Source organism: Clostridium sp. Marseille-QA1073 (assembly GCF_054863625.1).
In genome coordinates, this window is the sequence record NZ_JBSVQM010000024.1 from 1 (window position 1) to 57,140 (window position 57,140).

Sequence of the window (57,140 nt, forward strand, 5' to 3'; positions counted from 1 at the left end):
CGAACTAACTTTTGAAAATGCTCATTTTTTACATATTGCTATAAGTGGTATCTTCATTTCCTGTTCAGTCATCCCAGCATGATTGGAAATAAATTGATTTGATTTTTGAGAATATACAATACCTTTGTCACTAATTGCTACTGCTAAATAATCTCCTATGAATTCTTCAAACTTAGGATGCATTTTTCCAACACCAAATATATTCTTTTCGATAACCTCTTCTTTTGAATACAATAAAAAGTCGTCTCCAAAATTATAATTGAATTCAATGGGAAAATCATTCAAATATTCATCTTTTATATAGAAAGCTGTAGCTCTTGTTTCGATAGAAGTTGGACGTTTTAACATAGTAATTAACTTAGGATAATCACTCAAAATATAGTGCTTCAAATTACAATGTCCATGGTCTGCAGTAACAATAACCAATGTATCGGATAATCTTTTGCACATATCTGTTACTTTTTCTTCGAGTTCTTTTATATTCTCAGTAACCAGACTGTTATAACAACCAAACTCATGCATTAAGCTATCAGGATTTTCCCAATATCCATATATGTATTTTTTCTCGGAGGTAGCACACAACCGTTCTACTTCATGCGTCAATTCATCAAATGTTTTTATTTTATTACTTCCGAATTTCGACACACTATATGCGTTAGCCATCCCAGCATCTCTTATTTTTTCGTAAATACTTTTATACGGTAAAATTTGACTGGCAACATGATAATCCGCCACATGAATTTCTGTGTCTTTTTCCGTATTAATAAATGCGTTTACAATTTTATTTATTTCACTAAAATACAAACTCCATCCTAACCACCCATGTTCCAAAGGGGTTAAACCACTTTCAATAGTGGTCGTTGCTGATGTAGTAGTTGGAGGAAACACAGATGAATATTCCTTAATCAAATTCTTTCGGAAAAAACCATTTTCCGATAAATGATATTGTAATGTATCAACCCCTAATCCATCCAATAGTAAGATAACTACATTTTTATATTGATATTTCAAAAGCTCATCCACTTCTTTTAGTGTACTATGTTCACTCTCAGCACCAAAATATTCTAAGATAGAGCAAGCAAGATTCACGATACTATTATGATAATCAACAAACATATTCTTTCCCTCTACTTTCAACAGCTTATTATAAATAATCTTAAGTTCGCCATTTTTTACGATTTTGTCTTAACTCATAAGAAAAGTCTATCATATTTACCACTTTATTGCATTAATTTCCTATACCTTTGGGTCAACTTTACTTTTTATACCGTATTATTCAATTTTCAAAGAACATTGTTTGTGCTTTAAATTTTAAGATTTACGTTGCTTTTTAATCAATTTACGTTATTATATAGAATAATAATATCTAAAAAATAATATTGTATAACTTTATAAATAATACAAATTGTCTATAATTTATATTATTTAATAGTTACTTTCCTTTGTAGTATATTTTTCATCTATTCTATTATTTATAATGTCATAGAGTTCAACAGTGTTCAGTAGTTTTACTTTGCATCTCTGGTATCATCGAATTAATCATCATAATTATATCAATGCTCTTAAGTATTTTTTATTGAAATCTTAAGTTGATATTTAATATATAATGATAAACACTAATTTAAATTTTCTGGCGAACACTGTTCGCCGATACAAATATATTTCTCGTTTTAAACATATATAGTTGTATAAAACACCATAACTTAGGAAAATAAAAAAATAAGATGATTAACATTTCTGTAAACCATCTTATTTCAATATGGTGACTCCTAGGGGAATCGAACCCCTGTTACCACCGTGAGAGGGTGGTGTCTTAACCGCTTGACCAAGGAGCCATATATAGCTTTAAATTATATTATAATCTCTACAGTCCATATATTACTCGCAAATAATCAATATGTAAATATGTTATTATATTTTTCTATAGATAATAATATAACTATAGAAAAGTGGTCACTTTAATTTAAAGTAGCCACTTTATCAAAAGAGCAACTTAAAGTTTACATTTCAAATCTCACAAATATTAATAGTCTACTATTAATAGAAATTTTTAATTCATAATTATTTAATTTTAGTATCTTTTCTTAATAACAAACAGTTATTCTTTAATTATATTAGCTAATGCATCAAATAATAATTTATTTCCATCTTCACTAAGATGAATTCCATCAGTATATAAATATCTATTATCTTCTATTTTATCAAAAACATCATTTAAATTTACAAAGGAAATATCTTCATTAGAGCAAAACTTGCTAAGAATATCTCCAAACTGCTCTATTAAAGAGTTTACCTTACTGTAGTCACAATAACTATCCCAACAATTTAAAGCTAAGTCTCCTATTGCTTTCGGTGGTGATAAGACTATTGGTACAATATTGTTTTCTATTGCCTCTTTAACCATTATATTTATATTTTTAAGAGCATTTTCTACACTTCTATTTGTTAAAAAATCATTAGTTCCACCTAAGATAATAACAGTGTCTGGATTATTATATACTACATCCTCTGTAAACCTATTAACCATACCAATGGTTGTATCTCCATTTACTCCTGCATTTATCACATTAACATTGCCTAATCCGTTCCTTAATAACTCAACCCAACTACTTTTAGTACTAACTCCATATCCATATGTAAGACTATCTCCTATACATACTATTGAATTCATATCTTTAAGTCCCTCCTTTAGCTTTTAGTTTTGATTATATGTATACCTTAAGTTTTGCCTTTATTTTATAGTAATATTTTTATTTTCGTTTAAAATTTTTTATCTTGTAGTTATTCCATAAATTACAATTTTCTCTTACAGATTTAAATAATTAAATAAAGACTCAATAACTTTATTTTAATTATTGAGTCTTTTATACTATTCCATTATATCTTCTAAATGGCTAACATATATATTTTGGAATTTATTATTTTCCCCTAATCCTTTAAGGTAAGTATTTATTTTAAAACCTTCACCTTCTAATATAGATTTCCATGAATCTTCTTCATCAGATGCCATATCGTTTTGAGCATGGTCTCCAGCTACTAACATAAATGGCATTAGAGTTATTTCCTCTATATTTTTTGCCTTTAACTCTGGAATTATATGCTCTATTTCTGGATATCCTTCTACTGTTGCCATGTAGATATTTTCTAAATCCATTTTACGAGCAACGTATTCAAATTGGAAATAACATGAATTTGCATGATGTTCAGTTCCATGTCCCATTAACACTACTGCTGAATTTTTATTTAATTTCGGAAGCTGAGCTTTTAAAGCTTCAACAGCCTCAAAATAATCTTCATTTTTATAAAGTAATGGTCTTCCAAGTTCTATTTTTTCAAAGACCTTTTCTTCTCTATATTGATCTATGGAAGATTTAATCTTATTATATTCTTCTCCATATATTATATGTAGTGGTTGAACATAAACCTCATTAAATCCTTCTTCACTCATCTTTAAAAGTGCTTCTCCTACTGTGTCTACGTGAAGATTATCTCTACTTTTAAGCTTCTTTATTATCATATTAGAAGTAAAAGCTCTTCTAATTTCAAACTCCTTAAAATTATTCCTTATAAAATTCTCTGTAGCTTCTATACAACTTTTAAGTGGATGTTCATAGCTTGTTCCAAAGCTTACAACTAATATGCCCTTTTTACTCATATGTTCATTCTCCTTAAAATTATATTTTAAAAATCTGTTATAAACTCCTAGCAAACTGAGAATTAACTACAGCCCTTCACTATATATATTCCTAATTGCTAATTAGTTTTATAATTCTCTGGTATAAATTTATTTACAATAAGTGCAATTATAATATTAAATGCAGCCACCATCGTTAAAACAGGCATCATACCTATCAAAACCTCATTTGGCATAAATGCCATAAATTTATTTAAAATTAATAACATAAAAACGGATATAGGCCCATTAATCAAAGCTCCTACTGTAGCAGAAGATATATTTGATATTAGTTCTCCTTTTTTTCTTAAAACCTTATAAGTTATTCCAAAGAAATACATAGTTAATGCCATATCTATACATATAACTAAGTGAACTGGTAATGACATTGGAAATCCACTGATAGTTGAAGTTATAATATGACCTATTGCACCAACCACTGCTCCTGCTAAAGGTCCTAATATAATTGCTGATAAAAATCCTGGCATTGAATCAAATGCAACTGTTTGAAAAACTTTAATATTAGCCCCAATTGCACTTAATGCTATAAAAAGCCCTATTAAAACTATTTTTTTTACTTTCATAAATACCTCCATCATTAATATACAATTCACAGTTTCCAATGCACAATTATAAAGTTCTTCCTATACTTTTTATAAACAATTAAAGATAATTGTGCATTGTTTCAACTACCCTAGAAAAGAATTTTCTTAAATAAATTTCTTTTCAACTAAATAATTTAATAATTCTTTTTCATCACTAAAAGCTATTGGATAATTTATTTTCTTTCTACCTATAACAATTCCATAGATATTGCTTTCTATTATAGCTTCTAATTTTTCTAAAGTACCTCCTACTATGCCACTATCTTTAAGCAACATAGCTTTAACATCAAATTCATTTATAAAGCACAAATTAAGTTCCTTAGAAAAAGGTCCCTTCATCGCAATAATATCCTCTACCTTAACTCCTAACTCTTCGCATTCTGAAAGTACCTTTAAGGTAGGTAATACTCTATGAATTATTCTATTATTTAAATTTAAATCTAGTATTTTATTGATATTTCTACTTCCTGTAGTGTTTAATATAGTTCCATCTATATTTTTTAACACTCTGTCTAATTCCTCATAGCTTTCCACTTCCATTATATTAGGTGAATTTGTATATTTATCTACAATAGAGGCTCTTTCATATCTAATATAATTAATGTTTAAATCGTTACAAATTTCTAAAGCATTATAAGTTATTTCTACTGCGTAGGGATGAGATGCATCTATTAATAATTTTACACCATTGACCTTTAGCATTTCCTTAAGTTCATCTTTCGTTAGTGGCTTGTCATTTAAAATTTTGTACTTATAATTCTCTAAAAGACTTCCACCATATGAACTAGCAACAGACAGTAATAAATCATCGGTATATTTGTTTAAATTTTCTACTATAACTTTTCCTTCGCTTGTCCCTAAAATTAATGCTATCACAATTGTCGCCCCTTATAATTTATATCCTCTTGGAGTTATAAACTTATTATCTTTCATAAAGCTATTACTATTTCCTATGATTACTATAGAGAACATATCTACTTTACTATCGTCAAAGTTTTCTAATGTATATAGATGAACTTCTTGTCCTTCTCTTAATGCATGCTTAACTACTGCTACTGGCACATTTCCACTTCTAAATTCCTTTACAGTTTCAATAGCTTCTCTTAAGTAATAAGGTCTTCCATTACTTTTTGGATTATAAAGAGATATGATAAAATCTCCTTCTGCTGCAAGACGAATTCTTTTCTTTATTAGTTCATATGGTGTTAATAAATCACTTAAGCTAATGTTACAATTATCATGCATTAGTGGTGCACCAACTATAGAAGCTGCAGCACTTGAAGCTGTAACTCCTGGTACGATTTCAACTTCTTCACCTTCTGCCATTTGAAGTATAAGACCAGCCATTCCATATATTCCGGCATCTCCTGTACTTACGACTGCTACATCCTTATCTCTAGATAACTCTAATGCTTTTCTACATCTTTCTTCTTCTCCACGCATTCCAGTAGAAAATACTTCTTTATTTTCTATAAGAGGTTTAATCATTTCAAGATATTTAGTATATCCAACTACTATGTCACAATTTTCTATTACTTCTTTTGCTCTCACTGTCATATGGTCAAGTCCACCTGGTCCAATTCCAACTACGTATAATTTACCCATATTATTTCCTCCTACTTTATAACACTCCAATACTAAGTGTCATTCCATTTAATTTCATTTTGTTCTTTATGATTTTTCCTCCACTAAGTTCTACAGAAGGCTCACATACAGAGCCTATTCCTAGTGTTTTTCGTACAAAATCGCTGCCTTCATATTTATCTTCAACTTTCTTAATTTCTTCAATTGTAAAAATCTCTAATTCACAGCTTAGCTTCTCTTTAAGGGATAAAATTGCTTTTTCTTTTGCTTTAATTTCTACTGTAGCAATTTTTTTAACACTTCGAAAATCAATATTGTTTTCTCTTAATGCCTGCATTACATTCTGCTCCATAGAATTTATATCATAATCTTTTCTACAGCCAATACCAAGTACAATGTCCCTTCTTATAAGCTTTAAAGTTTTATGAGTAATATTCTCAACTTCTAACTTATGAGTTACATATACTGCTCCATCAGCTTGATTTTCTTCTTCAACATATCCTTTTGGTATGTTTATTAAAGATTTTTCATCTATAAAAGCAACTTTTTTTCCTTCTACTAAAAGTGCTGCTATATCTTTAGCATCTTTCAGATTGTCAATAATTAAATTATTGTTTTTCGCCACCATATCTGGAGCTTCTATTTTTAATCCATCAGTAGCAGTAGTAATTATAGGTATACATTTAAGTATATGGCTCACTTCCTCTGTAAGAGTATTGGCTCCACCTAAGTGACCACTTAAAAGACTTATAGCATATTTTACTGAATTATCTACCACTACAACTGCTGGGTCTTTATCTTTACTTTTAATAAAAGGTGCAATTCCTCTTACTGCAATTCCTGTGGAACTGATAAATATAATTCCTTGAAAATTCTCCATAACTTCACTACATATTTTATTTAAAGTTAAAGTCTTAACCTCATCTTTAGTGTATATATGACAACTATATTTATGATAGACTTCAAGGTTTTCTTTTAAAGATTGTGATATTCTATCTCCACTATTAGTAACACTAATTATTGCTATTTTCATCTTTTGCCTTTCTGTACTCATGAGTGAAACCTGCATCATATAATAAGCTTTTTTCATATTCACTATCTATGAAATCTCCTACTAATATTTGTGCAGTTTTTGTTATATTTGCTTCTTTAACTTTTTCTGCAATATCATCTAATGTTCCAATAACATATTTCTCATCACCCCAAGTAGCTCTTTGTATTACAGCTACAGGTACATTTCTTCCATAACCACGTCTTAACTTTTCAGTTACTTTGTCAATCATACCAACAGATAGGAATAATGCCATTGATGCACCTATACTAGCAAGCCTTTCTAAATCTTCCTTTTCAGGAACTGGTGTTCTTCCTTCCATTCTAGTAAGTATTACTGTTTGAGAAACACTTGGAAGAGTAAATTCTTTTTTTATGCTTGCTGCTGCTGCAGTAAAAGAGCTAACTCCTGGAATTACCTTATAACCTATGTTTAATTTATCAAGCTCATCCATTTGCTCTTTAATTGCTCCATAAATAGCAGGATCTCCAGTATGAAGTCTAACAATCTTTTTATCTTCACTATGAGCTCTTTTCATCACTGCAATAACTTCATCTAAAGTCATTGAAGCTGAATTATGTATTTCTACATCCTTTTTACAATATTCAAAATGTGCAGGACTAACTAGTGAACCAGCAAAAATTATTACATCTGCTTCTTGTAATACTTTTCTTCCCTTTACTGTTATTAAATCTGGGTCTCCTGGACCAGCACCTATAAAATAAACTATATTTTCCATATTTGTTTCCTCCATATTATATCTCGCTATTTCTATGAGCAATTATTAATGACATATAATCTTTTTCATTTAAAATTTCTTCTCTAGTAGACAGTACTTTTTCACCTTCTCTATATGCTCTTTGAACGCATACATAGTCAAAGCCTCTTTCATCTAAGAAATCTAATACTTTTTCTTCTTGGTTATAGAATTTCATAATAACCACATACTTTTCATCTTTTATAGAATCAATTCTACTTCCTGGGACTATTAATAATGGTTCATCTCCTATTACCAATATTCTATCTGCAATACTTGCACTGGCACAGAAAGAAGTTATCCCTGGAACAGTTTCAGTTTTATAGTTTTGTTCTTTTATATATTTTAATAAATATATATAGGTACTATAAACAAAGGCATCTCCTATAGTTAAAAATGCAACGTCCTTACCATCTTTTAGATATTCTTCTATAGTTTTAAATGCATCATAAACCTTTTCTTCTTTATCTGGCTTTCCCATTGGAAAATGACTAATAATCACTTCTTGGTTATCCTTTATAAAGTTTTTTGCTGTTTCATATGCGATACTAACTCCGCCAGCTTTTGCACTTGGTGCTATAATAACATCACAATTCTCTATTACTCTTACAGCCTTTAAAGTAAGTAGCTCTTCTCCTCCTGGTCCAACTCCAACACCATATAAAGTTCCTTGTTTCTTCATATATTTAAATCCTCCGTTAATTTCAAATTAGCTAATCTTTTCGCCACAAATTATGAATATAGGGTTATTTGCCATAAGCATGCAACTGTTTCCTCTTCCTCTTGCTACTGCTATTTGGCTTACCTCAACTTTATATCCATTTTCTTTTAAAGCTTCCATTGCCTTATATAAATTACTTATAGTAATAAAATTCAACACCATTTTTCCCTGTGGTTTAAGCATTTTTCCATATTCATAGATTATCTTATCTATATTTCCACCGCTGCCACCGATAAAAATTCCATCAAATTCTCCCTTTATGTTATTTATTGCCTCATAGGCTTCACTTTCCACTAAAGTTACATTATTTGCTTCAAATTTTTCTATATTCTTTTTAATAACTTCTATTGCCTCTTCGTCCATTTCTACTGCAACAACTTCACCACTATTACAAATTTTACTCATTTGTATAGTAACAGAGCCTGTACCTGCACCTATATCAAGAACTCTTGAGTTTTCTTCTAGTTCTAATTTGGATAGGCTTAAAATTCTTACTTCTTCTTTAGTCATTGGACAATTTCCACGAATAAATTCTTCATCTTTAATAAATTTCATTTACTTCAACTCCATTACTTTAGCTTTATGTACATAACTGCTAGCTTTCCAAAGTTATATTTCATAAGTTCTTTTGGACTTCCAAAGGATATTATTTCATCTTCATAGGAAAGATTTTCTCCAACATAAACTTCACAATTTATGTTATTTTCATAAAGAATTCTGCAAAGCTCACTTGGTGAATTCTTATTATCTGTCAAAAATATTACTTGTGAGTATTTAGAAATATTTCCTAAAAAGTCTTCTTCTCTTCCATGCATACTTCCTAAATGAACATTATGCCATGACTGATTCAACTTGCTCATAAAGTATTGAAAAGAACTTATTCCCGGGATCACTTTTATTTCACCATTATAATTTTTTTTTATATATTCGGTAATACCATAAAAACCAGGATCTCCAGAAGCTATTATAGATATGTTCTTATCTTTATTTTCACTAATATAATCTACAATTGATACTATACTTTTAAATTCAAGTTTAGGAGTTTTTATATGGTCTATGCTTTTGATAGCTCTTCCAAATCCTACTACTATATCAGAGTTTTCCATAGTTTTATCAGCTATAGGAAGAATATAATCTTTATGTCCAGGTCCAAGCCCTACAATATAAACCATAATTATCTCTCCTTTTCTTCTAAGGAATTATAGAGTATTCCTCTCTTCATAGAATACATAATTGCATCTACTTGCAACTGGTCATAGCTATAAATTTTAATTCTATTTATAACCTTTTGACCTATATTTTCATAAAGTTTTTCAAAGCCATCACCTAAAAGTTCTACAGCACCTTCTGTAGTTTTTTCATTATAAACCTTTTTAACTAGTTCTAAGTCATAACCCATAAGTGCTAACTCTAATGCCAGTGTTTCAAGCCTTACATCACAAACTCTACTATGAGTGTTAAAAACTCCGCTAGCCACCTTGCAAAGCTTACCTATATGGCCTACTATTGTAATTTTCTTTATTCCTTTAGAAATTACAGAATCTAAGGCTATGCCTACATAATTAGAAATAATGACCATATCTTTTTCATTAAGTTTAAGTTTATTTGCCATATCTTCGCCCATATTTCCAAATAACAATATGAGTTCTTTGCTTCCACTTGCTACCTTTTGGCTTATCTCTAATTTTACTGATTCAGTTAAAGCTTCTTCTGACATGGGCATTACTATACCAGTAGTCCCCAGTATAGAAATTCCGCCTAATATGTTTAATCTAGGATTAAAGGTTTTTTTAGCAATTTCCTCACCCCGAGGAACAAATATAGTAATTTCTACTCCACAATCTTTAGGAAGCACTTCAGTTACTTCCTTTTCAATCATTTTTCTTGGTATAGGATTTATAGCTGGCTCCCCTTTTTTTATATAAAGTCCTTCTCCACAAACTATTCCTACCCCCTTACCACCTTTTAATGAGTATCCACTAGCTTTTTTAGTGGCACGAGCAAATATCTTTATTCCGTTGGTAGCATCGATATCATCTCCGCCATCCTTTATTATTGCACACTCCACATAATCTTCTCCAAAGGTAATATCGTGAACCTCTAAGTTTAATTCTATTCCCTTAGGAGTATCTATTTTAACTTTATCTATTGGTGTTTTCTCTTTATCATAAAGCATCATTGTTGCTGCTTTAGAAGCTGCTGCTGCACAGGAACCAGTGGTATACCCACACCTCAATCTTTTTCCATTTGCTTCTACATATAAATCTAGCATATTTACACCTTCACTCTTAGTACTATCTTTCAACCATCATGTACATAATAGCATTCATGATTGCTGCTACCACTGTACTTCCACCTTTTCTTCCCCTAATCGTTATCACTGGAATATCGTACTTTTCTAGTAGCTCTTTACTTTCTTTAGCCCCTACAAATCCTACAGGAGCACCTATAACAAATTTAGGCTTTGCTTTACCTTCTTCTACTAATTCTAATAGTTTAAAAATTGCTGTAGGTGCATTTCCAAATACGAAGAATTCTACCCCTTCTTCCACAGCTTTTTCAACACCAGCCATAGAACGAGTTATCTTCTTTTCCTTAGCAATATCTCTTACATCTTCTCTTGCTACATAACACTCTACATTACAATTAAGTTTTTTTAATGCTGGCTTACTCATTCCTGAAAGTGCCATATTAGTATCTGTGTATATAGTCACTCCCTTAGATAATATGTTCTTAGCCTTTTCAATAGCGTCTTCACTAAAATGAATTATGTTTTGATAATCAAAATCTGCTGTGGTATGTATTACTCTTTTAACTACTTGCAACTGCTTCTCATCAAAATTATGAGGTCCCATTTCCTCTCCAATTATTTCAAAGCTTCTAATCTCTATTCCCATTGGATCTTTTATATATTCTTTCATTCTACTTCATTCCTTTTCAAAGATTTTTTAGGCATGTGAAGAAAAATAATAAGTCAAAAATAGTGATATATTTATATCGCCAAGAATATAGGCTCTTATGATAACATAGCCATCATGAAGTTTTGACAAAGTAATATTATTAAAATAAGCTAACATACTGACTTATTATTTATTATAAATGCCTTAACTTTAACAAATTTTATATTGCTCCTCTAAGATGATTAACTTAATCTTAGTTTTTAAGGAATAATTTTATTTTAATAGCTCTTTTAAAAAGTTTATATTGCCGAAAAAGTGAATATGTCCATAGGCTCCTAAAGTATTATTTTTTACATATCCACAATTCCAATTTTTAATAGAGCCATCATAACTGTTTTTTGTAAGATTGTATATATAATTTTCATCTAGTTCTACCTTTGATTTATGAAATTCATGTGCATTGATTGACAAGTCTTTTAAAAGTGGACTTTTTTCATCTATATTAATAGCGCAATATCCAAAGTTTTGAAGCCTTGTAGTCATGACACTTTTTCCTTTAAAGAAACCAACAGTATTAAATTCTTTACCATTCAAAGTGGTTATTGATTCTGTTAAATACATAAGTCCTCCACACTCTGCATAGCACTTTAATCCATTATCTAACTCACTTTTTATAGATTTGAGCATTGATGTATTACTACTAAGTTCTTCAATAAAAACTTCTGGATACCCTCCTCCTAAATATAAAAAGTTAATATCATCAGGTAATTTTTTATCATGTAATGGACTAAAATATACAATTTCTCCTGCCTCTTTAAGAAGTTCTAAATTTTCTGTGTAATAAAAACTGAAAGCTTCATCTTTAGCAACTGCTATTTTTAAATTTTTATTTTCTATACGAAAATTATCTTCATATTTTTTTACTTCACTAAAAGTAGAAATTAATTCATCCATGTTTACATTGGATAAAATATGTTCGCTGCATTTGTTAATTTTATATTCAATATCTTCTACTTCACTGCATTGAACAAGTCCTAAATGTCTTGACTTTAATGATATTTCTTCATCTTTAGGTATATAACCATAGACTTTAATATTACAATGTGTTTCTATTATGAGCTTTAAAAGATTGTAATAGCTAGAAGATATATTGTTTAATATAACTCCCTTTACATTAGGTTTTTTTACCCATTCATCACAATAATTTAATAGCCCTTGAATTTCAGCTGCTAAAGTTGCACTTGCTGCTTTAGGACTTAGTATAAGAATTATGGGAAGCTCTAGAGTTTTTGCTACATGTGCTGTAGAAAATCTACTATCTATTCCCTTTCCATCAAAGAGTCCCATTACGCCTTCTATTACAGCCATATCTCCATAACCTCTTGAAAATGCAGCCTTTACACCTGCTTCTCCCATTAAAAATAAATCTAAATTTCTCGATGGCTTCTTAGTTATAGTGGAATGGAAAGCTGGATCTATATAATCTGGTCCTACTTTATAGCCTTGTACATCAAAACCAAGTTTCATTAATGCTTTCATTATTCCAAGTGTAATGGTGGTTTTTCCTCCACCACTACAATTAGAAGATATAACTATACCTTTCATATTTTCACATCTTTCTTCTTACTACTCTTGACTTAACCATTTGCAAGCTTCAAGTGCATAGTAAGTTATTATTAAGTTTGCACCTGCTCTTTTCATTGAAGTTAACATTTCTAGTGCTGCTTCTGTTTCATTTAATAGTCCATTTTCTGAAGCGCATTTTATCATTGCATATTCTCCACTTACGTTATAAGCTGCAATTGGAATATTAAAATTATCTGAAGCCGATTTTATAATATCTAAGTAAATCATGGCAGGTTTAACGATTATTATATCTGCTCCTTCTATAATATCTTCTTCAATTTCTCTTAGTGCCTCTTTACCGTTTGCTGGATCCATCTGATAAGTTTTTCTGTCTCCAAATTGTGGCGTTGAATTTGCTGCTGCTCTAAATGGTCCATACATAGCTGAACAATATTTAGCACTATATGCCATTATGGAAACATAGTCAAAGTTATTTTCATCTAGAATTTCTCTTATAGCTCCTATTCTTCCATCCATCATATCAGAAGGCGCTACCATATCTGCTCCTGCTTTAGCATGAGATAATGCTATTTTAGCTATAATTTCTACTGAAGCATCATTAAGTACTCTTCCATTTTCAACTATTCCACAGTGTCCGTGGTCTGTATATTGACACATACAAACATCTGTTATTACAAATAGGTCTTTATCTAATTCTTTTATTTTTCTAATTGCCTTTTGAACAATTCCATCTTCTGCAAAAGCAGAAGTTGCTATTTCATCTTTATGATCTGGTAATCCAAAAAGTATTACACCTTTTACTTTGGCAGCTTTAACTTCATCAATAATTTCATGTAATCTATCTATGGACCAATGATAATTTCCTTTTAAAGAAGAAATTTCTTCCTTAATATTTTCCCCTTCAACTACGAATATAGGAAATATAAAATCATTTGAATTTAAAACCGTTTCTCTTACTAAACTTCTTATAGCTGGATTCTCTCTTAATCTTCTATGTTGTGTTAACATAACTTCCACTCCCTTAATTCTTAGGACTTTGAATAAATTTCAATTAATTTATTTATCATTCCCTCATTACTACTCTCATCACATACAATGTGTTCTATATTATGTTTGTTAAGTTCTACTGAAGTAATCGGTCCTATAGATACTACTGTTTTTTTCTTAATCTCTTCAATACCTACAAGCTTAATCATATTGGTTAAAGTACTTGGACTTGTAAATACAACGGCATCACAATCTACAAATCTGTTAAGTCCTACTACTTCTCCTGTTTCTGTTTCATATATATGACATTCATCCACTATACATCCTTTGCTTTCAAAGGCTTCCACTAAAAAAACTCTTGCATTTTTAGATCTTGGAAGAAGTATTTTGTCATTTTCTTTTATAAAGCTTTCCATATGGCTAAATAAATTTTCCGCTACATATTCTTGAGCACAAAGCTTTGGTATTACCCCATAACTTCTAATTGCACTATCACTAGCTGGTCCTATGGTTATAATCTGCGCTTTTATAGTTCTAACATCAATTTCTCTTTCTATTAAATATTCAAAGAAAACTCTCGCCGCATTAGCACTGGTTATAACAATGTAATCATATAATGATAATTTATCTAAATATGGTTCTAGTTTTTCTGGTGTAGGCTTAATTTTTATAGAATTTATTTCTGTAACTTCTGCCCCTAAATTTAGTAGCTTGGTTTTTATTTCTTTACTTTGTTCTTTAGTCCTTGTAATACATATATTTTTTCCAAAAAGAGGTCTTCTTTCAAACCAATTTAATTTATCATGGAACTGAACTACCTCACCTACTACAATTATGCTAGGATTTGATAAGTTGTTTTCAAGTGCTTTTTCTACAATATTACTTAATGTTCCTATAGCTTTTTTTTGTTTAGATGTAGTTCCTCTCATCACTACTGCTGCTGGGGTATCACTACTCATACCATTTTCCATCAAGCTTTTAGTAATAATTCCTAACTTCTCAAAGCTCATAAGAAATATTAATGTTCCACTAAGCTTTGAAATAACTTTAAAGTTTAAGTCCATATTATCATTGCTTTTTCCCGTAAATATATGAAATCCTCTAGCTATTCCTCTATGAGTTACAGGAATTCCCGCATAATTTAGTACAGATATTGGAGAAGTTATTCCCGGCACTACTTCAAATTCTATGTTTTCTTCTAATAATCTAAGTGCTTCTTCTCCTCCTCTACCAAATATATAAGGATCTCCACCCTTTACTCTTCCTACAATATGTCCTTTCTTAGCTAACTCTACTATCATATCATTGATTTCATTTTGATTTTTATAATGACATCCTGGTTCTTTTCCACAGTAATATATTTCTGTGTTTGGATTTATATATTGTAAAAAACTTTCTCCACATAATCTATCATACATAATAGCTGTACACTGCTTTAAAACATTTATTGCCCTCATTGTAATAAGTTCTTCATGGCCTGGCCCTGCACCTATTAAATATACTTTACTCATAATTCCTCCTAAGAATTTAAAATTAAAGAAGCAAGCTCTTCTCCTAGCTTAATATTTTCATTTACTGACCCTGTCACTTCTTTTCTTATAAGGTTTCCATTAACTTCATAAATACCAACCATATTGATTGTATTATCCACTAGCTCTGCGTAAGCTCCTATAGCAGCATGACAGTCTCCTTTTAAAGCTGCCATAAAACTTCTTTCCGCTTCAACACAAACCCTAACCTCATAATTATCAAGAGTTGTAAAAACTTCTTTACCTTTACAACTTTCATGTATTTCAATTCCTAGTGCACCTTGACCTATAGCAGGAATCATTTCATGAGGCTCAAAATAATCAGTTATTATACACTCCATACCTAATCTTTTAAGTCCTGCTGCTGCTAGAATTATTCCATCTAAGTTTTCTTTTTTTATTTTGTCAATTCTAGTTTGAACATTACCTCTTATAGGTACTATTTCTATATCTGGTCTTAAGAGTTTTAATTGACTAGCTCTTCTATTACTACTAGTACCTACCCTAGCACCTTTTTTCAAATCTTTAAATTTTACTCCATTTATAGATACGAAGGCATCTCTTACATCTTCTCTAATAGGCATTGCTGCAACTATAAAACCTTCTGGCAATTCATAAGGCATATCCTTCATACTATGAACGCCTGCTTCTGCGTGTCCATCTAATATAAGCTGCTCTAATTCCTTAATAAAAAGTCCTTTACCGCCTATTTTATCAAGTGTAACATCTAATCTTTTATCTCCTAAAGTATCCGTTAATACCTTTTCACATTTAATGTTATGAGTCTTATCTATAAGCTCCATTACAAACTCTGTTTGTACCTGTGCTAACTTACTCTTTCTCGTTGCTATTCTCAATTCTATTGCCTCCATAAAATAAATTTATAATTTTTTCACCGTATCCCTTGTTAAAAATATATAGAAAATCCTCTGTGGATATGAAATTTAAAATTTCACTTTTTCTAACATGATTCTTTAGAGAATTTCTTAAATTTACTGAAAAATCTATATAACTATCGTATTTTTTCAAATAAGTTTCTAGATTATCCCTAATAAATAGAGAAGTTTTGGGACTAAAATTTTTTGTATGAATTGCAAAAACTGTACTTTTACTTTCTCCTACGGTAGGAGTTATACACATGCTTTCCTCTACATTAGAAGCATTTATATAAAGTTTACAGAGTTCATCACAATCCATTTTAATATTACTATTTAAGAATTCATTATCAGTTGCAATGACTACTAGATGATATTTTACTAGCATTTCCTTATTATAAGTAGTCTTTTCAATACTTAACTTTTCAAAGTGCAGTAAAGATAGTACTTCTTCACATATATCTAATGCAATAACTTTAACCTCTGCTCCTTTAGTTAAAAAGGATTTACACTTTATATATCCTGCTTTTCCTCCACCAACTATAAGAACCTTAAGCTTATCACTTTTAATAGATAAAAAGCACTGCTCTAAATTTTTCATTTATCCACCTTCTCTAGCTAAGGGTTAAATATCCTTAATTTTTAATGGTTCTATATCTCTTAAGTGCTCTATCAATTTTTCATTAGAGCCTCTATCCTTTATTGCAAATCTAACAAACTTATCATCTAGTCCTCTGTAATTATTGCACTTTCTTATTATAATACATTTTTCTTCTAAGTAACTGTAAAGTTTATCACAGTTTATTCCCTTTAATTTGCAAAGAACGTAATTTCCATAACTATTATGACACTTTTCAATTATGGAAATTTTATTTAGTTCATCTATCATATATTTTCTTTCTGTTTCAATCCACTTAAGAGAATCTCGTATATATGCTTCATCACTTAATGCATATTTAGCACTTAATTCAGCAAAGCAATTAATATTCCATGGATTTTGCATTGAAACTATATAATCAATTAATGCTTTATTTTTTGTTATTCCAAAACCTAATCTTACGCCAGGCAATCCATAAAATTTTGTTATTGCCTTAATAATAAATAAACATTTATATTTTTCTACTAAATTCAAAAGGCTATAGTTAGAGTTTCCTGTAAACTCAATAAAAGCTTCATCTATTAGAACTATTTTATTATTCTCTTCACAAAAATCTAAAATACTTTTAAACTTTTCTTTATCTATAATTGAACCATTAGGATTATTAGGATTTCCAATTATAAGACCTTCACTATAATTTAATTTACTTAGTATATCTTCGTAGTCATAAGTAAAATCATCTTTTAAATATGAATAACTTACTTCTAAATTATATCTATGGCTATTATCTTCATATTCTACAAAGGAAGGTACCACTATAGTTATAGACTTTAAATATCTAATAGCTATATCTATTATTTCGGAAGCTCCATTCCCTAATAAAATATTTTTATGAGCTAAACTAAACTTATTAGTTTCTCCTCCAAAATAATAGCTGTATTTATTTAAATAATTAATTATATTATCCTTTAATGTTCTATATTTTATATCAGGATAAACTTGAAGCATTGCTATTCCTTCATTAATATTTTCAATAAATCCTTTAGGTACACCTATGGGATTTATATTAGAGCTAAAATCTAATAGTTTTCTTCCTTTTAATAATCCTTCACTATATATATCTCCACCATGCTTCAATTTTTTCACGTCCTAACTAGTTTTTTTAAATTACCACTAAAATTAATGATAGAAGTACTAACAATATCTCACTTGAATACATAAGCTTTATACTTTGCTTTATATCTCTAGCTTCTAAGCCTTTAATTCTATCTCCAAGAGTTGGCTTATATACTATCTCTCCAAAATAAACATTTGTTCCACCAAGTTGAATTTTCATTGCACCTGCTGCTGCTGCCTCAGGATAAGCACAGTTTGGACTCTTATGATTTTTTCTATCTCTAATCATTATTCTAAAGCTATCTTCTATATTTCCACCTACAACAAAAGAAGTTAAGCACATTAAAATTCCTGTAAGTCTTGCAGGTATTAAATTGAACAAATCATCTACTTTAGCTGGGAAAAACCCAATATATTTAAACTTCTCATTTAGATATCCTAACATTGAATCCATGGTATTAACGCCTTTATACATCATAGCTAGTGGAGCCCCTCCTAATATAGCATAAAACATAGGAGCAATTATACCATCAGAAGTATTTTCTGCTATAGTTTCTATATCTGCTCTTATAATTTCATCTTCTTCAAGGCTCGCTGTATCTCTACCTACTATATAAGAAAGTTTTACTCTTGCATCCTCTATGTCTCTTTTTCCTAAAGATTTATAAACTTCAATAGCTGCACCATGTAAGCTTTTTGCTGCTAATGTAGTCCAAATTATAAAGATATTTAAGCCATGAAATAAATACTCATTAATCAATGATAATCTTAATAAGGCATAAGGAATAGTATAAGTTATAAAACATACTATTAAAACAATTAATCCTCCACAGATTCTTAAGCCTTCATCACTTTTTTTACCTTTTCTAAAATAGTTTTCTAATTTATTTATAAGCTTTCCAATATAGATAATTGGATGAGGAAGCCAAGCAGGATCTCCCAAAATGAAGTCTATAATCATAGCTATTAATACATAAATAATGTTAGCTTTCAAATTAAAATTAAACATTATTTTATCTCCTAACTATCTTTTAATGCCCATCATTTTATATATTTCATCCATATCTAAAGCTTTTCTTACTAAATCTGCAAGTTTATCAAGTTCTTCTTCTCTTAAACTTTCATATGGTTTTGATTTTTTTAATTCTATGCCCTTTTTACTTCTAAGCTTGTTAACTATAACTTCTCTAAAATCTATTTTATCAAAAATTCCGTGAATATAAGATCCCATTATATTGCCATACTCATTAATGGCTCCATCATTATAATTTACCTCTTTTGTATTTTGAGTTTTTATATTAAATAGTGGATTGGCATTTTTACCGTATTTGCAAATCCCCATATGAATTTCATAACCATATACAGATAATTTATCTCTATCAGTGTTGAAGACTTTATTATCAATTAAATCTGCTTCTACTCTAGTAGTTACCTTTTTCTGCTCAAAAACTGTCTCTATGTCTAACAGTCCTAATCCTTCTATTTCTGATAGATCTGTTTCTACACCATATGGATCTGTGATTTTCTTACCTAGCATTTGATATCCACCACAAATTCCTATTATTTCTCCATTTTTACTATATTCTTTAATCTTATCAAAAAGTCCAGAAGTTTTAAGTGCATTTAAATCTTCAATGGTATTTTTACTTCCTGGTATAATTAATAAATCAGGATTTATAAATTCTTCTACAGAAGTTATAAATCTTACTGAAACATCTTCTTCATTTTTAAGTGCATCTACATCAGTAAAATTTGAGATTCTAGGAAGCTTGATAACAGCTATATCAATTTTATTTGTTATCTTTTTATTTAATTCTACAGCTCCATCCTCATCTTCTAGAGCTAATGTAAAATGTGGTACAACTCCTATACACTGTTTTTTAGATATATCTTCAAGCATGTCAATACCTGGCTTTAATATATCTACATCACCTCTAAATTTATTGATGATAGTTCCCTTTATTCTTTCTCTTTCTTCTTCTGTAAGAAGCATTAATGTTCCTACTAATGAAGCAAAAACTCCACCTTTATCAATATCTCCAACTAGGACTACAGGCGCGTCTACAAGTTCTGCCATCCCCATATTTACTATATCTCTATCTCGTAAATTTATTTCTGCTGGACTACCTGCACCTTCCATAACTATAATGTCAAATTGATTTTCTAACTCTTCAAATTGAGTTTTTAGCATATCTCTAAACTCTAATTTCATATTATGATATTCCATTGCTGTGCTATTTCCGTAAACCTCTCCGTTTACAATTATTTGACATTTCTTATCACTAGTTGGTTTTAATAGTATAGGATTCATGTATGCTTCTGGCTCTAATCCACAAGCATAAGCTTGTAATACTTGCGCACGTCCCATCTCTTTACCATCTAAAGTTATGTATGAATTTAATGACATATTTTGTGATTTATATGGACATACCTTATATCCATCTTGTTTAAAAATTCTACATAGTGCTGTAACTAATATACTCTTGCCTACGGAAGATGCTGTTCCTTGCACCATTATCTTTGCCATATTAAAACTCCCTTTCAAATAAAAAAATAATAGAGGCAAACTCTCTAAGTTCACCTCTATTTGTATAAATAATCTGCAGAATGTCCCCTCATACTAATAGAACTTTCCCTCCGAAAGCTTTTACTTAAGATTTAGGCAGGTCTCCTGGCTTTTGATTCATTCTCCCCTTAACCTTCCCCTTTAAAAGAGTGGTATATTTAAGGTTCGTCATCATTTACAGTAGCGGGGGCTGCTGTGGAATTTAACCACATTCCCTTTTCACTTATAAAAGCACCTAAATTCTTATTATTGAATTTTTATATTGCTTTAATTTGAATTTAAATCTATCACAAATAAAATTATAGATTTAAATTAATTCTATGTCAAGTTATGTAACTTTATGAACTACTACCACTTATTCCATTGAAGTGATAACTTCATGGTCAATATTCCTATTGGAACAAGTTTACCCATACTCAAAAGGTCATTCCAACCTCACTAATTACTAATTTCGGTAGATTTTTACTAATATTTATATCTCTATCGTGATGTACAACACAATTCGGACAAATTCATTTTCTAAGTGATAATTTTTTACTTCTAAATTTTTATGCCCACGCTCTGAACATAGCTGAACTTTTTAAATCAAATAAAATAAAGTATGAAATTTTATTCCATCAATTTCAGATTTGTAATTTGTCCATGGAAATAATTTAAGTGAAGCTATCACTATTGATGAATCAAGTATTTTAATATTTCCTAAATCTTTAATATTTTCCTTTGAAACTTTTGGAGTCAATCTCATTAATTTAGCTATAGTTAAATTGAAAATATCAACGAAAATTTGTGGATTTCTTTCGCTATCATTTCTAGATGTACCAGCATGAAAGACTACTTGAACGATTTCTTGTAACTTTTCGTCATTTTTATTGCAGCTTCCATATCTCTTAATGAATCTAAAGTCTTTATTTCAGAGAATATAAATAATTTAAGATGCTCCTTAGTGAAAATTTATCATTTTTTAAGATATGATCAGACTAAAAATAAGAAATTAAAGATTTCATATGAAAAATTTCTAAGTTGAAACAAAAAATTAATCACCAAAGTATAACAACTACCGTAATATTGAAATTCAGTGAATAATTCAGTTCCAATTGTAAACTTATTCACAGTGCTCCCAATTATATGACACCTAATGACCAAATAAAAATTGTATTAAAAAGTGATGACAATCCATATCACATTCCTACTAATTATTTTTTATAATGCTCCCACTACATAAGCTTGTGAATCTTAGTAGAGCATCTTTATTATTTAGCATTTCTTCAGCTTGACTTATAACAATTAAAAGAGAATGCTCATCTATCATTGTGATTTTAATCTCATCTAATTTAATCTGCTCATTTATATCAATTTTTTATTTCATAGTATCTCTTATAACTCTTGGATGCTCTTGTCTGATTCATGAGAAGATGCAACTCCTAGTGCATAGTTTATCTCCATATTTTTTCCATAAAATATAAAATTTTAACTTAAGAATAATAAAATTCAATTTTATATTGACATTTTTTGATGCTCGTTATATAAGTTAATTGTAAAGATTATGTTAAGCATTGTTAATAATTTTTAACAATACGTTTTATTTAGCATATTGAACTATTTCTATTAAAAATTAAAATCACAAATGAGGAGAGATAACTATGAATAATTTTAAAAGAAAAACTCTTGGCTTATCATTAGCATGCATTATGTCTTTTTCTTTAGTTGCATGTGGAAATTCTGCTAAAACAGAAGAAACTAAAAATGACACTAAAGTAGAACAAACTGATAACAAAAATGAAGTTAAACTTGAAAAGGGTAACTGGGCTCCTGAAAATTACGCTGCTTTAACAGATCTTATAGAGAAATACGGCAAAAACAGCAAAGATTATGATGAAAAGAAAAAACCTTACGCTGTATTTGACTGGGACAACACATCAATAATTAATGATGTTGAAGAAGCGTTACTTGCATATCAGTTAAAAAATCTTGAATTTAAAATGACCCCTGAAGAATTTAGCAACACTATTAGAATAAACATTCCAAAGGACAACTTTGTAGAAACCTGCAATAACGACGAAGGAAAGCCTGTTAACATCGAATTAGTTGGTGCTGATATTGATTCTGACTACAAATTCTTATATGAAAACTATAAAGGTTTCAAAGGAACTAAATCTTTAGATGAGATTAAAGCTACTCCTGAATACAAAGATTTTATAGCTAAAACTAGATACCTTTACAATTCAATCGGTGAATCTTTTAGTTCTGATGTAAGCTATCCATGGGTAACTTACCTATTTGCAGGAATGACTGAAAAGGAAGTTGCTGAGTTAACTGAAAAATCAAATGATTATTGGTTAAACCATGAACTTGGTGAAGAAACTTGGACTAGTCCAAAGGAATTAGCAGGTAAAGCTGGCGTTGTTTCTGTTAAATTCCACTCTGGTTTAAGAACAATTAAAGAGCAACAAAACCTTTACAAAACTTTAATGCATAATGGAATAGATGTTTACATCTGCTCAGCATCATTCATAGATGTTGTTAGAACATTTGCTACTAATCCTAAGTTCGGATATGAACTTCCAAAAGAAAATGTATTTGCTATGGAACTTGAAAGAGATGATAAAGGTGTAATTAAAGCTGAATTTAGAAAAGGCTACGATCAAACTCAAAGCAAAGGTAAAACTAAAACTATAGAAAAGTTTTTAGTTGAAAACCATGGTGGACAGGGTCCATTAATCGTTGGTGGAGATAGCGCTGGTGACGTTGCTATGTTATCTGATTTCAAAGATACTAAATTTAGCTTAATCATTAACAGGCGCAAAGGTGATGAACTTGGTAAACTTTCAAAAGAGGCTGCTGATACTATAGGTAAATCAGATGCTAGATATTACCTACAAGGAAGAGATGAAAACACTGGCGAATTTAGACCAAGCCAAAAATCTGTATTCCTAGGAAGTAAAGAAGAAAAGTTACTTAAATAATACAAGCAATTGTAATTGATTGCATTGTTAAAAGTATATTAGTGAAATAGTAAAATTGCTAAAATATAAACTTTATTAGAATATAAAATATGTCAAAATAAAAGGAGTTGTCGCATTAACGATTAAAAACCGCTAATGCTCAGCTCTTATTTTCTATTGTTTTATAGCAATTTAAAAGATATTTTCAAATAAATTCATACCTATATTTTAAAAATGGAGCATTTGAATAAGTCCTTCCAATTAGAGTTTTTTCAAACATTTGTTTTTTAAAAGTTTAAAATTAGGCAGTATTTTTAATAAAATTCAGCTCTATTTCACTGGATTTTGCTATGTATTTTTTTATTCTATAGGAAATTATAAAAAGTCAAATATGTGAATAACTTTAAACAATTCATAACCTTAAATAATGCATAATTCACAGTTCACAATTCACAATTAAGGCGGAAATTATTTTTTAGGAAAAAATTTCTTTGAAGAATTTTTTTGACTAGCAATATAATTGCTAGTTTTTTAAATATCTCATAGTTGAATATTGTAATAATATGTGGCGAACACTGTTCGCCGCTACAAAATCAATTAAAAATTTCTCATCAATCGCTGAGAAATGCCCACAATTGTGAATTGAGCATTGTGAACTGTGCATTGAATAAAGTTCGCCGCTACAGGACAATTCAAAATTTCTCAGTGATAGCTGAGAAATATCCATAATTGTGAATTGTGCATTGTGAATTAGAAAAGAGAGTTCAACGAACTCTTTTTTTACGTTATAAGCATAGCCAAAAGAATGCATTCAGCCAGGACATTCTGCTTTCCTTTGAGAAGAAATCTTCTAAATTCCATATTTTGATTTACTTCGCCAAAATATGAATTTCTTTAATAACTTCTCCTTCTAAATTTTTAATGTAAAATTTATTTCCATCAATAACTCCATAACTGTGAGGATTATTTTCCTTAGGATATGCAATAGAACCAGGGTTAAAAATAAATATGCCATTCTCACTTCTTGCCACTGGTATATGAGTATGTCCATAAATTATAATATCCCCTTTTGATATATTAGGCAGATTGTTCTCATTATAAATGTGACCATGAGTTACAAAAATTCTTCTATTATTAACTAAAATCACATTGTAATCCATCATGCAAGGATATGTAAGGAGCATTTGATCAACCTCTGCATCACAATTTCCTCTTACTCCTATAATCTTTTCTGCGTATTCATTTAATAAATTTGCTACTTCTTTAGGATTATACTCCTCTGGAAGAGGATTTCTCGGTCCATGATAAAGTACATCTCCCAAGATAACCATATAATCTGCTCTTTCTTTTATGAAGGCCTCAACACCAAGTTTTGCATATTTCAATGAGCCATGTATATCAGACATAAAAAATAACTTCATTAATATCACCTTTTTCTAATTTTTTATATATTATATCATTATTTCACATAAATCATAAAATATATGATATGTTTTGCTTACTAAAGTATTTTTATATCTTGGTTATATGACCCCAGAAAGCCTTTTATTGCTGCTATAAACTCTATAGGTTTTTCATAAATAACTGCATGACCTGCCTTTTCAATTACAACCATCCTAGAACCTTTTATTTTTTTATGTATTAATTTTTGATAGCATATAGGTGTTAAAGTATCATATTCACTACCTATTATCATAGTAGGTAAACTTATATTTTTTATTTCTTTTGTCAAATTTAAATTTGATGCACTCTTAACTATTCTTCTAAAAGAGCTATACCACTGCTTAGTAAGACCTATTGAAAATGCTTCTTCCTTTTTCTTAAGCCATTGTATATTTTCCTCATAAAATTTATGTGAATATATATAAGGCATTGTAGCTTTAAAAAGTATTCTTCCATCATAAGTGCTCGCTGCAAAATCCCATAGTTCTTTTATATCTTTCATTATATTGCTATTATGACAGGTTGTATTAGACAATATTATAGACTTTAGCTTATGAGGATATTTTAATGCAAATTGCAATGCTACTTCTCCACCGTAAGATATACCCATAATATTACATTTATCTATGTTTAATTTTTCAATAAATTTATATAGTATTTCTACTTGAAGATTTTGATCATATTGAAAGTTAGCACTAGAAGATTGTCCTTGATCTATTAAATCAATTAATATTAAATTGTAATCATTAAAACTTTTTCTAAAGGGGTGCCAGCTTATTGTACTCATCATTATTCCAGATAAAAATATAATTGGCTCTCCACTTCCGTAACTTTCGTAATGAATATTATAATCTTCAATATTTAATTTCGGCATATTTTTCCTCCTTTTCCTCCTAGCTTTCTATTTTATAAATAATTTCTATTTTTCTTCTATTAACTCCTTCTTAATTATTAATCATTTTAAATATAACTTTCTTTATATATTGTATTTTTAATTAAGCATGCTTATTTATAGATAATTTAAGCACTGCTAATATTAGCAATGCTCAAATTTATTTAGGCGGTATAACTGTTGCCACACCGTCAATCACAATCTTTCCTTCTTCATTTATCACAGTAGTTTTAAGTTTTACTCTATTTTTTTCTTTATTAATTTCTATAACTTCTACGTCAGCTTTTACTGTATTTCCAATCTTCACAGGTGCTAAAAATTTTAAATTCTGTTCTAAATATATAGTTCCCGGTCCTGGTAAATACATTCCTAATACTGTTGAAATAAACCCTGAAACTAAAATTCCATGAACAATTCTGCCCTTAAATGTAGTTTTAGAAGAAGCTTCTTCATTAATATGAGCAGGATTTAAGTCCCCAGTAATTCCTGCAAACAAATAAACATCACTTTCACTTATGGTTTTTTCAAAAGAGGCCTTATCTCCTAAATTAATTTCTTCAATGGTTTTACCTTTCATAAAATATCACCCCTCTTGTTTTTAATATATAAATTAAACAGTAGCGGTGATACAATTGGGTATAATTTTATTAAGTTAACTGAAAAATTATTAGAATAATTATTTAATAATTAGAAGTTCTCTCCTAATTATACTTTTATTTTATGCATTACGCCCCAAATCCTTTTAATAATTTATTTTTAAGTTCAAATCCCATTAAATCAGTTTAAGTTTATATAATGCCTCCATTTTAGAACTTCTTATATTAATAAAAATTGATATAAGAAAAAGAATCCTTTAAGATAATAATTTCTCATCTTAAAAGATTCTTTATAAATCAGCATATAAAAATTTCTTTTCTAAATGCCTAATTCAACTTTATATTTATAATTATTATATTAAAACAAATTATTACGTAAATTTAAAATCCACAAGTTTAAGATTCTTTATTTTCTTCTAAAAATTTGTTAAGATTTTTAACTTCTTTTCCCTTTACTAGTAATACTTCATCTTTTTTACTGTGAACATATAGGTTATATTGCCATAGATTATTTCCTTTGTTGTCTTTTTCTATTACTTTATAATATGGTTCATTATTATAAGTAATCTCTTCTACATATACATTTTTTATATCTTTAAGCCAGTGTAGTTTATCAATTTTCTCAAGAGCAGCCTTTACTTCTTTTGTATTTTTTAAATACTCTACTTTTGCTTTTTGTATCTTGTCTTTTTCTGCTAATAAATCTTTATCATTATTATTTAACTGTAAAGCTTCATCAATTTTTAATAATGCTTTTTGAAAATCACCATCTTTAATAAAGTTATCCAATTTTTTTAGTGCAAACTCTTTAGCTCTTTCAGGTATGACTTTTAATGTATCCTGTGCTTGAGTATAGAATTTATAATTCTCCCTAACTAGAGCAAATTCTTCCTTTGCCTTAATAAATTCTTTCTCTTCAAAATATTTTATTCCATTTTTATAATGCTTATCATCTTCTATATACTTAAGCATTTTATCATATTCTATTTTAATTTTTTCTGATTTATCTCCATAATATTTAAAATTAACTATAGACTCTTCTGCTTTTTTATTTTCAATAGTATTATTTTCTAAGCTAAATTTTAAAGCTTCTAATTGGTCTAATAAATATGTATCTATTTTTTCTTTATGCTTTTCCTTTTTTGTTTCGTCATAGATCTTATGTGCTTCTACTTGATTGTTTTCAGTGAAATACTTTTTAAAATCATTTAGTTTTCTTACAAATCCAGACTCTGTTGCATAAAGCTTTCCACCAATTATAAGAAATATAACGGCTATAATTGCAAAAACAGTAGATAACTTATATTTCCTCCTTGTTTCTTTGTTTTCAAAACCCATATTCTTCCTCCTAAACTATGTCCTATGTAATATAAACCTTATCTAATTATAATAATATAGCCATCAGTTGTAAAATTTATGAATATTCAAAATATTATTAAAAAAATTAGAGAAGACTTTGCTCCTTCTCTTTAATATAGCACTAATATCATCCCATTTTAAGCTAATATTTCAATTTAATTCCATAAGCAATCTTGAATATACAATAACCTATATAGCAATTTATAACACTGAAAACTTAAAAAATAAAACTTTTATAGCGTCAAAGTCTTAAAAAGATAAGTTTATAAACTTATCTTTTTAAGACTTTTTTTAAGATTTTTTCTTGAATATATACTAGATATAAACCCTAACATAATTACACTAATTATCAATGCTTCTTGCCCATATCCTATGAAAGGTAATATAACTCCCATAATCGGTGATAAGTTCATAGCCATTAATATACTAAAGACAAATTCTATTCCAAAGAATATAGTTATTCCTATGATTATATTTTTTCCATATTGATTTTTAATTTTTTTACTACTTTTGTATATTAATCCTATAAATATTAATGACAAAATACCTATACCTAAAGCTGGTCCCCATCCAAGAGTATATATTATTGAAGTAAAAGTAAAATCTGCTTCAGGTGCAAGTAAATTTGGTATATTTTCACCAATTCTTCCTATAAAATTTGAAGAAGATAGTGTCTTTGAAATAGACATATTTATAGAACCCAAGTTATTGCTATTTATTAAAAATGGAAAAACTCTGACTATAATATAAGAGTTATTTATATAAGAAAATACTATACTTCCCATAGCAAATAATGAAAAACCAATCGAAGTGATTTTTTTATTACTATTTTTAATTGTTAGAATAATAAAGGATATAGTAAAGATACAATTATAAACTCCGTTAGCTAGTTGCATTAGTGAAAAATTCGCTAGAATAAAAATTCCTAATATTATAAGAATTTGTTTTTTATTTCTATAATCTACATTTTTAATTATTCCACTAATTGATATTAAGAATAAAAATAAAATAAACATATTAGCATTTAAAGATAAACCGTAAGGAAAACCAAAATCATCTTGAAGTATAGATATTCCAATTTTAATAATATTTAGAGCAAAGGCAAGTGATAAAATATGATACGAATACTTCTCTAACTTTCTATAGTCAAAATAGTATACTCCTAAAACCATACCTAAAATTAATGGAATCATTTGTAATTGGCTTATTATTATATTGATATAAGTGGCCTCTCTCCAACCCAAATCAATAGTCCTAAAGAAAATTCCAAATAAAATTAATATTACACCTATAAACATAGACTTATATTCGAACTTTCTTTCATATACCTATCAAACTTAATACCTATTTCCTCAGAACTTCCCATATCTCTTATTGCTAATTTATAAGCTTCATCTTCCTTATGCCCATTAACTATATATTCTAAGGATAATTCCTCAATATGACTTCTTATTTCTTCTTTTATTTCACTATGGACTTCTTTGCATTTAATAACACTACAAACCTCTTCTAAATAAGAGCTAATTCCATCCATTACATCAACACCCCCTGATATAAAATATCGTCAACTGCTCCTTTAAAAGTTTTCCACTCCACTTCTTTTTCTTTTAAAAGTTTAATTCCGCCTTTGGTGATCTTATAATATTTTCTTTTTCTTCCCTCATCACTTTCAACCCAATAAGCTTCAACTGCATTTTCCCCCTCCAAACTATGGAGTATAGGATATAAGGTACCTTCTTTAAAAGTAAAAACTCCACTGGACTTTTCTTCAATTTCCTTAATCATCTCATAACCATACATAGGCTTTTCTTTTAAAAGACTTAAAATTAAAATTACTGTACTTCCTTTTAATAATTCTTTACTAATCTTCATAATTTCACCTCCAATACATAGATATACTATACATAGTAAATCTATGTATATAGTAAACCATATATTTCTTAAGGTCAAGTGAAATATAGCCTTCTTAAAATAAAGATTTTATAATTTCATGTAATCAAAAATAAAAATTTTACCTAATAAAAAAATAAGAAAATCAATATTTGATTTCTCCTTAAAGCTACCATAACTTCTTACATTAAAAAACTAGCAATTTTATTGCTAGTAAGTTATATAATTTCTTATTCAATTTTCATGTTTTCTGTAAAGATAAGAAAATAAAAGTATACCTAATATGGACCCTGCAAATACTTGTTTATTATAGTAAATCAAAGGATTATATTTATAATAATTTGTTATTAACTCTTGAGATATTACATTGAAGCATCTTTTTATTGCATCTTCATCTATATATTCAACTTTATCATCAAGAGTATGAATTCTAGATAAATCATAATCTGATAATGTCACTGCTTCTATATTATTTCGTCTAAAACCTTCATGGTCACTAGAATTTTCAAACAGATAATTAAAGTATATTTTTTCTTCTTCAAAGATTTTAGTTAAATCTTTTATTAATGCAGTTTCCTTAGTATCTTTATCTCCACCCATAATGCAAAGAGGTACGCCTTTAATGCTTCCTATCATATCAAAATTATAGAGTTTGCTTTCTGAAATTTCATCTTTATATTTATTTAAAAATTCATTTGAACCAATACAACCAAACTCTTCTGCATTAAATGCTACAAATAAAATATCTCTATCAGCTTTCCCTAGTTTTTGAATATAATTTATCATTTCTAAAAGAAAAGCAGTACCAGAAGCATTATCTAAGGCACCACTATAAACATTTCCTAAGATATCTTGTCCCACATGATCAAAGTGGCAAGATAAAATGATAGGACTTTTTTTACTATCAGCGCCCTTTATATATCCCATAACATTATTTACAGTAGCTTCAGAAATTTCATAAGGTATATATACATATATAGAATTACCCATGTTTAAAAAATCGTTTAATTTTCTTAATTCTTCCATTTTCATCTTTATATATAGATCAAAAGGTGAATAAACCATAAAAGAGCTTCTAAAATTTAAGTCATCAGTATCTGTAGCATAAAAAACTATTGAAGCATTATCAGTCTTAATAACTAAAGTGTCACTATCGTTACTTTTGATATGACTTTTATCAAAGGTTGCTTCATTTACTTTAAAGTTAATAAAATCTTCTTTATACTCTACTCCATAATCAAATTTTTCAATTATTTTATTATTATTATCCATTACTAATAATGAAGGATCATCGTCTAATACCTTAGGATATTTAATCCTAAAAGATTGTAAAAAGGAATCATCAAAAGGAATTAAATTATTTTTTATAAATTTATTTTTTATAAATTTTTCAGTTATTTGATTTTCTAGAGTTCCTGCCAATCTTCCTTTTAAATCATCATGAGATAAATATGCTATAGTTTCTTTAACATTTGAAGTATTAAAGTTATATATGTTAAAATGGTTTTGGAAACTTAAGGAAGATAAAATGAGAGAAACACAAAGTAGATAGCGTATAATAAATTTTTTCATAACACTCTCCTAATAAAAATATTTCTTATTAATAATATGTATGTGTATAATAAGGTATGATAGGAAGTGTATAGATAATTCACAATGCACAGTTCACAATTCACAATTAAGGAGGAAATTATTTTAGGCAAAATAATTTATATAATGCATAATAACTAGCAATATAATTGCTAGTTATTATGTGGCGAACACTGTTCGTCAGTTATCCACACCTGGGGAACAGTAGTGAAGCCCTCTAGGGTTCCCCTGGGGTGCAGCATAGTTCGTAAGAAAATTAGTGGTCTTACACTAGTATTATGGAGATAAGCGATATAATTAAAATATAGTTTAATACTGCAGATACATTTCCATATCCCACTGCACCCCAGGGGTCTATATAAAAAAGTAGTTACAGATTTAAACTTTTGTAGCTGTTTTAATTTTATTTTAAACTCATAATTTTGTTATAGACCCCAGGGGTGGAAGGTTAATGCTGAGAAATATCCATAATTGTGAATTTTGCATTGTCAATTTTCAATTGTATTAGTGGTTTTCTAAAGAATTAATAATGGAGGTAAATGAATGAATTGTATTAATGAAAAACTTATAAAAGAATTTAGTTTAAGTAAAAGTCAAGTTGATAATGTTATAGAAATGTTAGATGAAGGGAACACTGTTCCTTTTATAGCTAGATATAGAAAAGAGAGAACAGGAGGTCTTGACGATATAGTTTTAAGAAGCTTTTCAGAAAGACTTAATTATCTTAGAAATCTAGAAGAAAGAAAAGAAGATGTTATAAGGCTTATAGATGAACAAGGAAAGCTTACAGACGAAATAAAGGCATATCTTATAAAAGCTGAAACATTAACAGAAATTGAAGATATTTATAGACCATTTAAGCCTAAAAAAAGAACAAGAGCTACTATCGCAGTGGAAAAAGGATTAACTCCATTAGCAGAAGCTATATTTGAAGGTGAGTTTAAAGGAGATATAGAAGCTTTAGCTAGCGAGTTTATAAATGAAGAAAAGGGTGTAAACACTATAGGAGATGCACTAAATGGTGCTATGGACATTATAAGTGAAAAGATTTCTGATGTAGCTGAGTATAGAAAGTATATAAGAACTTTAGTTTTTAATGAAGGTATTATTGAAATTAAAGGAGATAGTGAAGAGACTACACCTTATGAAATGTACTATGAATATAGTGAAGCTGTAAAATCTATTCCTTCTCATAGAATACTTGCAATTAACAGAGGAGAAAAAGAAAAAATACTTTCTGTTAAAATAAGCTGTGATATGGATAAGATTATAGAATACTTAAAAAGACAGACTTTAAAAAACAATAGTATAACTGATGAGTTTATAGAAAAATCTGTAGAGGATAGTTTAAAGAGATTAATATATCCTTCAATAGAAAGAGAAATTCGTTCAGAACTTACAGATAAAGGCGAGAATGGTGCTATAGATATATTTAAAGCAAATTTAAAAGCTCTACTTATGATTTCACCTATAAAAGGAAAAACTGTTATGGGATATGACCCAGGATTTAGAACAGGCTGTAAGATAGCAATATTGGATGAAACGGGAAAATTCTTAGACAATGTTACAGTTTATGCTACCGCGGCTAGTGAAGATAGTATTAAAAAATCTATAAAAATCCTTAAAGAAATGGCTATAAAATATGATGTAGATGTTATTTCACTAGGAAATGGTACTGCTAGTAGGGAATCAGAAGAGGTTTTAGCACAAGTTATAAAGGAAGTAAAAGGAGAGAATGGAAAAGATATATACTATGTAGTGGTTTCAGAAGCAGGGGCTTCAGTATATTCTGCTTCAGAACTTGCCACTAAGGAATATCCTAACCTAGATGTAACTGTAAGAGGGGCTATATCCATAGGAAGAAGACTTCAAGATCCTTTGGCAGAACTAGTTAAAATTGATCCTAAATCTATAGGGGTAGGGCAATATCAACATGATGTAACACCTAAAAAATTAGACGAATCATTAAAGGGAGTAGTTGAAGATTGTGTTAATACCGTAGGCGTAGATTTAAATATAGCTACACCTTCACTATTATCTTATATTTCAGGAGTAAACTCTACTATTGCACAAAATATAGTAGCTTATAGAGAAGAAAATGGTAAGTTTAAAAATAGAAAAGAACTTTTAAAAGTAAAAAGATTAGGTGCTAAGGCTTTTGAGCAATGTGCTGGATTCTTAAGAGTTATGGAAAGTGAGGAGCCACTTGATAATACATCTGTTCACCCGGAAAGTTATAAAGCAGCAAAAAAATTATTAGATATTTTAGGATATAGTAAAGAAGAATTAAAACAATTTAAGCTTAAAGATATAGAGGAAAAAGTTAAAACTATAGGTGAAGAATCTTTAGCAGAACAAATAGAGGTAGGGGTTCCTACATTAAAAGATATAATAAAAGAAATTAAAAAGCCAGGTCGTGATCCAAGAGAGGAACTTCCAAAACCAATATTTAAAAGTGGAGTAATTGAAATGTCTCAATTAAAACCTGAAATGATACTTATGGGTACAGTAAGAAATGTATCAGATTTTGGTGCTTTTGTAGATATAGGTGTACATCAGGATGGATTAGTACACATAAGTCAATTAAGTGATAAATTTGTAAAACATCCACTAGATGTAGTCAAAGTAGGAGACATAGTGGAAGTTAGAATACTAGAAGTAGACGAAAAAAGAAAAAGAATATCACTATCTATGAAAAAGTAACGAAGAAATAAATACTTAAAAAGACTTATAATAAAATTTATATATATATTTTATTATAAGTCTTTTTAAAATTTTCTTAGTTTAATATAAAAATAATCAAAATATTTTCTACCTGCATTATTTTCTTTAATTTACCATACAATATAGATGTTTACATAGATTTAAAATTATTTACATAGATTTAAAATTTTTATACTATTAATCTTTAGTTTTGAAGAGTAAAATGGTGAATAATTGAGCAATATATCAAAAATAAATATAAATTTACGGAAATAGACTTTGATAAATTTAAATAGAAAATTAAGAAGATAATTAAGTTAAAATAGACAAATTTCGATATTGATTTCATTCTTTAAAAGGAGTAATTTATATTTTGTTATGTAAAAAGATAATTTATTAAAAGGTTTAAATTTATATAAAATAATAGAACATCTAAAATAACTAGTTAAATATAGGACAAATATTTTGCTGAGGATGTCTAATTATAGAAGTGAGGAAGGAGTTAGTATGGGAACATATTTGCAAGGTGGAATTTGTTATAATATTATAATTTACAAACCAGATTTTGAAGGTAGCAATTTAGAAGTTGATAAAGTCCTAAGAGCATTAGATGAAAAAATTGATATGAGTTTGTATAATAAAAAAGAATCAGAAAAAATTATACTATATGTATTAAAAGAGGAAGTTCTAATAGAAAACATAGAAGATTTTTTAAAGGCTCAATTTCAATTCTATAATTTAGAAGATGAATTAAAAGAAGAAGTTCTAAATCCTATAAGAGAATGCGAGGATTTTGAGGAAGTAATAAGTTTAGCTAAAAAAGGAAACTATGCTAATTTGGGGCATGGGAGTGTACTTGAGCATATATATGTTGATTCAAAATACGATATTAGAGTCTGCTATGAGTGTATAACCTTTTTTAAAGAGGGCAAAATTGTTCTTGAGAATAATACCAATTTTTTAGTGTACATAGAGGATTTAATTAAAATATCCTCAAAATATAATAAATTAGGAAGTACAGTTAAAGTGTTTATAGAGTAGATAAGTTTATTGTAGATTGCTATAAGTTGAAATATAGATAAACTATCTTTAATCAATAGAGAATTAAAAACGGATAATTGACAATTGTGAGGAAATCAACTTTAATAAAACTAATTTTTAACTAATTTTTTAACTAATTTTTTACTAGCAATATAATTGCTAGTTTTCTTCTTTTGAAGTTACTTCATAACTTCAAAGATAAATTAATTCTAAATTTCTTAGTTGCTGCTGAGAGATATCTAAATTATGAATTATACGTTTTGAATCCAAATAGTACTTATATATGAAAACTGATTTTTATTGGATATAAAATATACTTAGAATATTTATAAACTATTTGATTTATATACTTTAAATTAAAAAATAATAAACAATATGTATGTTTTTAAAAGAAAGTGACATAATATAGGGGAGAGGATTATAGAGCTCTGTAATTAGCTCGATTATATACGCAATAAATGAGTTTTAGTAAATAGCTTTTGGTAGAAGTTATTTACTATTTTTTTTATCTATCTTAAATATAAAATCTGATAAAATTTTATCGTTTTTTATATCATTTTTGCTTTTCATTAGCATTTTAATATTCTCTTGTTTGTAACAGAAAATAGCTAATATAGTTATTGTGGTTATTGATGTTATTGAAAGAACCACGATACAAAGGATGATATTACCCATTATATCACCTCCCATAAGCTTTAATAAGCTCTATAATCCTCTCATATTTAGATACAGAGGAGGTAATTACGTATATAATATTGTATCTAATTTGTTATATCTAAATTATGGGACAAAATCTAAATAAATATTCAAATAATTATAACTAATTATCATTATTCTATTGAGGAATTTTTAACTTTGGTATATAATAAGATTGTGAAAAAAATATTTTGATACTCTTCAGGGCGGGGTGTAAGTCCCCACCGGCGGTAAAGCCCGCGAGCCGAGAGGCATGATTCGGTGAAACTCCGAAGCCGACAGTATAGTCTGGATGAAAGAAGATTGTGTAAGAATTATTCTGCCCTGACGTATTTTTATATGTCGGGTTTTTTAATTTTTATACGATTCCTAGAAGTTGTATAAATTTAGGAGGTATTTAAAATGAAAAAAAATTTTACACTAGATAAGATGATTAAACTTTCGTTATTATCAGCAATTGCTTTTATACTTATGTATTTTGATTTCCCGGTATTGCCGGCTTTCCCATGGCTTAAGATGGATCTTAGTGATGTACCAGCATTAATGGGAGCATTTGCTTTTGGACCATTAGCAGGGATAATAATAGAAGCTTTTAAGAATGTATTAATATTAATACTAAAAGGAACTCATACTGGATTTATTGGAGAATTAGCAAATTTTTTAATTGGTATTTCATTAGTTTGTCCAGCAGCATATATTTATCATAAAAATAAAACTATAAAAACAGCATTAATTTCAATGACTGTAGGACTTATATCTATGGAGATAGTGGGAGTACTTGCTAATATGTTTTTATTAATTCCACTATACATGCCTGACATGCCGCAAAGTGAGTTAGCGAAATATGTAATATACGGAATAATACCATTTAATGGTATAAAAGCAGTGATAATTTCGGCACTTACATTTATATTATATAAAAGAGTTTCTGTATCAATATTTAAAGTAGAACCTATGACTAAAAAATTAGATAGAAAAACAAGCTAGGATTTTATCCTAGCTTTTTATGTATTGTGAAAGAGATATATGACTCTATTACAAGATTTCTTAATGAAAAATTTATAGTTATTTTAATATAAAATAAAAAAATCGTGATAATTATTCACGATTCTTTAAATATTCCTTTTCCACATTATAAGTCCATCTTCTTTATTATCTTCGTAATAGCCTTTTCTAATTCCTTCAACTTTGAATCCATGATGCTCGTAAAGTTTTTGTGCTGCTATGTTTGAAGCTCTAACTTCTAAAGTCATAGCAGTTACACCTTCCTTTTTACATATAGATTCAAGACTATCAAGAATTATATGACTATAGCCCATTTCCCTATATTCTGGATGAAGGGCTATATTAGTTATATGTGCTTCCTCAAAAATAACCCACATTCCACCAAAACCAATAACTTTATCATTATTTTTTAGAGTTACATAGCGAGCAAATTTATTAGTTAATTCTTTTTCAATAGATTCTAAACTCCAAGGAATAGGAAAGCTTAGCGATGATATTTCTTGAACATATTTAGTAGTCTTAGCATTCATTAATTCAGTATATAGACTATCCATTACTTTTCATTTTCTCCTCATATTCTCTTTCTGCTTGAGAAAGTCTTAAATAAATTGGAGCAGTAGCATATATATCATCTTGTATTCCATCACTTAAATATTTTATACCTATTTGTCCTAAAGAAGCTGCTCTTGCTAAATTTAGATGGGATGGAGCGAAATTAATATTTTCTAATTCATTAGAAAGTTTTTCTTTAAACTTATAAGTTCCATCACCTATGAAATATATAGATTCATCTTTTTCCTTTAAAGTAGTTATGAGTTCATCAAGAGAAATTACCATAGGCTCAGTTAGTGATATAAGATTGTTATCTTTAAATTTATATAGGGCAGTATATACATTTCCTCTTAAAGCATCCATAATAGGGCATATCAGTCCATTAGCATAGAATAAGTTATTTGCTAAACCATCTAGCGTAGAAACACTTATAAAAGGCTTTTTAGAAGCTTGAACCAAACCTTTAATAGTAGCCATACCAACTCTAAGACCAGTGAAAGAACCAGGACCTTTAGAAACTACAAATCCATCTATATCATTTATATTTAATGAGGTATTTTTTAGAACCTCATCTATCATTGGCATAAGAATTACAGAATGTTGCTTTTTATAGTTAAAGTTTACTTCTCCAATTAATTTATCATCTTCTAATATAGCTACAGTAGCACATTCTGTTGCACAATCTAAGCTTAAAATTCTCATAGTGTTAACTCCTTTATATAGTCATATCTTAAACCAGTATAATTTATAGTGACTCTTCTACAGCAAGAGCCTAATTGTGGAATTTTTTCTAAAACAATTGTTAGACTATCTTCAGGGATTAATTCTTCAATATAATTTGCCCATTCAATAACACTAACTCCATCACCAAAAATATATTCATCAAAGCCAATGGCTGCAATTTCGTCAGGATCATTAACTCTATAAACATCAAAATGGTAAAATTTTAATCTCCCATTATCATATTCATTAACTATATTAAATGTAGGACTTGTAATGTTGTCCTGTATATCTAGCCCCTTTGCAATACCTTTTGTTAAGTGAGTTTTACCCGTGCCAAGATCACCTATAAGGCAGATAATATCCCCACTATTGCAAAGCTTACCTATTTGAACACCTAGTCCTTCTGTCTCTTCTATAGTATTAACGATAAATTCCATTAAGTTCACCTCATTTAATATTTTAGCCCAAAAGCAATAAAAAGAAAAGGCAATAGACAAAGTATTGCCATAGTAGTTGTAAACTATAACTAAAAATAAATATTATTAAAATATCCTTGAAAAATAACTAATTATTTTTTGAAGGTACATTAGTAGAATTTTTTTGAGCTTTAGCAATTAAAGTATCTTTCATATGCTTAACTGCTTTTTTGCATATAAACCCATTACTAGCCATATCATCTAGTATACTAAATGCTTCATACATATACATTCCTTTTCTATAAGGCCTATCCTCCGTTAAAGCTTGATAAATATCACAAACTCCTATTATTCTAGCTTCTTCGGAGATTTCTTCAGCTATTAATTTTCTAGGATATCCTTCACCATTAAGTTTTTCATGATGATTACAAGCCCAATCACATATATCAGATATTTCCTCAATTCTATCCAATATTAGCTTTGTGTAATAGGTATGAGATTTAATAATTGAAAATTCCTCATTAGTAAGTGAGCTATTTTTATCTAAAATATCATTAGGAATAGCCACCTTTCCTATATCATGCAAAAGTCCTGCAATTTTCATTTTTAAGCATTTAGAATCACTATATCCAATATGCTTTGAAACCTCATAAGCAAGGTTTGCAATACCTCTAGAGTGGCTTGCAGTAAAAGAACTTTTATTGTCTATTATAGAAGCAAAAATATCTGCTATATATTCAAACTCTTCTAAAGTAACATAGGTAATATCTTTAGGTAAAATATCTTGTAATATAAAAGGAAAAAAAGGTGTATTGTTAATATCTAGCCAAAAACTTTCAGCAGGACATATCTCTAAAAATGCCTTTACTATTTTAGGAGAAAAAATTATTCCTTCATTTCTCTTAACATAGTCTATTATTTTATCTTTTTGCATATAAAAAGGTATAGAATCATCATATAAAATTTCTATAGAGTCTGCTAGTCGTATGATTTGGCTTTCAATAGGAGTTAAATAATTTTTTAGTTTCATTGCTCCACTACCATCATAATTTTCATGATGATATAAAATAATATCATACATATGAATAAACATAGGAATTTTTAATATCATATTAGCGCCTTCAATACAATGCTCTTTTATATATTCCTTAAAAGTATGAGCTTTATCAAAAATACCTTGACATCCAATATCATGGAGCATAGCTGATATATATAAATTTTTATATGATTCATCATTTAACTGTAACTGTTTACCTATTCTTAATGAAATATAAGTTGTTCGATTAGAATGATGAGAAAATTTGGACTTAGTGCTATTATTACTACCTATGTCTTCCATCATCTTCAATCCCATATCAGAATTAGCCATAGCTAAATCAAGAGCAATTGAAAGTGCATGAACTATTTTATTTAAACTAATTTCCATAAATCAACCCCACTTAGGCCCCCGAAAGAAAATAATAATCGAAAGATGCCATATCCTATATTAAATATTTACTCAAATCAAACTATATTTATGTAAAAAATCTAAACTTATATAAATATATTATCATAGAGAGTATTAATTAATGAACATTTTATTATAATTATATATTATAGCAATAAAAATACTTAGGAAATATTTAAAAATTCTAATAATTGATATATAATATTCATGAGTACCTTAATATTAAGGAGGAATAAACAATGTTTGTAAGTAATTTAATGTTGACAAGAGATAAACTTATAACCGTTACGCCAAAAATGACAATAGGTGAAGCATTAGAACTTATGGAAGAGCATGGATTTTTATCAATTCCAGTTGCAGAAGGAAATAAGTTTATTGGAGCTATATCAAAAGAAAAAATATACACTTATTATTATGAAAAATGTGTAGAAAGAGAATGTTTACTTTCAGATTTTTTAGTAGAAAACGTTATGAGAACTGACGTACCAACAATAAAACCATTAGAACAGGTTGAAGAAGCAGCACACTTCTTAGAAACTAGAAGTGTTTCATTTATAGCAGTTGTAGATGAACGTGGAGATTTTAAAGGTATAGTAACTCACTATGGAATATTCCATCAATTTACTGAACTATTTGGATTAAATAAAGGACATCGTTTAGCAATCATAGCACATGATATTCCGGGTCAAATATCAAAATTATCTAAGATTATTACTGAGAATAAAGGTGACATAATAAGTTTTGTTGTTGTAGATCCAAAGAGTAAAACAGAAGTTAAAGAAATTGTAGTAAGGGTTAGAACAGAAAACTTTGATGAAATACTATCAAAGGTTAAAGCTTCGGGTTTTAATGTGCAATAATAATTAAAATATGTATAAACTTAAATTAAGTATCTAAGAAAACAATAAGTTTAAGAGGTTAGCCTATTTTATGTAGGATAAAGCATTAGGATTTATTCATAGTGATGTTATGAGAAGATTTTGATGACGCAGTGTAATGTAAAATAGGCTAACATAATGGATTATTATTTTTGAACACATCTTAATTGATAGTTAATAATTGATTTTATGAAATTGAATAAACTACTTTAACAAAATTCATATTGTATTTGTGGAAATAATGTGATATAATTAATCCTGTTATAGGGGTATGGCTCAATTGGTAGAGTAGTGGTCTCCAAAACCATTGGTTGCGGGTTCGAGTCCTGCTGCCCCTGCCAAAAACTCAGTAAACTTTGTTTTACTGAGTTTTTTTACTTTATTAGAAAATCAATATAAGCTATTTAATTTTAGAACCGGTATATTTCTACATAGATTATTGTTTATATCAGTATAGAAATTTATATGATAGAGCAAATATTTTTTAAATTTAGTATTAATTATTATTTCATTAATATATGACAGCATAAGACAATAATCCTGAATATTCTTTTTATTTCAAATTCATGCTATAATCATTTATGTAAAATCTATAATTTAATATATTTATAGAAATTATACTTAATTATTAGGAGGTAAAGTATGAGCACTTTAATTAATACTAAAGTAAAAGATTTTAATTTAAGATTTGCAGAAGAGAAAGATGTTCCTTTAGTTCTAGAGTTTATTAAGGAATTAGCAGATTATGAGAAATTATTACATGAAGTTGTTGCTACAGAAGAAATTTTAAAAGAATCATTATTTGAACGTAAGGTAGCAGAAGTTGTAATTGGAGAATATGAAGGTAAACCAGTAGGTTTTGCATTATTTTTTCACAATTTTTCAACATTTTTGGGACGACCAGGTATCTATTTAGAAGATTTGTATGTGAAGCCAGAAATGAGAGGAAAAGGATTCGGAAAAATACTACTTTCATTTTTAGCTAAACTTGCTGTAGATAGAAATTGTGGTAGACTTGACTGGTGGTGTCTTGATTGGAATGAGCCATCAATTAAGTTTTATAAACAGTTAGGAGCAGTTCCTATGGATGAATGGACTGTTTATAGAGTGCATAATGAAGCATTGTCTGAGTTGGCAGAAAGTTTTAATAATTAAAATCAATAGGACGTAAATTAAAGGGGTTATTTTTTATAACCCCAATTATCATAACTATATTAATATCTTTATAGAATAATTAAACTCTTTACAGAAAAATCAATTAAAAACTTCTCTAATAAAGGAGAATTATCAATAATTGTCCACTGTCAATAGTCAATTTTCAATTGTATAGCTATCTCAGATTTTTATCTAAAAATGCTAGTATATCATCATAGACTTCTTCTTTGTTAATTTCATTTAGTATTTCATGTCGTGCATCATCATAAAGTTTCATTTCTACTTTCTTAATACCTACATCTTTTAGACTATTTTGAAGTCTTTTAACACCTTGCCCCATTAACCCTACAGGATCTTTTTTACCTGCTAATAATAGTATAGGTAAATTTGGAGGTATTTTACTTAAGTTTTCATTCTTGTAATTGTCTTTAAGTCCTCTTAACAAATGATAAAAATATGATGTTGAATGTATAGTGCCACACATAGCATCTTCAAGATATTTATCTACTTCCTTAGTATCTCTTGTAAGCCAATCAGAATTTGTTCGATTAGGTTTAAATTTACTATTAAAATTTCCAAAGCTTAATTTGTCCATAAGAGTAGCAGGGGCTTTAGGGCCTTTTTTCTTCATTTCCATTTTAGCTACCAATGCCCCAAAGGAAAATTTGAGATTTTGTTTTCCGTTACTTCCAGATAAAATTAATGCTTTTAACTCACTACCATAAAGTTCACTATATCTTAAAGAAATAAAGGAACCCATGCTATGGCCTAATAGGAATACAGGCAATTCAGGATTTTCTTTTTTTATTATATCTGTTAATTCTTTAAGATTGTCTACCATAAGATGAAATACGTCACCTTCACCCATGTATCCAAGTTCATTAGGGCTTGTTTTACCATGACCTCTATGGTCATCAGCATAAACAATATATCCGTTTTCATTTAGAAATCTTGCAAAATCATTATATCTTCCTGCATGCTCAGCCATTCCATGAGATATTTGTACTACTCCTTTTATTTCTGACGCTTCTGGAGTCCACTTATATACATAAATATCTTTTTCTAGTTTATCTTTAAAATACAAATTGTTTAGTGCCAATGTAATCATCCCCTTTAAGTTTATAAAAATAATAACTAGAAAGCTTTAATAACTCAACTATTATGAAATCAACCTTCCTGTTTCATGAAAAAATATATTGCCTATTTAATCAGCTATTTTTCTCCATGTACATTATTATAATTTGCTGTAATAAATTTTGTTATGGTTTCTATAGGTATTTTATTAATTTTAAGGAGATTTTGAATTAAGAAACCATCTATTGTAGCAGAAATTAATGAAGCCATTGCAGAAAAGCTGGTATCATCTTTTGTATATGTTTTCTTTAGCCCCTTAATTATAGCTTCTTTGCTATAGTTGTAGTTTTCCTTAAAGTATTCTTCAAGTTTTTTATTTCCCATTAATGCCTCGCTTATAAGGTATATATGGAGCTTCCCTCTAAATTCTTGAGACAAAATAGACTTATACACTGTAGATAAAATTTCTTCAGGGCTACTTTCACCTTCAATATTTTCTATCCAGTGTACAAGCTGATCAGTTAAGGCTTTAAGATGCCTGTCTGTTATATCATATATCAATTCATCTTTAGTGGGATAATAGTAGTAAAGAGTGCCTTTACTAATTTCACATTCTTTTGATATATCTGAAAGACTAGTATTTTTAACACCTTTTAATTCAATAATTTTTGTAGCTTTTTCTATAATAATTTCTTTAGTATCTCTTTCCATAAAAGACCTCCTATCGGTCGACTGGCTGATTGTAAAATGATTTTACTGCTAACTTAGATAATTGTCAATAATTTATGATAATGAACCTAGATATAAATATGCAAGAAATAATAGGTTCAAGAGCTGCTAAGATAAAAGTAAAAAGGATAAAATAAAACTTAAATTAAAGAGTTATAAGCATTATACTTATAATAATCAACTGTAATAGTATTATATAAGCTTTATAATAGTATAAAGTACCATGAAATTATTCTGAATATTTGGTAATATATAATAAAGAATACTTTTGTACATATTAATCAAGATTATTAAGAGTTTAACTAAATTATATTAAAAACAATTAGTTAGTATGCTAACCAATACAACTATTTTAACTTTATTTAAAAGTTTGTTCTTAAAGGAGAAGTCTCTACAATTCTCAATTCTCCATTGAATAAGGGAGTGATGTAAATGAATAGTGAACCAGAATATCATATTAGATTAAGAGATAAATGTTTTGAAGAATTTCCTACCTTGGAGACAAAGAGATTTATACTTTGCAGATATAATGAAATTTTCTTGAAAGATATAGAAGAGCTTTTTTCTGATAAAGAAGTAATGAAGTATTCTGGCACAGAGATTATAGATGCTAAAAAGCAAGCAAATATGTATTTAGAGAAAGTAGAAGTGATGTATAAAAATAAAGAAGGTATTAGGTGGGTTATAGTTGATAAAATAACTAATGAATTTCTTGGTGATATAGGGCTTTATAATATTGATTTATATTCAAATAATACGGAAATAGGATATACAGTTGTTAGACATCACTGGAGAGAAAAAATCGCTAGTGAATGTATAGAAAGGCTTCTTAAATTTGCCTTTAAGGAATTATATATGAATAAGATTATTGCTATGATAGATAGAGATAATTTTCCATCTATAGCCTTAGTAAAAAAAATAGGATTTTGTGAAGATGGTGTATTAAGAGAACACTATTACAATCATCAAATAGGTGAATATGGCAATATAAGTGTATATTCTATGTTAAGAAAAGAATATATGAAACAAATTTAAAAATATTGAATTTTATATAATTTTAATAAAGACTATTATAATATAATAGTCTTTATTTTTATAGAAAATGCTAATTATAAGCTTTCTATAAAAAAAGGATATTTAGGATGTTAAGAAAAGAAAAATGTGATATAATACTTAAAACTTTAAGCAATATCTTTAGATTTTAAAATAAAGGTAATTTTAGTAAAGAAATAGAATTATAGAAAAATGAATGTAAATCTAAAGTGAATTTATTTAAAGATACAAAGATGCCTAAGTTGATATTATAGAGCTGAAGGGGGAGAATTAAAATGAGAATAGTATTATTTATGATAGTTCTTTTATTATTATATACTCTTTTTTATAGTATTTTAGGTCCAAGTATCACTTTTTTAATTATGTCAGGTGTATTTCTTGCTATGGGTATATTATTTTCTCTTAAGAAAGAATTTTATGATAAGTATATTAAGTTTGTAAGTCCTAAGTTTTATGATAATTTTAATTTAAAAGATGAAAAGTTTAAAGAAAGAAACAGAAAAACTAATATTGTATGTCTATATTTACTATCAGTAGCCACATTTATGAATTCAAGACTTTGTTCCGCAATTAGCCCAGAATTTACAACGAAACTTAATTTTAAAAATATTTTAATTACATCTAGTTTTGCATTCTTAATATATTTCCTTAGTTCCTATATATTTAAAAAGAGTAAAAACAATACTCAATATGTAATATTTTCTGTATTATTAGGCATTATTGCTGCAATAATTATAGGGATATTGATATTTAGAAATATAGAGATATTTTAAAATAAATATGTAAATTAGGGGGAGTATCTTGGATAGGCTATCTAAAATGCCCAATATAGGTAAAATTTTAGAACAAAAACTAATTGATGCAGGAGTTAAAGATGCTGATGAATTAAAAGCTATAGGAAGTAAAGAAGCATTTATTAAAATAAAAAATATTGATGATACATCTTGCTATAATATGCTCTGTGCATTAGAAGGAACTGTACAGGGCGTAAGATGGCATAATCTACCACAAGATACAAAGCAAGACTTAAAGTTGTTTTTTCAATCACTTAAATAGATAATTGATTAAATAAAATTAGATATATTTAAAAAATAATAGATCAGTATGTTGGTCTAGTATATCATATTGGGCTTTTGGAACCATTCATAAACTATGGAGGGGCTTAATTAAAGTATATCTAAGAAATTAAATAAAGGGGGAAAACTAATGTATATTGGTGAAAAAGTTAAATTAAGAGAGTATAGAAAAGAAGATATAAAAAAGGCACAGGAGTATATGAATGATAGAGAGATTAGAGGTTTGTTAGCTCCTAACATACCATATCCATATACTTATGAGGATGAGGTAAGATGGTTTGAAGGCTTGTCAGCAAATAAAGATTTATATAACTTTGCTATAGAAACTCTAAATGATAAAAAATATATTGGTGGTTGCGGTATAAATAATATTGATTGGAAGAATAGCGTAGCTACAGTTGGAATATTTATAGGAGATAAAGATTACTTAGGTAAAGGTTATGGAACAGATGCAATGAAAATTCTTATAAATTTTATATTTGAGGAAATGAATATAAATAAGATAAAATTAAATGTATATTCCTTTAACGAGAGAGCAGTAAAAAGCTATGAAAAATGTGGATTCAAAAAAGAAGGATTACTTAGAAAAGAGATATTCAGACAGGGCAAATATCATGATGAAGTTGTTATGGGAATTTTGAGAGAAGAGTATTATGGAGTATAAAACTTTAAAATTGGATAAGAAATTTTAATATTATCATTATTAGTAGTAATCTTTATTTATAAACCTAGTAGAATAAATTTACTAAAGTATATATTTTTTATAATATATTTCCTATAAAAGTAAAAGATTTTTATATAGAAAATATATTAAGAAAGAACCCTTGTATAAACAAAGGTTCTTTTATGAGTTTACAAAAATATATTAATCATATGAATCAAAATCAGTTTCATCGTAAGTAATATCGTCACTGTCATTAAAACACATATATATACTTGAATCCATATCTAATGCACATTGTGGGCAAACAACTATGAATTTTCCAAAGAAACCATCAACTTTGCATAAATCTTCTGATGAGCAGAACTTACCGCATTGCTCACATTCTTTTAAATCATCATTAGTATACTTATCACTTTCCCAATCACCGTCAAATAATTTATCTAAAGATTCCATGTTAGTCCTCCTTTATTCAACTTAATAGTTACATGTTATCTATCTAGAGATATAAATATTACATTGAAATGCCGATAAATAAATATTTTTATATTAAATTATGTACAGATATTTTATTCTTTATTCTTACTATTAACATTTTAAAGAGCTTTGATTATATATTTCATGAAGCTACTTTAAATACAATATAACTAAATATTCTGAAAAATTCAAGTTTTTAAGGTTAGAGGATTTAATTCACAGATAAAAAATTTGTCATATAAATTAAGATATTATATAAATTAAGTTTTTACTACGAAAATTTATATGAGATATTAATTTTTATAATAAAAAGGGATTATAAAAGATTTATTGAATTTAAATAGTAAAATTTTGTTAATATAGCTTTAAGTGAAAGAATAGTATATATATGATTAAGGGGATTTGATATGAAGAAAGCAGCGGATTTATTCATAAGCCTTATTTTATCTATTTGGACATTCTTAATTTTTGCATATAAGATGATATTATCCAGTGATATTCCAGTTTCTATTTCCTTAAAGGAACTTATAAGCTTTATAATAGGAATATTAATATATACCATTATTCAGTTATTTTATATTAAGAAAACTAAATTATACTTATTAAATTTAACTTTGCTGATTTTGCCAATAACATTTTGGGTCATTACATTATTACAAGCATTAACTTATAAGTATCACGTTTATGATACTATGTCAGATATAATTGGGTTTTCATGTACATTAATTATTTTTTTATGTTACTGTAATAAAATATTTACTAAGGTCAAAAAAGCAAAGATAAATTAATATATAGACTTAAATAGACTATGTAAATATTAATTAAAGGGGGCATGGCTATGGTTAGAAAATTAAATGAAAGCGATAATTTAATAGTTATGGAATTCCTAAAAGAAGAGGCGGAATTTAATCATTATTTAATAAGCGATATTGAAGAGTTTGGATATGATGGAGGATTCCAGGAAGTTTATGGAGAGTTTAATAATAATAAATTGAATAGTATTCTTCTTAAGTGCTTTGGATTTATTATGGTATATGCTAAGGATGAATTTGATGTAAAAGCAATGACAAAAATTATAGAAAGCTTTGGCAATTTTTACATGTTAGTAGGGAAAGAAGAAGTTGTTTCAAAATTTGAAGAAACTGGGCTACCTTTAGAAGTTCCACAAAAAAACTACTATAGTATTTTACGCAGCATTAATCCTAATTTTAAAGTAAATAACAATATAGTAGTTAAAAAGGTTATAGTAGACGATGTGGATAGGATAGTTGAGTTAAGAGATAAAATTAAAGAATTTAAAGGTGGAAGTAAAAATTTTAAAGAGATGTTGTTAAAAGATTTTGAAACTAAAACTGCACGAGGATACTATGTGGAAATAGATAATAATATAGTGTCTTATGCACAAACCTCTATTGAAAATAGTTTCTCTGCAATGATAGTAAATGTAATGACAGAGGAAAAATATAGAGGATATGGTTATGCTTCTGCTTGTTTGAATATATTGTGTAAAGAACTGTTGAAAGAAGAAAAAACTCTATGTCTTTACTATGAGAATCCGAGAGCAGGAAAAATCTATAAAGAGATTGGTTTTAAAGAAGTAGGCACATGGAGTATGTACAAAAAAATAAAGGATAAATAAATTTTATTTAAAAGAATAAAACTTAATGAATTTAGCCCATAATTTCTAAAAGATTTAAACTACTTTTATAGAAAATCTATTTTTCAGAGTATATTTTAATTTTCTCATTGTATCCCTAGATATTATATGTTATATGCTACAAAGATTTAATATAAGGAATTATTGAATATAATTGTTCTTTATATTGAGAAAAAATTTTAGTTCTATGATAATAAATATATAGAATAGAGGGTACATATGAAAAATAAAATTAATTCACGAAAAATATATTTTATTTATATATTTCTAGTTTCATTATTTCTTACTGTAGTATTTACTAGCAGTAGCTTATATCAGATTAATAATGTGGGCTTAAATCCACTACAGCTCATAATAGTAGGAACTGTACTTGAAAGTACCTATTTTATTTTTGAGATACCCACTGGCATATTATCAGATTTATATAGTAGAAAACTCTCAATCATTATAGGAGTAGCATTAATAGGAATAGCCTTTATAGTTATGGGAAGTATTGAGATGATATGGACAGTGATGTTATCACAGTTTTTATGAGGAGTGGGATTTACTTTTATTAGTGGTTCAGATATAGCATAGATAAGTAATGAACTAAAGGGACAAAATATTGAAAATGTGTTCTTGAAAGCAATGAAATTAGAGCAGGTATCATCTGTTTTAGGGGTTGTAATAGGTGTATATTTAGGTAATTTTAGTTTAAATATACCTATTATTGTTGGCGGATCAGGGCTTTTAATTTTAGCCATTTATTTATATATTTTTATGGGTGAAAGACCTTTTGAAAAAATAAAAAGAGATGAATTAAGTACCTATGAAAAAATGTTTGCTACTTTTAAATAAGGATTGAAGCATATTACAAGTAATAAGGTATTAAGTATGCTTTTAATTGTAGCTATATTTTATGGACTTCACAGTGAAGGCTTTGACAGACTTTGGACTATACATTTGGTGAAAGATATTGGAATACCTAAAAATATAAATCTTAATGAAATAAGTTATGTTGGAATAGTAAACATTGTAGCAGCACTAATTAGTATATTTTTATTAGATTATGTGGACAAAAAGCTAGAAAAGAAAAATACTGATAAAAAGATAATATTATTATTTGTTTTTAATTTAGTCACATCCTTAAGCATTTGTGCTTTTGCTTTTAGTATAAACTTTATTTGCAGAATAACTTTTTATTGGATTTCTATAATATTTACAAAATTAAATGCTTCATTATATAACGCCATAATAGTTCGCAATTCTCCTGAGAGCTATCAAGCAACTATTATTTCCACTTATGGGCAGATTAATTCTTTGGGATAAATTATAGGAGGACCAGCTATAGGATATATAGCTACAAAGTTTTCTGTGGCATATGGACTAGCAGTAACATCTTTTATGCTTCTAGTAGTAGTTTTTATATATTTATTTATGAGCATCAGTAAAATAAAATAGGTTATTCAAATAATGAGCTTTTAATAAGCTTCACTTTAGTAGAATAGATTACATTAATATGTTAGAATTTACATATATATTTTGAAAGGAGAGGTTCAAATGACAGTCAGCAAATATCTAGAAATAGAGGTTAGAATTCTATAAACAGGGAATAAACCTGTGAAATCTAGAATATTTACATGAGGTTTTCCTTGTTTTTAGAGTCTATTTATTAATGGACTTAAATAGGGAGGATATAGTATTGAGTTATATAAATGGAAAAAATGTTTTACCTAAAGAATTATTAGAAGAGATACAAAAGTATGTGGAAGGTGAAATCATTTATATACCCAAAAAAAGTAAGAAGATTTCTTGGGGTGAAAAAAGTGGATATAGAAAAGAATTAAATGAAAGAAATAGCAAAATAGTTTCTCTTTTTAATTCTGGATTGTCTATAAATAAATTATCAACACTTTATTGCCTATCAGAAGATAGTGTAAGAAAAATTGTTTTTAAAGCTTGTAAGTAAGATTTAATCTTAAGGATTTTACTGCAATAAGCTATTATTAAATGGTTAGATAAATAGGGGGAAATAATATTGAGTTATTACGGAAACTTATGCACACAAATTTATGACTTAGATAAACCTACAGCAAACAAAGAAGAATTAGATTTTTATATGAGTTATGTAACAGATAAGAAGATGAGAATCTTAGAACCTATGTGTGGGTCAGGTAGATTTATTATACCTTTTTTAGAAGAGGGATTTAATATTGAAGGATTTGATATTTCAGATGATATGCTAAATTCTTGCAGGGAAAGAATGAAAGCTAAGAATTTAATTGGGAATATTTTTAATGCTGGAATTCATAATTTTCAGACAGAAACTAAATATGATTTAATTATGATACCTGCAGGTTCATTTTCATTATTGCTTGATGAAGAAATTGTTGTATCAAGTCTTAATAGATTAAAAGATAACTTAAATGATAATGGCACTTTACTACTAGACGTATTAACAACGGAATGTAAAGCAGAAGAATGTGATAAATGGGAAGAAACAAATAGAATGGCTAGAGCTGATGGTAAAGTTATAGTACAATATTCAAAATCTCATTATGATAAAGTAAATAAAATTCTTTCTTCTCCATTAAGATATGAACTTTTAGATGGTGACAAAATAATTGAAAGTGAAGAAATGGATTTTTCTATGAAGTTATATGAAATCAGTGAATTTGAAGAGATTTTAAGAAATGTTGGATTTAAAAATATAAAAGTAATAAGAAATTGTGATATAGGATTAGAACCAGATGATGAAAATGTAATATTTGAATGCAGAATGTAAATTTTATTTAAAATTTAATAATTTAATTTCATATAATTAGGATATGAAATTTTTAAAAACTAGCAATTTTATTGCTAGTTTTTATAACAAGAAGACATATAGTATTTATTAAGTTCAAGTTAAGTAGGGAAATATTAAAAAGTTAATAATAATTTTTATAAGAGTTTAAGTTTGGGGAATAGGGGGTACAGGAATGGGAATTTTAGAAACGGAAAGGCTGATATTGAGAAAATTTTCCCCCAATGATTGGAAAGATTTATACGAATATCTTTCTCAAGAAACAGTGGTAAAATATGAGCCATATGATATTTATACTGGAGAACAATGTAAAGAAGAAGCAATATATCGTTCAAAGGAAGATGCTTTTTGGGCAGTTTGTTTAAAAGAAAATAATAAATTAATAGAAAATATATATTTTAAGCAACAAGAACCTAAAGAATTTGCTACATGGGAAATTGGATATGTTTTTAACTCTATATATTATGGAAAAGGCTATGCCACAGAAAGCTGCAAGAAAATTTTAGATTATGGATTTAATAAGTTAAAAGCACATAGAATAATTGCTATGTGTAATCCTGAGAATATAGCTTCATAGAAGTTATTAGAGAGATTAAATATGAGAAGAGAAGGGTATTTGCAAAAGAATGTATTTTTCAAGTATGATAGAGAAAGAAAGCCTATTTGGAATGATACATATGAATATGCAGTTTTAGCAGATGAATGGTTAACTAATATTGAGTAATCTCAATATTAGTTGTTTTACTATATACTTTTATTTTATTGCAAATTAAGAGAGAGAAAATATTCTATTATAAAAATTCATAGAATAACTAATAATTTTGTATATATGAGTTCTCAGGGAATTTGTTAATACAGCATGATGCAAAACAAATTAAAATAGAACTAGTTATTTTTTCAATACAAATAAATAGGAAGGAGATTAATTTGGTGAAGGATATATTATATAGGATTTCTTAATTGAAACTTAATTTATACATTATTTTAATTTTCATAGCAGATTTTTTGCTTTGAATTAAAAATTAAGAATTATGGTTAAAACTCCACTGTCAATGCCTTTGGAGTTTTTTAGAATAAATTTCATCCTATATAATATCACTTGCTAAAGATAATATATGAAGATGAATATAAACATTTTACTAACAGAAATTATAGAAAAATATAAAAATTTATTGGGAGAAAATCTCGTAGGAATATATCTTCATGGCTCATTGGTCATGGGATGTTTTAATAGTGAGTCTAGTGACATTGACTTTCTTATAGTTGTAAAAGATAAATTAAGTTTTAATGTTAAAAGGCGAATTGTAGATATCTTATTAGATTTATCTAATTTTGCACCTAAAAAAGGCTTTGAAGTAAGTGTTATTTTAGAAAAGTATAGTAAGGATTTTGTATATCCTACTCCTTTTGAACTTCATTATTCTAATGAATATAAAGATAAATATATTAAAGATAAAGGATTTCTCTGTGAAAATGGGGAAGATGCTGACTTAGCGGCACATATAACTATAATAAATAAAAGAGGACGTTGCTTATATGGAAAAGAAATAAAAGAAGTTTTTGGCGAAGTTCCTGAAAAATATTATATAAATTCTATTTTAAATGATGTTGAAAATGCAATAGATGAAATAGTAGAAAATCCAGTATATATAATATTAAATTTATGTAGAGTTCTTTATTATTTAAAAGAAAGAGTAGTATCCTCTAAATATGAAGGTGGAATATGGGGAAAAACAAATTATAAAGTGCATGAAGATTTAATGAAAATGGCATTAAACATATATAGTGGCCATATTAATGAAGAAAAATGGAATGAAGAAGAGCTGAAAAATTTTGCAGCATACATGATAGAAGAAATAAATAAAACTTATAAGGGACGGTTCATGAATTTTAACTATAACTAAAATATAGAGTATATTTAGACAAGCTATTTATTGATTTTTACAATTTTTAATGAACCGTCCCTAAGTAAGTACAGGAGGATTATAAATGATTTATTATAAAGATAATGAAATTAAAATAAGGGATATTTGTGGTGAAGATATTATAAGCCTTTTTTCATGGAGAATAGATAAAGAAGTAAATAAGCATGATCCAAGACCGATACCGCAAAACACTAAAGAATTAATTAAGGAATGTATAGAATGTTGTAGAAGATTTGATAATGAAATAATAAATAAGAATATAAGCGATAGAAAATATAAATATTTCATGATTACAAATCATGAAGATTTACCTATAGGCTTTGTAAATTTTTTTAGTATAGATATATTAAGACAAGAAGGAGAAATGGGCATAGAAATAGGTGATAAAAGATATTGGAATAAAGGTATTGCATATAAAGCAGTAAAAGCAGCCAGTGAGTATATATTTAATAACATGAGTATAAGAAAAATTTATATAGAAACCAGTGAAAACAATATACCTGCATTAAAACTATTTAAAAAACTTAATTTTACACAATGTGATGAATATGTAGAATACGAAGATTTTAAGTTTGTTGTTATGGAGAAAAGGATATAGGGACGATTCATTACTTTTAATATAAATTTCTAGATAAGCTATTTAATAGTTTTATAAATTTTAATGAACCGTCCCTTAAACTATTTAGAAATGGGGTAACTAGAATGAAGGATATATTTAAAGAAATAACAAAAGATATGACTTTGACAGGGGATATTAAGAAAGATTCCTACAATCTTCTTATGAAATATAATAAAGTTATAATAGCAAATCATTCATTAAGGGTTGCAGAAAAAGCTAGATTTTTAGCTAAACAATTTGGGACTAATGAAAATTTAGCTGAGATTGCAGGACTTTTACATGATATAAGCGGAGTTTATCCAAATGAAGAAAAACTAGAACTTTGTAAGAAACTTAATATAGAAATTTTATTAGAGGAAGAAAAGTTTCCAATGATTCTTCATCAAAAAATATCTAGAGTTATGGCTATAGAAATATTTAATATTAGTAATGAGGAAATTTTAGAAGCTATTAGTTGCCATACTACATTAAAATCTAATGCTTCTCCACTAGATATGGTTTTATTTATAGCAGATAAAATAGAATGGGATCAAAAAGGGGTGCCACCTTATATTGATGAAGTGGAAAAAGCTCTTAATACATCATTAGAATTATCTACATTTAAATTTATTAAATATCAAATGGATAATAAAGAAAACCTTAAAGTTATGCATCCATGGTTAGTAGAGGCTTATTTAGATTTAGAAAAACGGCTGATATAGTATTTTTACATGAAATGAATCTTAGGGGGATATAAAGTGATTAAAGGGAAAAAAGTTATCATAAGACCACTGGAAATTGGAGATGAAGAATATCTACATAAATGGTGGAATGATGAAAATATTATGGAACATGCTGCTCTTGCATTTGGTACTCTTCAAAGTAAAGAGAGAATTAGACAGAGTATATTAAAAGAAATAGAAAACAATGAATTTTATCCAGAAAGAAAAAGATTCCTTATATTAAGAAAGGAAGATATGATGCCAATTGGAGAAATGAATTATTGTGACTTTGACAGTAGAAATCAAAAATCTGAATTTGGAATAAAAATTTGTGAAGTTACCGAACAGGGGAAAGGCTATGGAATAGATGCATTGTATTATTTTATAGATTTCATGTTTAGATTTTTAAATTTAAATAAGATAGAATTAACTACAATGATAGATAATAAAAGAGCACAAAGACTTTATAAAAAATTAGGATTTAAAGAAATAGGAATAATTAGAAGTGGGTTTTTCGATTCTAGAAATGGTGAGTTTTCAGATATAGTATATATGGATATATTAAAAGACGAGTGGCTTAAAGTAAAAGAGAATATAGTGTTTTAATAATATATAATGAAATTTTTATGATAGAAAAGAATTGCATCAATTTTGTCATAAAAATTTCATTATTATTTTATAAAAATATTATATAATAATCTAAAATATTGATGGAAAATCTAAAATAATATGATATAGTTTATTAACTATACTATATAAAACAAATGAAGGGAGAAGTATTATGACTTGGAAACTAAAAAAATTTGAAGAGTTAACTACACTGGAGTTACATAACATTGTAAGGGAAAGAATTAATGTATTTGTAGTGGAACAAAATTGTATATATGAAGAATTAGATGGATTAGATTTAAAATCGTATCATCTTTTTAAAGAAGAGAATAATAATGTAATTGCTTATCTTAGAATAATTCCTAAAGGATTGGTATATGATGAGGTTGCTATTGGTAGAGTTTTAACTGTTAAAGAACATAGGGGGAAAGGTACTTTTGCAGAACTTATGGAAAAAGCTATAAATTTTATAGAAAATGAATTAAATGAGAAAAGCATAAAAATTTCTGCACAGGAATATTTAAGAAAAGCATATGGAAAGTTTGGATTTAAGGAAGTATCAGAAGTTTATTTAGATGTTAATATTCCACATGTAGAAATGGTTTATAATAAAAATAATAGCTTATAGAATAAGGAAATAAGAGGTATGATATAATTAGAGAATACTTTAACTTTAAATATCTTAGCCATATGTGAAAAAAATATAAAAAGATTAAAAGATGGAACATATTTTGGAGAAGAAAATGGTTAGAAGAGAAATAATGACATTTAGAATTGATAAGTTAAAGGAATAGTTAAGATATTTAGAAGATGTTAAAAAATATAATAGAGAAGAGTATATAAAAAATCCTTTAATATATGGTTCATCTGAGAGATTTTTGCACTTAGCAATTGAATGTGTTATGGATATTGCTAATCATTTAATATCAGATTTAAGGTTTAGAAAACCTGAAAGTAATAGGGAGATATTTAACATATTATATGAAAATGATATTATAGATAGAAAACTTAAAGAAGATTTATGTAACATGGCATCTTTTAGAAATATACTAGTATGTGATTATCTAAAACTAGATAGAGAAATTGTTTATGATATAATTTTAAATAATCTAGATGATATAATAACATTTGTAAATATAATAAAAGACTATATTTAAAAGAACTAATGTAATTAAATCACTTTATTTGAAAGGATGTATTTAAAATGGATAAAAATCTTTCATGGTATATTGAAAAAAGAGTAGAAAGAACCATAGAAGGTTTAAGTAAACGGAATATGGAAGGTTACTTCGTTAATGATGAAGTTGAATTAATAGAATTATTAAAAAATTTAATTCCTCATGATTCTATAGTTGGAGTTGGCGATTCTATGACGCTTTTCGAAACTGGGGTTATAGATTTTCTGCGTAATGAAAAATACATCTTTTTAGATAAATATAAAGATGATATTACAAAGGAAGAAAAAAGAAAAATTTATGAGAAAAACTTTTCTGCAGATACTTTTCTTTGTAGTACAAATGCTATCACTGAAAGTGGCGAACTTTATAATATAGATGGTAATGGAAGCAGAGTTGCACCAATGCTATATGGACCTAAACAGGTTATATTAGTAGCTGGAATAAATAAGATAGTTAAAGACATAGATGAGGCAGAAAAAAGAGTTCGGAATTATTCAGCCCCTATTGATGCTAAAAGACTAAATAAAAATACTCCATGTACTACTTTAGGATATTGTATTGATTGTAAAAGTCCAAATAGAATTTGCAATGACTTTGTAATTATAAGAGGGCAATTTATTAAAGGAAGAATAAAAGTTATCTTTGTCGGAAAGCAACTTGGGTATTAATAAATTATATATCATGGTTAGTAAAATATGAGTAGTTATGCATTACAATGATCA

64 protein-coding genes, 2 tRNA genes, 1 pseudogene and 2 riboswitches are annotated in these 57,140 nt (G+C 27.8%); of the genes and pseudogenes, 27 read left to right on the forward strand and 40 right to left on the reverse strand.

Annotated elements, in window-relative coordinates; genetic code table 11:
- Nucleotides 1–21: 21 nt before the first annotated feature.
- From ACY1IQ_RS17295 to ACY1IQ_RS17405, 23 genes are all read right to left on the reverse strand, one after another.
- On the reverse strand, nt 22–1,116 hold the full coding sequence (locus tag ACY1IQ_RS17295) for an alkaline phosphatase family protein (RefSeq protein WP_461615150.1): 1,095 nt from the start codon (nt 1,114–1,116) through the stop codon (nt 22–24).
- A 644-nt stretch (nt 1,117–1,760) separates the two neighbouring features.
- Nucleotides 1,761–1,835, reverse strand: a tRNA-Glu gene (locus ACY1IQ_RS17300).
- Between the two features lie 263 nt (nt 1,836–2,098).
- Nucleotides 2,099–2,671, reverse strand: a complete 573-nt coding sequence (locus ACY1IQ_RS17305; RefSeq protein WP_461615151.1) for a GDSL-type esterase/lipase family protein — start codon at nt 2,669–2,671, stop codon at nt 2,099–2,101.
- Between the two features lie 198 nt (nt 2,672–2,869).
- Nucleotides 2,870–3,655 (reverse strand): sirohydrochlorin cobaltochelatase, encoded by a 786-nt coding sequence (locus tag ACY1IQ_RS17310; RefSeq protein ID WP_461615152.1) that lies wholly within the window; start codon nt 3,653–3,655, stop codon nt 2,870–2,872.
- 98 nt (nt 3,656–3,753) lie between these two features.
- Nucleotides 3,754–4,257 carry an ECF transporter S component gene (locus ACY1IQ_RS17315; protein ID WP_461615153.1) on the reverse strand — a complete coding sequence of 168 codons (504 nt, stop codon included), beginning with the start codon at nt 4,255–4,257 and terminating at the stop codon, nt 3,754–3,756.
- A 126-nt stretch (nt 4,258–4,383) separates the two neighbouring features.
- A complete protein-coding gene (locus ACY1IQ_RS17320) occupies nt 4,384–5,154 on the reverse strand; it encodes a cobalt-precorrin-6A reductase (protein ID WP_461615154.1) in 771 nt (256 codons plus the stop codon).
- A gap of 12 nt (nt 5,155–5,166) precedes the next feature.
- Nucleotides 5,167–5,883, reverse strand: a complete 717-nt coding sequence (cobJ, locus tag ACY1IQ_RS17325; protein ID WP_461615155.1) for a precorrin-3B C(17)-methyltransferase — start codon at nt 5,881–5,883, stop codon at nt 5,167–5,169.
- Nucleotides 5,884–5,899: 16 nt separating this feature from the next.
- Entirely contained in the window at nt 5,900–6,916 is a 1,017-nt protein-coding gene (gene cbiG, locus ACY1IQ_RS17330; protein WP_461615156.1) for a cobalt-precorrin 5A hydrolase, read from the reverse strand.
- Nucleotides 6,876–7,652, reverse strand: a complete 777-nt coding sequence (gene cobM / locus ACY1IQ_RS17335; RefSeq protein ID WP_461615157.1) for a precorrin-4 C(11)-methyltransferase — start codon at nt 7,650–7,652, stop codon at nt 6,876–6,878. Before cobM ends, cbiG begins: the two co-directional genes overlap by 41 nt.
- A gap of 16 nt (nt 7,653–7,668) precedes the next feature.
- Nucleotides 7,669–8,352, reverse strand: coding sequence for a cobalt-factor II C(20)-methyltransferase (locus ACY1IQ_RS17340; protein WP_461615158.1), 684 nt, complete (start codon nt 8,350–8,352; stop codon nt 7,669–7,671).
- A gap of 27 nt (nt 8,353–8,379) precedes the next feature.
- Complete coding sequence (gene cbiT, locus ACY1IQ_RS17345) at nt 8,380–8,946, reverse strand: precorrin-6Y C5,15-methyltransferase (decarboxylating) subunit CbiT (protein WP_461615159.1); 567 nt, start codon at nt 8,944–8,946, stop codon at nt 8,380–8,382.
- A 14-nt stretch (nt 8,947–8,960) separates the two neighbouring features.
- Entirely contained in the window at nt 8,961–9,563 is a 603-nt protein-coding gene (gene cbiE / locus ACY1IQ_RS17350) for a precorrin-6y C5,15-methyltransferase (decarboxylating) subunit CbiE (RefSeq protein WP_461615160.1), read from the reverse strand.
- 2 nt (nt 9,564–9,565) lie between these two features.
- The gene (cbiD, locus tag ACY1IQ_RS17355; protein WP_461615216.1) at nt 9,566–10,663 is read right to left on the reverse strand and encodes a cobalt-precorrin-5B (C(1))-methyltransferase CbiD; all 1,098 of its coding nucleotides are present in this window, start codon (nt 10,661–10,663) and stop codon (nt 9,566–9,568) included.
- A 22-nt stretch (nt 10,664–10,685) separates the two neighbouring features.
- On the reverse strand, nt 10,686–11,312 hold the full coding sequence (locus tag ACY1IQ_RS17360; protein ID WP_461615161.1) for a precorrin-8X methylmutase: 627 nt from the start codon (nt 11,310–11,312) through the stop codon (nt 10,686–10,688).
- 252 nt (nt 11,313–11,564) lie between these two features.
- Entirely contained in the window at nt 11,565–12,896 is a 1,332-nt protein-coding gene (locus ACY1IQ_RS17365) for a cobyrinate a,c-diamide synthase (RefSeq protein WP_461615162.1), read from the reverse strand.
- Nucleotides 12,897–12,917: 21 nt separating this feature from the next.
- Entirely contained in the window at nt 12,918–13,886 is a 969-nt protein-coding gene (gene hemB / locus ACY1IQ_RS17370) for a porphobilinogen synthase (RefSeq protein WP_461615163.1), read from the reverse strand.
- 20 nt (nt 13,887–13,906) lie between these two features.
- Nucleotides 13,907–15,376 (reverse strand): uroporphyrinogen-III C-methyltransferase, encoded by a 1,470-nt coding sequence (gene cobA, locus ACY1IQ_RS17375; protein ID WP_461615164.1) that lies wholly within the window; start codon nt 15,374–15,376, stop codon nt 13,907–13,909.
- Between the two features lie 8 nt (nt 15,377–15,384).
- Nucleotides 15,385–16,257, reverse strand: coding sequence for a hydroxymethylbilane synthase (gene hemC / locus ACY1IQ_RS17380; protein WP_461615217.1), 873 nt, complete (start codon nt 16,255–16,257; stop codon nt 15,385–15,387).
- The gene (locus tag ACY1IQ_RS17385) at nt 16,226–16,870 is read right to left on the reverse strand and encodes an NAD(P)-dependent oxidoreductase (protein ID WP_461615165.1); all 645 of its coding nucleotides are present in this window, start codon (nt 16,868–16,870) and stop codon (nt 16,226–16,228) included. Before ACY1IQ_RS17385 ends, hemC begins: the two co-directional genes overlap by 32 nt.
- Nucleotides 16,871–16,894: 24 nt before the next feature.
- On the reverse strand, nt 16,895–18,004 hold the full coding sequence (locus ACY1IQ_RS17390) for a pyridoxal phosphate-dependent aminotransferase (RefSeq protein WP_461615218.1): 1,110 nt from the start codon (nt 18,002–18,004) through the stop codon (nt 16,895–16,897).
- 25 nt (nt 18,005–18,029) lie between these two features.
- A complete protein-coding gene (cbiB, locus tag ACY1IQ_RS17395) occupies nt 18,030–18,992 on the reverse strand; it encodes an adenosylcobinamide-phosphate synthase CbiB (protein ID WP_461615166.1) in 963 nt (320 codons plus the stop codon).
- Nucleotides 18,993–19,007: 15 nt separating this feature from the next.
- The gene (locus ACY1IQ_RS17400; protein WP_461615167.1) at nt 19,008–20,510 is read right to left on the reverse strand and encodes a cobyric acid synthase; all 1,503 of its coding nucleotides are present in this window, start codon (nt 20,508–20,510) and stop codon (nt 19,008–19,010) included.
- 117 nt (nt 20,511–20,627) lie between these two features.
- A riboswitch (cobalamin riboswitch) is annotated at nt 20,628–20,803 on the reverse strand.
- 326 nt (nt 20,804–21,129) lie between these two features.
- Entirely contained in the window at nt 21,130–21,294 is a 165-nt protein-coding gene (locus ACY1IQ_RS17405) for a hypothetical protein (RefSeq protein WP_461615168.1), read from the reverse strand.
- 895 nt (nt 21,295–22,189) lie between these two features.
- On the opposite strand from ACY1IQ_RS17405, the gene ACY1IQ_RS17410 reads away from it, so the two are divergent.
- A complete protein-coding gene (locus tag ACY1IQ_RS17410; protein ID WP_461615169.1) occupies nt 22,190–23,512 on the forward strand; it encodes an HAD family hydrolase in 1,323 nt (440 codons plus the stop codon).
- A gap of 848 nt (nt 23,513–24,360) precedes the next feature.
- Here ACY1IQ_RS17410 and yfcE read toward each other — a convergent pair.
- The 8 genes from yfcE to ACY1IQ_RS17450 form a co-directional block, all read right to left on the reverse strand.
- A complete protein-coding gene (gene yfcE / locus ACY1IQ_RS17415; RefSeq protein WP_461615170.1) occupies nt 24,361–24,912 on the reverse strand; it encodes a phosphodiesterase in 552 nt (183 codons plus the stop codon).
- An 80-nt stretch (nt 24,913–24,992) separates the two neighbouring features.
- Nucleotides 24,993–25,808 carry an alpha/beta fold hydrolase gene (locus tag ACY1IQ_RS17420; protein ID WP_461615171.1) on the reverse strand — a complete coding sequence of 272 codons (816 nt, stop codon included), beginning with the start codon at nt 25,806–25,808 and terminating at the stop codon, nt 24,993–24,995.
- Nucleotides 25,809–25,986: 178 nt separating this feature from the next.
- Nucleotides 25,987–26,403 carry a MaoC family dehydratase gene (locus tag ACY1IQ_RS17425; protein WP_461615172.1) on the reverse strand — a complete coding sequence of 139 codons (417 nt, stop codon included), beginning with the start codon at nt 26,401–26,403 and terminating at the stop codon, nt 25,987–25,989.
- 415 nt (nt 26,404–26,818) lie between these two features.
- Complete coding sequence (locus ACY1IQ_RS17430) at nt 26,819–27,760, reverse strand: hypothetical protein (protein WP_461615173.1); 942 nt, start codon at nt 27,758–27,760, stop codon at nt 26,819–26,821.
- A gap of 284 nt (nt 27,761–28,044) precedes the next feature.
- The gene (locus ACY1IQ_RS17435; RefSeq protein WP_461615174.1) at nt 28,045–29,079 is read right to left on the reverse strand and encodes a hypothetical protein; all 1,035 of its coding nucleotides are present in this window, start codon (nt 29,077–29,079) and stop codon (nt 28,045–28,047) included.
- Complete coding sequence (locus ACY1IQ_RS17440) at nt 29,070–29,315, reverse strand: permease prefix domain 1-containing protein (RefSeq protein WP_461615175.1); 246 nt, start codon at nt 29,313–29,315, stop codon at nt 29,070–29,072. Before ACY1IQ_RS17440 ends, ACY1IQ_RS17435 begins: the two co-directional genes overlap by 10 nt.
- The gene (locus ACY1IQ_RS17445; RefSeq protein WP_461615176.1) at nt 29,315–29,653 is read right to left on the reverse strand and encodes a PadR family transcriptional regulator; all 339 of its coding nucleotides are present in this window, start codon (nt 29,651–29,653) and stop codon (nt 29,315–29,317) included. Before ACY1IQ_RS17445 ends, ACY1IQ_RS17440 begins: the two co-directional genes overlap by 1 nt.
- A gap of 252 nt (nt 29,654–29,905) precedes the next feature.
- Complete coding sequence (locus tag ACY1IQ_RS17450) at nt 29,906–31,243, reverse strand: M28 family metallopeptidase (protein ID WP_461615177.1); 1,338 nt, start codon at nt 31,241–31,243, stop codon at nt 29,906–29,908.
- Between the two features lie 561 nt (nt 31,244–31,804).
- On the opposite strand from ACY1IQ_RS17450, the gene ACY1IQ_RS17455 reads away from it, so the two are divergent.
- Nucleotides 31,805–33,964, forward strand: coding sequence for a Tex family protein (locus ACY1IQ_RS17455; RefSeq protein ID WP_461615178.1), 2,160 nt, complete (start codon nt 31,805–31,807; stop codon nt 33,962–33,964).
- 507 nt (nt 33,965–34,471) lie between these two features.
- On the forward strand, nt 34,472–35,005 hold the full coding sequence (locus tag ACY1IQ_RS17460; RefSeq protein WP_461615179.1) for a hypothetical protein: 534 nt from the start codon (nt 34,472–34,474) through the stop codon (nt 35,003–35,005).
- Between the two features lie 489 nt (nt 35,006–35,494).
- Here the strand turns inward: ACY1IQ_RS17460 and ACY1IQ_RS17465 are convergent, their stop codons facing one another.
- Entirely contained in the window at nt 35,495–35,680 is a 186-nt protein-coding gene (locus ACY1IQ_RS17465; RefSeq protein WP_461615180.1) for a hypothetical protein, read from the reverse strand.
- Between the two features lie 214 nt (nt 35,681–35,894).
- Nucleotides 35,895–36,009: riboswitch (FMN riboswitch) on the forward strand.
- Nucleotides 36,010–36,103: 94 nt separating this feature from the next.
- On the opposite strand from ACY1IQ_RS17465, the gene ACY1IQ_RS17470 reads away from it, so the two are divergent.
- A complete protein-coding gene (locus ACY1IQ_RS17470; RefSeq protein WP_461615181.1) occupies nt 36,104–36,688 on the forward strand; it encodes an ECF transporter S component in 585 nt (194 codons plus the stop codon).
- A 125-nt stretch (nt 36,689–36,813) separates the two neighbouring features.
- Here ACY1IQ_RS17470 and rimI read toward each other — a convergent pair whose 3' ends face one another.
- The 4 genes from rimI to ACY1IQ_RS17490 all read right to left on the reverse strand — a co-directional run bounded on the left by rimI (nt 36,814) and on the right by ACY1IQ_RS17490 (nt 39,823).
- Entirely contained in the window at nt 36,814–37,260 is a 447-nt protein-coding gene (rimI, locus tag ACY1IQ_RS17475; protein ID WP_461615182.1) for a ribosomal protein S18-alanine N-acetyltransferase, read from the reverse strand.
- Nucleotides 37,253–37,960, reverse strand: a complete 708-nt coding sequence (tsaB, locus tag ACY1IQ_RS17480; RefSeq protein ID WP_461615183.1) for a tRNA (adenosine(37)-N6)-threonylcarbamoyltransferase complex dimerization subunit type 1 TsaB — start codon at nt 37,958–37,960, stop codon at nt 37,253–37,255. The genes rimI and tsaB overlap by 8 nt, the downstream gene beginning before the upstream one ends.
- Nucleotides 37,957–38,418 carry a tRNA (adenosine(37)-N6)-threonylcarbamoyltransferase complex ATPase subunit type 1 TsaE gene (gene tsaE, locus ACY1IQ_RS17485; RefSeq protein WP_039635283.1) on the reverse strand — a complete coding sequence of 154 codons (462 nt, stop codon included), beginning with the start codon at nt 38,416–38,418 and terminating at the stop codon, nt 37,957–37,959. Before tsaE ends, tsaB begins: the two co-directional genes overlap by 4 nt.
- Before the next feature lie 127 nt (nt 38,419–38,545).
- Nucleotides 38,546–39,823, reverse strand: a complete 1,278-nt coding sequence (locus ACY1IQ_RS17490) for an HD-GYP domain-containing protein (RefSeq protein WP_461615184.1) — start codon at nt 39,821–39,823, stop codon at nt 38,546–38,548.
- A 260-nt stretch (nt 39,824–40,083) separates the two neighbouring features.
- On the opposite strand from ACY1IQ_RS17490, the gene ACY1IQ_RS17495 reads away from it, so the two are divergent.
- The 3 genes from ACY1IQ_RS17495 (at nt 40,084) to ACY1IQ_RS17505 (ending at nt 41,877) form a co-directional block, all read left to right on the forward strand.
- Nucleotides 40,084–40,704: a CBS domain-containing protein gene (locus ACY1IQ_RS17495; RefSeq protein ID WP_461615185.1), complete on the forward strand. Its 621-nt coding sequence runs from the start codon at nt 40,084–40,086 to the stop codon at nt 40,702–40,704.
- Nucleotides 40,705–40,987: 283 nt separating this feature from the next.
- Nucleotides 40,988–41,063 (forward strand) — tRNA-Trp (locus ACY1IQ_RS17500).
- A gap of 301 nt (nt 41,064–41,364) precedes the next feature.
- The gene (locus tag ACY1IQ_RS17505) at nt 41,365–41,877 is read left to right on the forward strand and encodes a GNAT family N-acetyltransferase (RefSeq protein ID WP_461615186.1); all 513 of its coding nucleotides are present in this window, start codon (nt 41,365–41,367) and stop codon (nt 41,875–41,877) included.
- 175 nt (nt 41,878–42,052) lie between these two features.
- On the opposite strand, the gene ACY1IQ_RS17510 is transcribed toward ACY1IQ_RS17505, so the two are convergent.
- Both ACY1IQ_RS17510 and ACY1IQ_RS17515 read right to left on the reverse strand, forming a co-directional pair.
- The gene (locus ACY1IQ_RS17510; RefSeq protein ID WP_461615187.1) at nt 42,053–42,976 is read right to left on the reverse strand and encodes a lysophospholipase; all 924 of its coding nucleotides are present in this window, start codon (nt 42,974–42,976) and stop codon (nt 42,053–42,055) included.
- Between the two features lie 113 nt (nt 42,977–43,089).
- Nucleotides 43,090–43,662: a TetR/AcrR family transcriptional regulator gene (locus ACY1IQ_RS17515; protein ID WP_461615188.1), complete on the reverse strand. Its 573-nt coding sequence runs from the start codon at nt 43,660–43,662 to the stop codon at nt 43,090–43,092.
- Nucleotides 43,663–44,112: 450 nt separating this feature from the next.
- Here ACY1IQ_RS17515 and ACY1IQ_RS17520 point away from each other — a divergent pair, with 450 nt between their 5' ends.
- The 4 genes from ACY1IQ_RS17520 to ACY1IQ_RS17535 all read left to right on the forward strand — a co-directional run bounded on the left by ACY1IQ_RS17520 (nt 44,113) and on the right by ACY1IQ_RS17535 (nt 46,473).
- The gene (locus ACY1IQ_RS17520; protein WP_461615189.1) at nt 44,113–44,715 is read left to right on the forward strand and encodes a GNAT family N-acetyltransferase; all 603 of its coding nucleotides are present in this window, start codon (nt 44,113–44,115) and stop codon (nt 44,713–44,715) included.
- A 293-nt stretch (nt 44,716–45,008) separates the two neighbouring features.
- On the forward strand, nt 45,009–45,506 hold the full coding sequence (locus tag ACY1IQ_RS17525) for a hypothetical protein (RefSeq protein WP_461615190.1): 498 nt from the start codon (nt 45,009–45,011) through the stop codon (nt 45,504–45,506).
- A 28-nt stretch (nt 45,507–45,534) separates the two neighbouring features.
- Nucleotides 45,535–45,789 (forward strand): TfoX/Sxy family protein, encoded by a 255-nt coding sequence (locus ACY1IQ_RS17530; protein ID WP_461615191.1) that lies wholly within the window; start codon nt 45,535–45,537, stop codon nt 45,787–45,789.
- Nucleotides 45,790–45,939: 150 nt separating this feature from the next.
- Nucleotides 45,940–46,473, forward strand: a complete 534-nt coding sequence (locus tag ACY1IQ_RS17535) for a GNAT family N-acetyltransferase (RefSeq protein WP_461615192.1) — start codon at nt 45,940–45,942, stop codon at nt 46,471–46,473.
- A 201-nt stretch (nt 46,474–46,674) separates the two neighbouring features.
- Here ACY1IQ_RS17535 and ACY1IQ_RS17540 read toward each other — a convergent pair whose 3' ends face one another.
- Nucleotides 46,675–46,926 carry a hypothetical protein gene (locus tag ACY1IQ_RS17540; protein WP_461615193.1) on the reverse strand — a complete coding sequence of 84 codons (252 nt, stop codon included), beginning with the start codon at nt 46,924–46,926 and terminating at the stop codon, nt 46,675–46,677.
- Nucleotides 46,927–47,354: 428 nt separating this feature from the next.
- Here ACY1IQ_RS17540 and ACY1IQ_RS17545 point away from each other — a divergent pair, with 428 nt between their 5' ends.
- The 5 genes from ACY1IQ_RS17545 (at nt 47,355) to ACY1IQ_RS17565 (ending at nt 49,912) form a co-directional block, all read left to right on the forward strand.
- Entirely contained in the window at nt 47,355–47,735 is a 381-nt protein-coding gene (locus tag ACY1IQ_RS17545) for a hypothetical protein (protein WP_461615194.1), read from the forward strand.
- Between the two features lie 50 nt (nt 47,736–47,785).
- A complete protein-coding gene (locus ACY1IQ_RS17550) occupies nt 47,786–48,586 on the forward strand; it encodes a GNAT family N-acetyltransferase (RefSeq protein ID WP_461615195.1) in 801 nt (266 codons plus the stop codon).
- A gap of 237 nt (nt 48,587–48,823) precedes the next feature.
- The gene (locus ACY1IQ_RS17555; RefSeq protein WP_461615196.1) at nt 48,824–49,138 is read left to right on the forward strand and encodes a hypothetical protein; all 315 of its coding nucleotides are present in this window, start codon (nt 48,824–48,826) and stop codon (nt 49,136–49,138) included.
- Nucleotides 49,139–49,231: 93 nt separating this feature from the next.
- The gene (locus ACY1IQ_RS17560) at nt 49,232–49,441 is read left to right on the forward strand and encodes a hypothetical protein (protein ID WP_461615197.1); all 210 of its coding nucleotides are present in this window, start codon (nt 49,232–49,234) and stop codon (nt 49,439–49,441) included.
- 3 nt (nt 49,442–49,444) lie between these two features.
- Nucleotides 49,445–49,912 (forward strand): hypothetical protein, encoded by a 468-nt coding sequence (locus ACY1IQ_RS17565; protein ID WP_461615198.1) that lies wholly within the window; start codon nt 49,445–49,447, stop codon nt 49,910–49,912.
- Here ACY1IQ_RS17565 and ACY1IQ_RS17570 read toward each other — a convergent pair.
- The gene (locus ACY1IQ_RS17570; RefSeq protein ID WP_461615199.1) at nt 49,885–50,028 is read right to left on the reverse strand and encodes a hypothetical protein; all 144 of its coding nucleotides are present in this window, start codon (nt 50,026–50,028) and stop codon (nt 49,885–49,887) included. The two genes, ACY1IQ_RS17565 and ACY1IQ_RS17570, sit on opposite strands and share 28 nt — an antisense overlap.
- 257 nt (nt 50,029–50,285) lie before the next feature.
- Between ACY1IQ_RS17570 and ACY1IQ_RS17575 the strand changes: the two genes are divergently transcribed.
- The 11 genes and pseudogenes from ACY1IQ_RS17575 (at nt 50,286) to ACY1IQ_RS17625 (ending at nt 57,086) form a co-directional block, all read left to right on the forward strand.
- A complete protein-coding gene (locus tag ACY1IQ_RS17575) occupies nt 50,286–50,552 on the forward strand; it encodes a CD3324 family protein (RefSeq protein ID WP_191741796.1) in 267 nt (88 codons plus the stop codon).
- Nucleotides 50,553–50,621: 69 nt separating this feature from the next.
- Nucleotides 50,622–51,368: a class I SAM-dependent methyltransferase gene (locus tag ACY1IQ_RS17580; RefSeq protein WP_461615200.1), complete on the forward strand. Its 747-nt coding sequence runs from the start codon at nt 50,622–50,624 to the stop codon at nt 51,366–51,368.
- Between the two features lie 193 nt (nt 51,369–51,561).
- Nucleotides 51,562–51,963 (forward strand): GNAT family N-acetyltransferase, encoded by a 402-nt coding sequence (locus ACY1IQ_RS17585; RefSeq protein WP_461615201.1) that lies wholly within the window; start codon nt 51,562–51,564, stop codon nt 51,961–51,963.
- Nucleotides 51,964–51,984: 21 nt separating this feature from the next.
- Nucleotides 51,985–52,110 (forward strand): hypothetical protein, encoded by a 126-nt coding sequence (locus ACY1IQ_RS17590; RefSeq protein ID WP_461615202.1) that lies wholly within the window; start codon nt 51,985–51,987, stop codon nt 52,108–52,110.
- Between the two features lie 391 nt (nt 52,111–52,501).
- Complete coding sequence (locus ACY1IQ_RS17595; RefSeq protein WP_461615203.1) at nt 52,502–53,290, forward strand: aminoglycoside adenylyltransferase domain-containing protein; 789 nt, start codon at nt 52,502–52,504, stop codon at nt 53,288–53,290.
- Nucleotides 53,291–53,375: 85 nt separating this feature from the next.
- A complete protein-coding gene (locus ACY1IQ_RS17600; protein ID WP_461615204.1) occupies nt 53,376–53,909 on the forward strand; it encodes a GNAT family N-acetyltransferase in 534 nt (177 codons plus the stop codon).
- Between the two features lie 104 nt (nt 53,910–54,013).
- On the forward strand, nt 54,014–54,631 hold the full coding sequence (gene yqeK, locus ACY1IQ_RS17605; protein WP_461615205.1) for a bis(5'-nucleosyl)-tetraphosphatase (symmetrical) YqeK: 618 nt from the start codon (nt 54,014–54,016) through the stop codon (nt 54,629–54,631).
- Between the two features lie 36 nt (nt 54,632–54,667).
- Nucleotides 54,668–55,237: a GNAT family N-acetyltransferase gene (locus ACY1IQ_RS17610; protein WP_461615206.1), complete on the forward strand. Its 570-nt coding sequence runs from the start codon at nt 54,668–54,670 to the stop codon at nt 55,235–55,237.
- A 175-nt stretch (nt 55,238–55,412) separates the two neighbouring features.
- A complete protein-coding gene (locus ACY1IQ_RS17615) occupies nt 55,413–55,868 on the forward strand; it encodes a GNAT family N-acetyltransferase (protein ID WP_461615207.1) in 456 nt (151 codons plus the stop codon).
- A 181-nt stretch (nt 55,869–56,049) separates the two neighbouring features.
- A pseudogene (gene hepT / locus ACY1IQ_RS17620) lies at nt 56,050–56,397 on the forward strand (type VII toxin-antitoxin system HepT family RNase toxin); the annotation flags it as partial.
- 47 nt (nt 56,398–56,444) lie between these two features.
- Nucleotides 56,445–57,086: a lactate utilization protein gene (locus ACY1IQ_RS17625; protein WP_461615208.1), complete on the forward strand. Its 642-nt coding sequence runs from the start codon at nt 56,445–56,447 to the stop codon at nt 57,084–57,086.
- The last annotated feature ends 54 nt before the right edge of the window (nt 57,087–57,140 follow it).

Excerpts from the sequence above, each read along its gene's own strand:
- ACY1IQ_RS17295 (WP_461615150.1), bottom strand. The coding sequence starts at position 1,116 with ATGTTTGTTGATTATCATAATAGTATCGTGAATCTTGCTTGCTCTATC.
- ACY1IQ_RS17305 (WP_461615151.1), bottom strand. The coding sequence starts at position 2,671 with ATGAATTCAATAGTATGTATAGGAGATAGTCTTACATATGGATATGGA.
- ACY1IQ_RS17310 (WP_461615152.1), bottom strand. The coding sequence starts at position 3,655 with ATGAGTAAAAAGGGCATATTAGTTGTAAGCTTTGGAACAAGCTATGAA.
- ACY1IQ_RS17315 (WP_461615153.1), bottom strand. The coding sequence starts at position 4,257 with ATGAAAGTAAAAAAAATAGTTTTAATAGGGCTTTTTATAGCATTAAGT.
- cobJ (WP_461615155.1), bottom strand. The coding sequence starts at position 5,883 with ATGGGTAAATTATACGTAGTTGGAATTGGACCAGGTGGACTTGACCAT.
- cbiG (WP_461615156.1), bottom strand. The coding sequence starts at position 6,916 with ATGAGTACAGAAAGGCAAAAGATGAAAATAGCAATAATTAGTGTTACT.
- cobM (WP_461615157.1), bottom strand. The coding sequence starts at position 7,652 with ATGGAAAATATAGTTTATTTTATAGGTGCTGGTCCAGGAGACCCAGAT.
- ACY1IQ_RS17340 (WP_461615158.1), bottom strand. The coding sequence starts at position 8,352 with ATGAAGAAACAAGGAACTTTATATGGTGTTGGAGTTGGACCAGGAGGA.
- cbiT (WP_461615159.1), bottom strand. The coding sequence starts at position 8,946 with ATGAAATTTATTAAAGATGAAGAATTTATTCGTGGAAATTGTCCAATG.
- cbiE (WP_461615160.1), bottom strand. The coding sequence starts at position 9,563 with ATGGTTTATATTGTAGGGCTTGGACCTGGACATAAAGATTATATTCTT.
- cbiD (WP_461615216.1), bottom strand. The coding sequence starts at position 10,663 with ATGCTAGATTTATATGTAGAAGCAAATGGAAAAAGATTGAGGTGTGGG.
- ACY1IQ_RS17360 (WP_461615161.1), bottom strand. The coding sequence starts at position 11,312 with ATGAAAGAATATATAAAAGATCCAATGGGAATAGAGATTAGAAGCTTT.
- ACY1IQ_RS17365 (WP_461615162.1), bottom strand. The coding sequence starts at position 12,896 with ATGAAAGGTATAGTTATATCTTCTAATTGTAGTGGTGGAGGAAAAACC.
- hemB (WP_461615163.1), bottom strand. The coding sequence starts at position 13,886 with ATGTTAACACAACATAGAAGATTAAGAGAGAATCCAGCTATAAGAAGT.
- cobA (WP_461615164.1), bottom strand. The coding sequence starts at position 15,376 with ATGAGTAAAGTATATTTAATAGGTGCAGGGCCAGGCCATGAAGAACTT.
- ACY1IQ_RS17385 (WP_461615165.1), bottom strand. The coding sequence starts at position 16,870 with ATGAAAAATTTAGAGCAGTGCTTTTTATCTATTAAAAGTGATAAGCTT.
- cbiB (WP_461615166.1), bottom strand. The coding sequence starts at position 18,992 with ATGTTTAATTTTAATTTGAAAGCTAACATTATTTATGTATTAATAGCT.
- ACY1IQ_RS17400 (WP_461615167.1), bottom strand. The coding sequence starts at position 20,510 with ATGGCAAAGATAATGGTGCAAGGAACAGCATCTTCCGTAGGCAAGAGT.
- ACY1IQ_RS17405 (WP_461615168.1), bottom strand. The coding sequence starts at position 21,294 with ATGAGATTGACTCCAAAAGTTTCAAAGGAAAATATTAAAGATTTAGGA.
- ACY1IQ_RS17410 (WP_461615169.1), top strand. The coding sequence starts at position 22,190 with ATGAATAATTTTAAAAGAAAAACTCTTGGCTTATCATTAGCATGCATT.
- yfcE (WP_461615170.1), bottom strand. The coding sequence starts at position 24,912 with ATGAAGTTATTTTTTATGTCTGATATACATGGCTCATTGAAATATGCA.
- ACY1IQ_RS17420 (WP_461615171.1), bottom strand. The coding sequence starts at position 25,808 with ATGCCGAAATTAAATATTGAAGATTATAATATTCATTACGAAAGTTAC.
- ACY1IQ_RS17425 (WP_461615172.1), bottom strand. The coding sequence starts at position 26,403 with ATGAAAGGTAAAACCATTGAAGAAATTAATTTAGGAGATAAGGCCTCT.
- ACY1IQ_RS17430 (WP_461615173.1), bottom strand. The coding sequence starts at position 27,760 with ATGGGTTTTGAAAACAAAGAAACAAGGAGGAAATATAAGTTATCTACT.
- ACY1IQ_RS17435 (WP_461615174.1), bottom strand. The coding sequence starts at position 29,079 with ATGTTTATAGGTGTAATATTAATTTTATTTGGAATTTTCTTTAGGACT.
- ACY1IQ_RS17440 (WP_461615175.1), bottom strand. The coding sequence starts at position 29,315 with ATGGATGGAATTAGCTCTTATTTAGAAGAGGTTTGTAGTGTTATTAAA.
- ACY1IQ_RS17445 (WP_461615176.1), bottom strand. The coding sequence starts at position 29,653 with ATGAAGATTAGTAAAGAATTATTAAAAGGAAGTACAGTAATTTTAATT.
- ACY1IQ_RS17450 (WP_461615177.1), bottom strand. The coding sequence starts at position 31,243 with ATGAAAAAATTTATTATACGCTATCTACTTTGTGTTTCTCTCATTTTA.
- ACY1IQ_RS17455 (WP_461615178.1), top strand. The coding sequence starts at position 31,805 with ATGAATTGTATTAATGAAAAACTTATAAAAGAATTTAGTTTAAGTAAA.
- ACY1IQ_RS17460 (WP_461615179.1), top strand. The coding sequence starts at position 34,472 with ATGGGAACATATTTGCAAGGTGGAATTTGTTATAATATTATAATTTAC.
- ACY1IQ_RS17465 (WP_461615180.1), bottom strand. The coding sequence starts at position 35,680 with ATGGGTAATATCATCCTTTGTATCGTGGTTCTTTCAATAACATCAATA.
- ACY1IQ_RS17470 (WP_461615181.1), top strand. The coding sequence starts at position 36,104 with ATGAAAAAAAATTTTACACTAGATAAGATGATTAAACTTTCGTTATTA.
- rimI (WP_461615182.1), bottom strand. The coding sequence starts at position 37,260 with ATGGATAGTCTATATACTGAATTAATGAATGCTAAGACTACTAAATAT.
- tsaB (WP_461615183.1), bottom strand. The coding sequence starts at position 37,960 with ATGAGAATTTTAAGCTTAGATTGTGCAACAGAATGTGCTACTGTAGCT.
- tsaE (WP_039635283.1), bottom strand. The coding sequence starts at position 38,418 with ATGGAATTTATCGTTAATACTATAGAAGAGACAGAAGGACTAGGTGTT.
- ACY1IQ_RS17490 (WP_461615184.1), bottom strand. The coding sequence starts at position 39,823 with ATGGAAATTAGTTTAAATAAAATAGTTCATGCACTTTCAATTGCTCTT.
- ACY1IQ_RS17495 (WP_461615185.1), top strand. The coding sequence starts at position 40,084 with ATGTTTGTAAGTAATTTAATGTTGACAAGAGATAAACTTATAACCGTT.
- ACY1IQ_RS17505 (WP_461615186.1), top strand. The coding sequence starts at position 41,365 with ATGAGCACTTTAATTAATACTAAAGTAAAAGATTTTAATTTAAGATTT.
- ACY1IQ_RS17515 (WP_461615188.1), bottom strand. The coding sequence starts at position 43,662 with ATGGAAAGAGATACTAAAGAAATTATTATAGAAAAAGCTACAAAAATT.
- ACY1IQ_RS17520 (WP_461615189.1), top strand. The coding sequence starts at position 44,113 with ATGAATAGTGAACCAGAATATCATATTAGATTAAGAGATAAATGTTTT.
- ACY1IQ_RS17525 (WP_461615190.1), top strand. The coding sequence starts at position 45,009 with ATGAGAATAGTATTATTTATGATAGTTCTTTTATTATTATATACTCTT.
- ACY1IQ_RS17535 (WP_461615192.1), top strand. The coding sequence starts at position 45,940 with ATGTATATTGGTGAAAAAGTTAAATTAAGAGAGTATAGAAAAGAAGAT.
- ACY1IQ_RS17540 (WP_461615193.1), bottom strand. The coding sequence starts at position 46,926 with ATGGAATCTTTAGATAAATTATTTGACGGTGATTGGGAAAGTGATAAG.
- ACY1IQ_RS17545 (WP_461615194.1), top strand. The coding sequence starts at position 47,355 with ATGAAGAAAGCAGCGGATTTATTCATAAGCCTTATTTTATCTATTTGG.
- ACY1IQ_RS17550 (WP_461615195.1), top strand. The coding sequence starts at position 47,786 with ATGGTTAGAAAATTAAATGAAAGCGATAATTTAATAGTTATGGAATTC.
- ACY1IQ_RS17555 (WP_461615196.1), top strand. The coding sequence starts at position 48,824 with ATGAAAAATAAAATTAATTCACGAAAAATATATTTTATTTATATATTT.
- ACY1IQ_RS17560 (WP_461615197.1), top strand. The coding sequence starts at position 49,232 with ATGAAATTAGAGCAGGTATCATCTGTTTTAGGGGTTGTAATAGGTGTA.
- ACY1IQ_RS17570 (WP_461615199.1), bottom strand. The coding sequence starts at position 50,028 with ATGCTCATAAATAAATATATAAAAACTACTACTAGAAGCATAAAAGAT.
- ACY1IQ_RS17585 (WP_461615201.1), top strand. The coding sequence starts at position 51,562 with ATGGGAATTTTAGAAACGGAAAGGCTGATATTGAGAAAATTTTCCCCC.
- ACY1IQ_RS17590 (WP_461615202.1), top strand. The coding sequence starts at position 51,985 with ATGAGAAGAGAAGGGTATTTGCAAAAGAATGTATTTTTCAAGTATGAT.
- ACY1IQ_RS17595 (WP_461615203.1), top strand. The coding sequence starts at position 52,502 with ATGAAGATGAATATAAACATTTTACTAACAGAAATTATAGAAAAATAT.
- ACY1IQ_RS17600 (WP_461615204.1), top strand. The coding sequence starts at position 53,376 with ATGATTTATTATAAAGATAATGAAATTAAAATAAGGGATATTTGTGGT.
- yqeK (WP_461615205.1), top strand. The coding sequence starts at position 54,014 with ATGAAGGATATATTTAAAGAAATAACAAAAGATATGACTTTGACAGGG.
- ACY1IQ_RS17615 (WP_461615207.1), top strand. The coding sequence starts at position 55,413 with ATGACTTGGAAACTAAAAAAATTTGAAGAGTTAACTACACTGGAGTTA.
- ACY1IQ_RS17625 (WP_461615208.1), top strand. The coding sequence starts at position 56,445 with ATGGATAAAAATCTTTCATGGTATATTGAAAAAAGAGTAGAAAGAACC.